The sequence below is a fragment of the Thalassospira australica genome (assembly GCF_000763295.1).
GTDB lineage: Bacteria > Pseudomonadota > Alphaproteobacteria > Rhodospirillales > Thalassospiraceae > Thalassospira > Thalassospira australica.
On sequence record NZ_JRJE01000006.1, the window covers coordinates 57,672 to 115,342 of the forward strand.

52 protein-coding genes (2 of these 52 cut by a window edge) are annotated in these 57,671 nt (G+C 54.4%); 18 read left to right on the forward strand and 34 right to left on the reverse strand.

Annotation, left to right across the window (positions count from 1 at the left end; genetic code table 11):
- Positions 1–103: the end of an rRNA large subunit pseudouridine synthase E gene (locus JF44_RS20130; protein WP_238318381.1), read on the forward strand. The gene continues 773 nt to the left of window position 1, outside the view; only the last 103 of its 876 coding nucleotides appear in the window; its start codon lies off the left edge, out of view; it ends in the stop codon at positions 101–103.
- 6 nt (positions 104–109) lie between these two features.
- Positions 110–997, forward strand: a complete 888-nt coding sequence (locus JF44_RS0105685; protein ID WP_033068004.1) for a 23S rRNA (adenine(2030)-N(6))-methyltransferase RlmJ — start codon at positions 110–112, stop codon at positions 995–997.
- A gap of 57 nt (positions 998–1,054) precedes the next feature.
- Here JF44_RS0105685 and JF44_RS0105690 read toward each other — a convergent pair whose 3' ends face one another.
- Both JF44_RS0105690 and JF44_RS0105695 read right to left on the reverse strand, forming a co-directional pair.
- Positions 1,055–1,759 (reverse strand): ChrR family anti-sigma-E factor, encoded by a 705-nt coding sequence (locus tag JF44_RS0105690; RefSeq protein ID WP_033068005.1) that lies wholly within the window; start codon positions 1,757–1,759, stop codon positions 1,055–1,057.
- Positions 1,756–2,346 (reverse strand): sigma-70 family RNA polymerase sigma factor, encoded by a 591-nt coding sequence (locus tag JF44_RS0105695; protein ID WP_033068006.1) that lies wholly within the window; start codon positions 2,344–2,346, stop codon positions 1,756–1,758. The genes JF44_RS0105690 and JF44_RS0105695 overlap by 4 nt, the downstream gene beginning before the upstream one ends.
- A 213-nt stretch (positions 2,347–2,559) precedes the next feature.
- Between JF44_RS0105695 and JF44_RS0105700 the strand changes: the two genes are divergently transcribed.
- Genes JF44_RS0105700 through JF44_RS0105720 form a run of 5 tightly spaced genes read left to right on the forward strand, consistent with a single transcriptional unit; the run spans position 2,560 to position 7,910 of the window.
- Positions 2,560–3,903, forward strand: coding sequence for an NAD(P)/FAD-dependent oxidoreductase (locus JF44_RS0105700; RefSeq protein WP_033068007.1), 1,344 nt, complete (start codon positions 2,560–2,562; stop codon positions 3,901–3,903).
- Complete coding sequence (locus JF44_RS0105705) at positions 3,900–4,733, forward strand: DUF1365 domain-containing protein (RefSeq protein WP_033068008.1); 834 nt, start codon at positions 3,900–3,902, stop codon at positions 4,731–4,733. The genes JF44_RS0105700 and JF44_RS0105705 overlap by 4 nt, the downstream gene beginning before the upstream one ends.
- A gap of 5 nt (positions 4,734–4,738) precedes the next feature.
- A complete protein-coding gene (locus JF44_RS0105710; RefSeq protein ID WP_033068009.1) occupies positions 4,739–6,016 on the forward strand; it encodes an SAM-dependent methyltransferase in 1,278 nt (425 codons plus the stop codon).
- Entirely contained in the window at positions 6,003–7,337 is a 1,335-nt protein-coding gene (locus JF44_RS0105715) for an MFS transporter (RefSeq protein ID WP_033068010.1), read from the forward strand. Before JF44_RS0105710 ends, JF44_RS0105715 begins: the two co-directional genes overlap by 14 nt.
- Positions 7,338–7,367: 30 nt before the next feature.
- Complete coding sequence (locus JF44_RS0105720; protein ID WP_081944345.1) at positions 7,368–7,910, forward strand: DUF3833 domain-containing protein; 543 nt, start codon at positions 7,368–7,370, stop codon at positions 7,908–7,910.
- A gap of 13 nt (positions 7,911–7,923) precedes the next feature.
- On the opposite strand, the gene JF44_RS0105725 is transcribed toward JF44_RS0105720, so the two are convergent.
- From JF44_RS0105725 to JF44_RS0105735, 3 genes are read right to left on the reverse strand one after another with little or no spacing between them, the layout of a single operon-like run.
- Positions 7,924–8,373, reverse strand: a complete 450-nt coding sequence (locus JF44_RS0105725) for a nuclear transport factor 2 family protein (protein ID WP_033068012.1) — start codon at positions 8,371–8,373, stop codon at positions 7,924–7,926.
- The gene (locus tag JF44_RS0105730) at positions 8,370–9,137 is read right to left on the reverse strand and encodes an SDR family NAD(P)-dependent oxidoreductase (protein ID WP_033068013.1); all 768 of its coding nucleotides are present in this window, start codon (positions 9,135–9,137) and stop codon (positions 8,370–8,372) included. Before JF44_RS0105730 ends, JF44_RS0105725 begins: the two co-directional genes overlap by 4 nt.
- Positions 9,134–9,937, reverse strand: a complete 804-nt coding sequence (locus tag JF44_RS0105735) for a DUF6134 family protein (protein WP_238318382.1) — start codon at positions 9,935–9,937, stop codon at positions 9,134–9,136. Before JF44_RS0105735 ends, JF44_RS0105730 begins: the two co-directional genes overlap by 4 nt.
- Positions 9,938–10,070: 133 nt before the next feature.
- Between JF44_RS0105735 and JF44_RS0105740 the strand changes: the two genes are divergently transcribed.
- On the forward strand, positions 10,071–10,874 hold the full coding sequence (locus tag JF44_RS0105740; protein WP_081944346.1) for an RluA family pseudouridine synthase: 804 nt from the start codon (positions 10,071–10,073) through the stop codon (positions 10,872–10,874).
- Here JF44_RS0105740 and JF44_RS0105745 read toward each other — a convergent pair.
- The 10 genes from JF44_RS0105745 to JF44_RS0105790 form a co-directional block, all read right to left on the reverse strand.
- Complete coding sequence (locus tag JF44_RS0105745) at positions 10,821–11,747, reverse strand: AEC family transporter (protein ID WP_033068014.1); 927 nt, start codon at positions 11,745–11,747, stop codon at positions 10,821–10,823. The genes JF44_RS0105740 and JF44_RS0105745 overlap by 54 nt on opposite strands.
- A 60-nt stretch (positions 11,748–11,807) precedes the next feature.
- Positions 11,808–12,254, reverse strand: coding sequence for a methylglyoxal synthase (locus JF44_RS0105750; RefSeq protein ID WP_033068015.1), 447 nt, complete (start codon positions 12,252–12,254; stop codon positions 11,808–11,810).
- A gap of 266 nt (positions 12,255–12,520) precedes the next feature.
- On the reverse strand, positions 12,521–13,927 hold the full coding sequence (lpdA, locus tag JF44_RS0105755) for a dihydrolipoyl dehydrogenase (protein WP_033068016.1): 1,407 nt from the start codon (positions 13,925–13,927) through the stop codon (positions 12,521–12,523).
- A gap of 24 nt (positions 13,928–13,951) precedes the next feature.
- Positions 13,952–15,226: a 2-oxoglutarate dehydrogenase complex dihydrolipoyllysine-residue succinyltransferase gene (gene odhB / locus JF44_RS0105760; protein WP_033068017.1), complete on the reverse strand. Its 1,275-nt coding sequence runs from the start codon at positions 15,224–15,226 to the stop codon at positions 13,952–13,954.
- A 106-nt stretch (positions 15,227–15,332) separates the two neighbouring features.
- Entirely contained in the window at positions 15,333–18,242 is a 2,910-nt protein-coding gene (locus JF44_RS0105765; RefSeq protein WP_033068018.1) for a 2-oxoglutarate dehydrogenase E1 component, read from the reverse strand.
- Between the two features lie 70 nt (positions 18,243–18,312).
- A complete protein-coding gene (gene sucD / locus JF44_RS0105770; RefSeq protein WP_033068019.1) occupies positions 18,313–19,188 on the reverse strand; it encodes a succinate--CoA ligase subunit alpha in 876 nt (291 codons plus the stop codon).
- A 2-nt stretch (positions 19,189–19,190) separates the two neighbouring features.
- Positions 19,191–20,420, reverse strand: coding sequence for an ADP-forming succinate--CoA ligase subunit beta (sucC, locus tag JF44_RS0105775; RefSeq protein ID WP_272945636.1), 1,230 nt, complete (start codon positions 20,418–20,420; stop codon positions 19,191–19,193).
- A 142-nt stretch (positions 20,421–20,562) separates the two neighbouring features.
- Positions 20,563–21,513 (reverse strand): malate dehydrogenase, encoded by a 951-nt coding sequence (gene mdh, locus JF44_RS0105780; protein ID WP_033068021.1) that lies wholly within the window; start codon positions 21,511–21,513, stop codon positions 20,563–20,565.
- Between the two features lie 598 nt (positions 21,514–22,111).
- Positions 22,112–23,239, reverse strand: coding sequence for a cell division protein ZapE (zapE, locus tag JF44_RS0105785; protein ID WP_033068022.1), 1,128 nt, complete (start codon positions 23,237–23,239; stop codon positions 22,112–22,114).
- Between the two features lie 143 nt (positions 23,240–23,382).
- Positions 23,383–24,372 carry a CorA family divalent cation transporter gene (locus JF44_RS0105790; RefSeq protein ID WP_033068023.1) on the reverse strand — a complete coding sequence of 330 codons (990 nt, stop codon included), beginning with the start codon at positions 24,370–24,372 and terminating at the stop codon, positions 23,383–23,385.
- Positions 24,373–24,567: 195 nt separating this feature from the next.
- Here JF44_RS0105790 and JF44_RS0105795 point away from each other — a divergent pair, with 195 nt between their 5' ends.
- Complete coding sequence (locus JF44_RS0105795) at positions 24,568–27,198, forward strand: DUF3772 domain-containing protein (protein ID WP_033068024.1); 2,631 nt, start codon at positions 24,568–24,570, stop codon at positions 27,196–27,198.
- A gap of 60 nt (positions 27,199–27,258) precedes the next feature.
- Here JF44_RS0105795 and JF44_RS0105800 read toward each other — a convergent pair whose 3' ends face one another.
- The 4 genes from JF44_RS0105800 to nadA all read right to left on the reverse strand — a co-directional run bounded on the left by JF44_RS0105800 (position 27,259) and on the right by nadA (position 30,595).
- Positions 27,259–28,095, reverse strand: coding sequence for an isocitrate lyase/PEP mutase family protein (locus JF44_RS0105800; protein WP_033068025.1), 837 nt, complete (start codon positions 28,093–28,095; stop codon positions 27,259–27,261).
- A gap of 129 nt (positions 28,096–28,224) precedes the next feature.
- Complete coding sequence (locus JF44_RS0105805) at positions 28,225–28,650, reverse strand: NUDIX hydrolase (protein WP_052065483.1); 426 nt, start codon at positions 28,648–28,650, stop codon at positions 28,225–28,227.
- Between the two features lie 6 nt (positions 28,651–28,656).
- Complete coding sequence (gene nadC, locus JF44_RS0105810) at positions 28,657–29,496, reverse strand: carboxylating nicotinate-nucleotide diphosphorylase (protein WP_033068026.1); 840 nt, start codon at positions 29,494–29,496, stop codon at positions 28,657–28,659.
- Positions 29,497–29,572: 76 nt separating this feature from the next.
- Positions 29,573–30,595, reverse strand: coding sequence for a quinolinate synthase NadA (nadA, locus tag JF44_RS0105815; protein WP_033068027.1), 1,023 nt, complete (start codon positions 30,593–30,595; stop codon positions 29,573–29,575).
- 519 nt (positions 30,596–31,114) lie between these two features.
- Between nadA and JF44_RS0105820 the strand changes: the two genes are divergently transcribed.
- Complete coding sequence (locus JF44_RS0105820) at positions 31,115–31,441, forward strand: hypothetical protein (RefSeq protein WP_033068028.1); 327 nt, start codon at positions 31,115–31,117, stop codon at positions 31,439–31,441.
- 503 nt (positions 31,442–31,944) lie between these two features.
- Positions 31,945–32,169 (forward strand): hypothetical protein, encoded by a 225-nt coding sequence (locus JF44_RS0105825; RefSeq protein WP_033068179.1) that lies wholly within the window; start codon positions 31,945–31,947, stop codon positions 32,167–32,169.
- A gap of 31 nt (positions 32,170–32,200) precedes the next feature.
- Here the strand turns inward: JF44_RS0105825 and JF44_RS0105830 are convergent, their stop codons facing one another.
- The 7 genes from JF44_RS0105830 to fsa all read right to left on the reverse strand — a co-directional run bounded on the left by JF44_RS0105830 (position 32,201) and on the right by fsa (position 37,741).
- Positions 32,201–33,589 (reverse strand): glutamine synthetase family protein, encoded by a 1,389-nt coding sequence (locus tag JF44_RS0105830; RefSeq protein ID WP_033068029.1) that lies wholly within the window; start codon positions 33,587–33,589, stop codon positions 32,201–32,203.
- Between the two features lie 69 nt (positions 33,590–33,658).
- Positions 33,659–34,150 (reverse strand): class I SAM-dependent methyltransferase, encoded by a 492-nt coding sequence (locus tag JF44_RS0105835; protein ID WP_033068030.1) that lies wholly within the window; start codon positions 34,148–34,150, stop codon positions 33,659–33,661.
- 93 nt (positions 34,151–34,243) lie between these two features.
- Entirely contained in the window at positions 34,244–34,849 is a 606-nt protein-coding gene (locus JF44_RS0105840) for a glutathione S-transferase family protein (RefSeq protein ID WP_033068031.1), read from the reverse strand.
- A gap of 83 nt (positions 34,850–34,932) precedes the next feature.
- Entirely contained in the window at positions 34,933–35,262 is a 330-nt protein-coding gene (locus JF44_RS0105845) for a YrhK family protein (RefSeq protein ID WP_033068032.1), read from the reverse strand.
- 75 nt (positions 35,263–35,337) lie between these two features.
- Positions 35,338–36,288 (reverse strand): tyrosine recombinase XerC, encoded by a 951-nt coding sequence (locus tag JF44_RS0105850; protein WP_052065485.1) that lies wholly within the window; start codon positions 36,286–36,288, stop codon positions 35,338–35,340.
- Complete coding sequence (locus JF44_RS0105855) at positions 36,267–36,956, reverse strand: DUF484 family protein (protein ID WP_033068033.1); 690 nt, start codon at positions 36,954–36,956, stop codon at positions 36,267–36,269. Before JF44_RS0105855 ends, JF44_RS0105850 begins: the two co-directional genes overlap by 22 nt.
- 128 nt (positions 36,957–37,084) lie before the next feature.
- Entirely contained in the window at positions 37,085–37,741 is a 657-nt protein-coding gene (gene fsa / locus JF44_RS0105860) for a fructose-6-phosphate aldolase (protein ID WP_033068034.1), read from the reverse strand.
- A gap of 171 nt (positions 37,742–37,912) precedes the next feature.
- On the opposite strand from fsa, the gene JF44_RS0105865 reads away from it, so the two are divergent.
- Positions 37,913–40,150, forward strand: coding sequence for a primosomal protein N' (locus JF44_RS0105865; RefSeq protein WP_033068035.1), 2,238 nt, complete (start codon positions 37,913–37,915; stop codon positions 40,148–40,150).
- Positions 40,151–40,185: 35 nt separating this feature from the next.
- On the opposite strand, the gene JF44_RS0105870 is transcribed toward JF44_RS0105865, so the two are convergent.
- The gene (locus JF44_RS0105870) at positions 40,186–41,013 is read right to left on the reverse strand and encodes a substrate-binding periplasmic protein (RefSeq protein ID WP_238318383.1); all 828 of its coding nucleotides are present in this window, start codon (positions 41,011–41,013) and stop codon (positions 40,186–40,188) included.
- Positions 41,014–41,530: 517 nt separating this feature from the next.
- Between JF44_RS0105870 and JF44_RS0105880 the strand changes: the two genes are divergently transcribed.
- From JF44_RS0105880 to atpC, 5 genes are read left to right on the forward strand one after another with little or no spacing between them, the layout of a single operon-like run.
- On the forward strand, positions 41,531–42,088 hold the full coding sequence (locus JF44_RS0105880) for a F0F1 ATP synthase subunit delta (protein WP_033068037.1): 558 nt from the start codon (positions 41,531–41,533) through the stop codon (positions 42,086–42,088).
- Complete coding sequence (atpA, locus tag JF44_RS0105885; protein ID WP_033068038.1) at positions 42,088–43,620, forward strand: F0F1 ATP synthase subunit alpha; 1,533 nt, start codon at positions 42,088–42,090, stop codon at positions 43,618–43,620. Before JF44_RS0105880 ends, atpA begins: the two co-directional genes overlap by 1 nt.
- Before the next feature lie 30 nt (positions 43,621–43,650).
- Positions 43,651–44,544 (forward strand): F0F1 ATP synthase subunit gamma, encoded by an 894-nt coding sequence (locus JF44_RS0105890; RefSeq protein ID WP_033068039.1) that lies wholly within the window; start codon positions 43,651–43,653, stop codon positions 44,542–44,544.
- Between the two features lie 52 nt (positions 44,545–44,596).
- A complete protein-coding gene (gene atpD / locus JF44_RS0105895; protein WP_033068040.1) occupies positions 44,597–46,015 on the forward strand; it encodes a F0F1 ATP synthase subunit beta in 1,419 nt (472 codons plus the stop codon).
- A gap of 41 nt (positions 46,016–46,056) precedes the next feature.
- A complete protein-coding gene (gene atpC / locus JF44_RS0105900) occupies positions 46,057–46,461 on the forward strand; it encodes an ATP synthase F1 subunit epsilon (RefSeq protein WP_033068041.1) in 405 nt (134 codons plus the stop codon).
- A 110-nt stretch (positions 46,462–46,571) separates the two neighbouring features.
- Here the strand turns inward: atpC and JF44_RS0105905 are convergent, their stop codons facing one another.
- From JF44_RS0105905 to JF44_RS0105920, 4 genes are all read right to left on the reverse strand, one after another.
- Positions 46,572–49,172 carry an ABC transporter permease gene (locus JF44_RS0105905; protein WP_156111609.1) on the reverse strand — a complete coding sequence of 867 codons (2,601 nt, stop codon included), beginning with the start codon at positions 49,170–49,172 and terminating at the stop codon, positions 46,572–46,574.
- Between the two features lie 21 nt (positions 49,173–49,193).
- Positions 49,194–49,640 carry a response regulator gene (locus tag JF44_RS0105910; protein ID WP_033068043.1) on the reverse strand — a complete coding sequence of 149 codons (447 nt, stop codon included), beginning with the start codon at positions 49,638–49,640 and terminating at the stop codon, positions 49,194–49,196.
- A gap of 314 nt (positions 49,641–49,954) precedes the next feature.
- Positions 49,955–51,250, reverse strand: coding sequence for a c-type cytochrome biogenesis protein CcmI (gene ccmI, locus JF44_RS0105915; RefSeq protein ID WP_033068044.1), 1,296 nt, complete (start codon positions 51,248–51,250; stop codon positions 49,955–49,957).
- A 21-nt stretch (positions 51,251–51,271) separates the two neighbouring features.
- Complete coding sequence (locus JF44_RS0105920) at positions 51,272–53,254, reverse strand: heme lyase CcmF/NrfE family subunit (protein WP_033068045.1); 1,983 nt, start codon at positions 53,252–53,254, stop codon at positions 51,272–51,274.
- 223 nt (positions 53,255–53,477) lie between these two features.
- On the opposite strand from JF44_RS0105920, the gene JF44_RS0105925 reads away from it, so the two are divergent.
- Complete coding sequence (locus JF44_RS0105925; RefSeq protein WP_052065487.1) at positions 53,478–54,497, forward strand: cation diffusion facilitator family transporter; 1,020 nt, start codon at positions 53,478–53,480, stop codon at positions 54,495–54,497.
- 93 nt (positions 54,498–54,590) lie between these two features.
- On the opposite strand, the gene JF44_RS0105930 is transcribed toward JF44_RS0105925, so the two are convergent.
- The 3 genes from JF44_RS0105930 to JF44_RS0105940 form a co-directional block, all read right to left on the reverse strand.
- Positions 54,591–55,346 carry a PhoH family protein gene (locus JF44_RS0105930; protein WP_033068046.1) on the reverse strand — a complete coding sequence of 252 codons (756 nt, stop codon included), beginning with the start codon at positions 55,344–55,346 and terminating at the stop codon, positions 54,591–54,593.
- Positions 55,347–55,685: 339 nt separating this feature from the next.
- A complete protein-coding gene (gene arsJ, locus JF44_RS0105935; RefSeq protein ID WP_033068047.1) occupies positions 55,686–56,912 on the reverse strand; it encodes an organoarsenical effux MFS transporter ArsJ in 1,227 nt (408 codons plus the stop codon).
- Positions 56,913–56,927: 15 nt separating this feature from the next.
- Positions 56,928–57,671, reverse strand: the 3' portion of a protein-coding gene (locus JF44_RS0105940) for an ArsJ-associated glyceraldehyde-3-phosphate dehydrogenase (protein WP_033068048.1). The gene runs 273 nt beyond the window's last position; 744 of the gene's 1,017 nt are visible here — the last part of the coding sequence; the start codon falls outside the window, past its right edge; the stop codon is at positions 56,928–56,930.

Here is a 57,671-nt window from a genome sequence, read left to right on the forward strand (position 1 = left end):
ACAAAAGAATGCTCAGGGCCGCAACAAACCGCAAGGCGCTGGACGTGGTAAACCGGCAATGGCAAAAGGCGGTCGTACGCGATCGCGCCCCAACAAAGGATAAACCCGGATGCTGAGTTACTTGCACGGCTTTCACGCCGGGAATTTTGCTGATCTGCACAAACACGCGGCGCTTTGGCTGATCCTGGCGCACCTGCGCAAAAAGAAAAAACCGTTCTGTGTGATTGATACCCATGCCGGGTCCGGGTGGTATGACCTTGGCAGTGAACAAGCGGCCAAAACCGGCGAGTGGAAAGATGGCTATGGTCTGGCGAAGGCCGCATTGGGCGCGCCCGACATGCTGCAACAGTATCTTGACCATGTGGCGGCGTTTGATCCGGTCGCGCACGGTTGGGATTATGGTGTGCGCGAAATGGATGAATATACCGGTCCGTTTTATCCCGGGTCCCCGTTTATCGTGCGCGAAATGTTGCGTGAAGACGATGAACTGGTCCTGATGGAGCTTCACCCGCGCGAATATGAAAACCTGCGTCACAGGGTGAAACGTGACCCGCGTACCCATTTGCACAAACGCGATGGCTACGAAGGATTGGTTGGTATGATGCCGCCCGCCATTCGGCGTGGACTTGTTCTGATGGATCCAAGCTACGACGTAAAGCAGGACTATCAAAAAGCTGCCAACGCGGTGCGTCAGGCGTGGGATAAATGGCCAACTGGCACTTTCATGCTCTGGTATCCGCTCCTTGAAGATGGCTTTGATGCGGAGTTGCGCAGCAGCTTTGCCGCAATCAAGTCAACCGGCGGGGTCATGTGTGCGGAGCTTGCTGCCGATCAGGGGGGCGCAAAGGGCCGGATGCGTGGCACCGGATTGCTTGTGATCAACCCGCCCTGGCAGTTTGACCAACAGCTTGATGAAATCGGGACCTGGTTGGCGAATACCTGCAAATTGCCTGGCCCGGCAAAACACAGCATCCATTGGCTGGTTGCAGCCGCATAAGAAAAGCCCCGACGGCAACCTGCCATCGGGGCTTAATACGTTGGGACGCATCAGAAACTAGATACCAAAGAACGGCTGCAGCAGTTTTGGTAGCAGGCGATTGAATTTCATCGGTGCATCGGTTGCGATCAGGCAGATGCATTCCTCTGCCGTGTCGGCAATTGGTTGATGATCGACATCATCATCAAGGTCCGCGACATCCCCGGCACGGAACCGACCGATTTCGTCGATATAGGATCCCTTGATCAGCAGGGTCATTTCATGACCATGATGCCCATGATCGGGGATAGACACACCCGGTGCGATCTTCATCAGGCGCACCGTGCCTTTGCTTTCGATCGATTTCAGCTGGAAATGTTTCACACCCGGTGACAGCGATTTCCACGGAATATCTTCAAGTGACGTCACATCATCAGGCAGCAATTCGGCAAGCGGCCTTGGCAGCGCAGACATTGCACTACCGGTAATGCTTTCGCCGACCGCAACACGCCGAAGAGATGGCATTTTCTGTGTGGCGATGTTTTCATTCGCCGTTTCACGTTCAAGCATTGCCATGACATGATCAAGGGAATGATCGGCCATCGCCATGCTGCTGGTACTTTCAAGCGCAGCACCGCCCATGGTTTCAAAGCCAGTGACTTTATCACGGCAGTGGGGGCACACAGTCATGTGCGTTGCCACCAAAAGCTCCATCGCCTGGCTTAGCGATCCACTGGCATAATCGATCAACGTCTGATCAGTTGGATGATGTTTGATGTTCATGCGACACCTTCCAGTCCACCGCGCAACTTGCCCAGCGCAAGCCGCAGACGGGATTTTACCGTCCCCAGCGGGATATCAAGACGCTCTGCGATTTCACTGTGTGAGCAATCTTCAAAAAACGACAATTCTACGACCACCTTCTGATCGGCTGGCAATTCCTGCATCGCGGCTTTGACAAGGACGGCTTCCTGATCGCGGTTGACGACTTCGTCTGCCAGCGGATCTCCGTCAATAATCAAAGTCGGGTCGGAATCATCAACCTCGATATGTTTACGTTGCCGGAACCGGTCAATTCGCAGGTTCCTGGCGATTGTGAAAATCCACGTGCTGGCTGCTGCCTTAGAAGGGTCAAACAGGTGCGCTTTACGCCAAACCTGCATCATTGCTTCCTGTGCCAGTTCCTCGGCGGTTTCTGAATTGCCGCCAAACCGGAACATGTACGCCTTCACCCGCGGTGCAAAATGCGCAAACAATTGCGCAAAAGCTTCCCGATTGCGCGACGTGGCAATGGAAACAATCCAGTCGGCACATTTTTTCGCTTCGACCGGATCTGCTGGCCCGGTGCGTCGTGTTGTGGTGCCGCTCATTCTGGTTTCAGGTCCCCTCTGGGGCCGCGCCAAGATCGTGTTCATCATACAAATCTTACGGCGGCTGCATTCATTTGGATCAGATAAAAATGTACGTTCTGCGCCAGATACTTACAATCAGGGGCGGCAAATAAATCCTTGTGATCCGTACAATCTTGCGATCCGTACTAATATGTAGATTGAAAACTTTAACTACAAGCGGGGCGGACCGATATGAACTCAGTCACTTCGGGTAAACTCAACATCGCTGTCGTCGGCTCCGGTATTTCGGGTCTGTCAGCCGCCTGGCTGCTTAGCCAACCCCACAATGTGACCTTGTATGAAAAGGATGATCGGCCCGGCGGTCATTCCAATACGGTTGATGCCGGGCAAACCCCGGTTGATACCGGTTTCATCGTTTACAATACCCGCTGTTACCCGAATTTATGTGCGTTGTTTGATCATTTGAACGTGGAAACAACGCCGACTGATATGTCCTTTGCGGCCTCGATGGATGAAGGTGGTTTGGAATATGGTGGTAGCGATCTGGCATCGCTTTTTGCCCAGAAACGCAATATCGTTCGTCCGCGTTTTTTGAAAATGGTCCGCGATATTTTGCGCTTCTATCGCGAAGCCCCGGCAGCACTTGAGGACGGTACTGCCCAACACATCAGTCTTGGTGACTATCTGCGCGACAAACGTTATTCCCAATCCTTTATCAATGATCATTTGCTGCCGATGGGGGCAGCAATCTGGTCAACGCCTGTTGATACCATGTTGGCTTACCCCTTGGCCGCATTTGTGCGGTTCTGTCAGAACCACGGCCTGTTGCAGATCAAGGACCGGCCGCAATGGCGCACGGTTGTCGGTGGGTCGCGCGAGTATGTTAAACGCATGACTGCGGGAATCTCGGGCGGCGTTGTGCTTGACCGTGCGATTGCCAAAGTCGGAAAAACCACATCGGGGCGTGCCTATGTCGAAGACCGATATGGCAAGCGCGAGGAATATGACCATGTAGTTCTGGCCTGCCATGGGGATCAGGCACTTGCCCTGCAGGAAAACCCGATGCCCAAGGTCACAGAATTGCTTTCGGCATTTAAGTACGAGCGCAACCTTGCCATCTTGCACAATGACGCCAGCCTGATGCCGAAAAACCAAAAGGTATGGTCAAGCTGGAACTATCTGGCCGAGGAACACGACGGCGAGAAGAAGGTCTGTGTCACCTATTGGATGAACCGCCTACAGCACCTTGACGACAATCAGCCCTTGTTTGTCACGCTGAACCCGCCACGCCATCCTGCAGATGGTAGTGTGATCCGATCCTTTTTGTATGACCATCCGTTGTTTGATGGCGGTGCAATGGCCGCGCAAAAGGACCTTTGGTCTATTCAGGGTGTTGATAATATTTGGTATTGCGGCAGTTACTTTGGGTATGGCTTCCATGAGGATGGCATTCAATCGGGCCTTGCCGTGGCCGAGGCAATTGGTGGTGTGCGGCGTCCTTGGAATGTCGAAAATGAAAGCGGCCGTATCCATCTTGGCGATACGGCAGCTTTGCAATCCAGTGAGGCCGCATGAGAAACACACATTCGGCCAAACGCACTTCTGCGCTTTACGAAGGGGTGGTAACCCATCACCGACTGCGCCCAAAACAGCACAAGCTGCGTTACCGTGTGTTTTCCTTCCTGCTTGATCTTGATGAAATCGATGATCTTGCCGCGAAATTCAGGCTGTTTAGCCGCAATCGCTTTAACCTGTTTTCCTTCCACGACCGTGATCATGCCGATGGTCAAACGGGTGATCTGCGCACCCGGCTTGAAGGTATTCTGGCCGAACATGACCTGCGTGATTGTGCGCACAAAATTCGATTGCTGTGCTATCCGCGCTTGCTTGGTTTCGTGTTTAATCCGCTTTCGGTTTACTTCTGCCACCGGGCGGATGGCTCGGTCGGGGCGGTGCTATATGAAGTCTCCAACACCTTTGGTGATCGTCATAGTTATCTGATCCCGGTCGGTGAGGACGGGCTTGATCACAAGAACGTTCTGCGCCAATCCTGTGCCAAGGGGCTTTATGTTTCACCCTTTATCGACATGGTAGCGGATTATCATTTCCGTATTCGCATTCCGGGCGAAAATGTTGCCGTCACCATTCGGGAAACCGATGCCAATGGGGTTTTCCTGAATGCGGCCTTTGTCGGTGATCGAACCGAACTTTCCGACCGTAAACTATTAGGAGCGTTCATTCGTTACCCGCTGATGACCTTGAAGGTTGTCGCTGGAATCCACTGGGAAGCGCTTCATCTTTGGCGCAAGGGAATGACGTTCCACAAACGCCCGGCACCGCCCCAAAATGCGGTCACCTATGTGCTGGAAACAGGGACTGCAGCGGCCCAAGCAGGAAAGAGATAAGAAAAATGTCAAACCGCAATCGTGATGCTTCCGGATTTGCAGTTCCTCTGCGCGACCGTCTGTTGCCGATGCTTGGCAGCATGACCGGCAGTAGAAGTCTTTTGAAAGCCATGCTCAAACGGGTTCTGGCGCATTTGCATTACGGGCGTTTGACGATTGTGTTGCCTGACAATGATACTTTCCATTTTACCGGCGAACGCGAAACCGATCTGCGCGCGGCCATTCACATCCATGACTGGCAGGCGATCCGCAAACTTGCGACCGGTGGTGATGTCGCCTTTGCCGAGGCTTATATCGATGGCAGCTGGAGCAGCCCGGATCTGACGCATTTGATGCAGTTTGCGATGCTCAATGAAACGATCGTGCGCGCGCGCCTTGCTGGCGGCTTTCTTGCCCGCACAGTTGCGCGGATTGGCCATTTGCGCAACAGCAACTCGCTTGAAGGGTCAAAGCGCAATATCTCCTATCATTATGACCTCGGGAATGAATTTTACCGGTCCTGGCTTGATCCCAGCATGACCTACTCGTCGGGTTATTATGTTGACGCCGATATGTCGCTCGAAGCAGCTCAAACCGCGAAATACGAACGCATATGTCAATTGGCCGACCTAAAGCCGGGTGAAGATATCCTTGAAGTCGGATGTGGATGGGGCGGCTTTGCCGAACTTGCCGCAGGCAAATATCGTGGCAATGTTACCGGACTTACATTGTCAAGAGAACAGCATGCCTTTGCACGTCAACGCCTGTTGATGCAGGGCTTGAATGATCGCACTGATATCGTGTTGCGCGACTACCGGCACGAAGAAGGCCGCTATGACAAGATCGTTTCAATCGAAATGTTCGAAGCCGTCGGTGAAGAACATTGGCCAACCTATTTTGAAATGATCCGCAAGCGCCTGAAGCCGGGTGGCAAAGCTGTGCTGCAAATCATCACCATTGACGATGATCGGTTTGAAACCTATCGCAAGGGTGCGGATTTCATTCAGCGCTATATCTTCCCGGGCGGGATGTTGCCATCGCCAACCGCCCTCTCGGCGGCAGTTGCAAAAGCCGGACTTTCCCTCAAAGAGTCTGAGTTCTTTGGCAAATCCTATGCCCGGACTTTGGCCGAGTGGCAACGTCGCTTCCAGCATGGCTGGGACGGGGTCGCCAAGCAGGGGTTTGATCTGCGGTTCAAACGCATGTGGGAATATTATCTGGCTTATTGCGAAACCGGGTTTGACCGGGGATCGATCGATGTCGGTCTGTTCGTGATCGAACATCCGCAAAATGCGACCATCTGAGTCCGCACCCCAAACGTCCATTTTCTATGCGCTTCCGGCGATGGCTGCTGCCGTGCCGACGATCCCGGCCTATGTTTTGTTGCCAAGTTATTATGGTGATGATCTTGGGCTTGGCCTGACGGTTACAGGTGCGGTCTTGTTATTGGTGCGTATGATCGACATGCTGACCGACCCTATCGTCGGTTGGCTGTCAGACCGTTCCGGTATGCGCAAAATCTGGGTGGGATTTGGTGCGGTTATTGCCGGGTTTGGGCTTTGGCACTTGTTTACCCCGCCGCCCCAGCCAGATGCGATTTACCTGCTTGTGTGGGCCAGCGTGTTGTTTTTGGGTTGGACCCTGTTTCAGGTTCCCTATCTGGCATGGGGGGCTGATCTTTCCGGTGATTACAGGAAGCGCACATCACTGACCGCCATGCGCGAAGCAGCAGGCTTGATCGGGATTGTTCTTGCAGGTGCAGTTCCGGTTTTGATCAATGCGGCTGACCGGGCAGAAGAAATCAGAACACTTGCCACCGTGACGCTGACTTTGGGTGCCGTTTTTGTTGCCCTTTTGCTGTGGCAGGTGCCCGACCCGGTTGCGCAGCAAAAACGCATCAAGACAGCGCCAATGGGTAATTTGACTGTCACCATTCGCCTTGGTTTTCGTAGTTTGCGTGACAATCGATTGTTCATGCGTTTGTTGGGCGCATGGATGATCAACGGGCTGGCAGCAGGATTGCCGGCCGTCTGTTTCCCATTGTTTGTGCGTTATTACCTCAAGCTGGATCAGGACAGCGAAAATATCCTGATCCTTTTGTATTTCGCCGCAGCAATTATTGCCATTCCGCTGTGGGTGATCATGGCAGGGCGCATTGGCAAACATCGGGCCTGGTGTGCGGCCATGATAATGGCGATTGTCGCCTTTGGTTTTGTGCCGGTCCTTGGTGCCGGGGATATGGCCGGATTTGCCGTTATTTGTCTTGTGACCGGTGCCGCATTGGGAGCCGACCTTGCATTGCCACCGGCCATTCAGGCCGATGTTGATGATTGGGATCGCTACCGTTTTGGTGCGCGGCGCACCGCGCTTTTATTTGCCCTTTGGAACATGACCAACAAGCTTGCCATGGCGCTGGCAGCCGGGATTGCCTTGCCAATTCTTGGCGCCTTTGGCCTGACCGACGCGGGGGTTGAAAAAACCGGTGCCTTGGTGGTGCTGGTTTTGATCTATGCCGTTATCCCCGTCGTACTAAAAGCAGGAGCAATCGGGATGATGTGGCGCTTTCCACTAGACAGTACCCATCAGGTTGCCATTCGTCGGCGCCTTTCACGCCGCACCGTTTGATCTTGGGGACTTCGGGACAGGAGAAAATCGATGCTGCGTAAGACAATGGTGCTGTGTCTATTGGTGCTTTTAACCGGATGTGGGTCGATGAAACCGCAGGATTTTGCGCAAAAGCAACCCCGCTTCGATGTGTTTGATTACTTCGAAGGTAACAGCCGGGCCTGGGGAATTTTCGAAGATCGGTTTGGTACACTGCGACGCCAGTTCACGGTTGATATAACCGGGACCGTGTCAGACGGTGTGCTGACGTTGGAAGAAGACTTCATCTACGATGACGGTGAAACCGATCGCCGGGTTTGGACCATCACGCGGATAAGCGATCACATCTACGAAGGCCGTGCCGATGACATCATTGGTACAGCTGAAGGCATTCAATACGGCAATGCGCTGAACTGGTCATATGACATGGATCTTAAGGTCGGAGATGGCGCATGGCGTGTCGGTTTTGATGACTGGATGTTCCTGCAGCCTGACGGGGTTCTGGTCAATCGGGCGCGGGTTAAGAAATGGGGCTTTGAGATTGGCGAAGTCACACTGTTCTTCACCAGGGCTAGAAGTCATGCCAATGACTGAAATGGCATGACTTCTAGCCCTGGGACCCAACACGTCGCGCAAGCCGCTGAATGATCCAGCGCAGCACGGGGATTTTGGCATAAAACTTTTGCCCGGAATCCCAATGATCAGTATGTGACCTCAGCAAAGTGCCATCGTCATTAAAGGTAACTTCCGACATGCCGGTAAAGTCCCACTGGCCAATCACCGGAACCTTGGCGCTAAAATGCCAACGCAAAAATCCCATATCCCCATCAACTGCCCGATGTGTGACGACGAAACTCGGGTTTTCCGCATCGGTAAAGGCTTTTGCCAGATAGGAGCTGACCTGTTTGGGGCCCTTTACGGTGGTAAAGGGGTCGCAAAACACAAAATCATCTGTCACAAGATCAGCAAGCTGGTCGACTGTTTCTGGCGACAGGCTTTCATAATACGCAGCATAGACGCCCAGTAGGTGGCGTTGTCTGTCGATGACTTCGTTCATGCTCGGACCAGTTTACGCATCAGTTTAAAGAAAAGCGGATATGGCAAAATACGCGTCAGCTTCAATTGCCGCACGAAAGGTGGTGGGAAGGCAATTTCAAAATCGTTGTTGCCACAAAGTCCACGATACAGGTAGTCAGCAGCCTGTTCCGGCGTCAGCAAATAGGGCATCGCAAAATCGTTCTTATCGGTCAAACGGGTTTTAACGAATCCCGGATTAATCACGCGCAGTAAAACGCCGCTGCCGGTCAGTTCGGTATGAAGCGATTCACACAAATTGATCAGTGCCGCCTTGGTTGGGCCATAGGCGGATGCATTGGGCAAACCGCGATAGCCTGCGACGGATGCAACAACGGCAATCTCGCCCGATCTTTCAGCTCGCATCTTTGATAACAATGGCTCCAGACAGTTCACGATCCCCATATAATTGGTATCCACGTGACTGCGGATGGTTTCGGCGGAAAATGCAGTTAGTTTCATCGGCGAATACATTCCGGCGGCCAAAACCACCAGGTCAGGCAGGCCAAATTGGCTTTCGACCGTACTGAATGCGGACTTAACGGAATTTGGATCGGTAACATCGACGGCAATCGGCGTCATATTGGGGTTTTGGGCCGAAATATCGCGAAGTTTATCGGCATTTCGCGCCGAAATGATGATTTTTTGATCCGGAGACGTCGGGGTGTCATGGAATTTTTGCGCAAGGGCTGCACCGATTCCCGAAGATGCTCCGACGATCCAGATGGTCTGGAATTTCTTTTTCATTCTGGGTCCTTGTGTGCGGTATCTGTCGCACAATTCATGCAGCGATATGTGATGGTTGATCCGTCCCGTGCCTTGAATTGAAGGCCAACCCACCGGCCATCGGAATCATACCATGCATTGGTTTCAAGCTCGCCGTCATAGGTGAACTGGGTTGCGCGCAGCGTTCCGGTTGAGGTGCGCAGCATTTCACTGTCCGATGCGGTAATGCTGACCATATTTGGTTTGCCGGTGATGGTGTTTAAAACCGCACGGCTGCCCAAAACGCCACAATGCCAGTGATCGGTCGGGAAAATACCAGGCGGCAGGGTCTGATCGCCATCCGGGCCACTGACAATAAGCTGTCCCTGATCGCGTTTGGCGCTGACCTTCGTTTCGTCGCCATCATCATCGACCACAACCGACATCGCGGCGAGCTGATTGCCCTGCCACAGGCTTTCGGAGCGATAGTAAAAGCTGTACGCGTTAAAACCCAGAAAACTGATGTTGATATTGCTTTGGGCAATAACCTGAAGCCCGTCACGCCCGCGATTGAACTGCACAATGTGACTGCCCACCGGTGCATCATTGCGCCGGATCTGAAAACGAAGCTCATTACCGTACCGTTTGACCGGATCAAACCCGGCACAGGCATCAGGTGCCTCGAACGCATTTGTCAGTTTGGTCTGATCCACAAGGGCGTTTTGCACAGCCATGCCTGTCGTCTGCGGTATGGCAGCCGCAGCCGACGACAGGGCAATGACGCCGGCAAATGCCAAAGTTCCAAGCAGGTATCGGATCGGGAATACCAATTGCGTTTTCATGATCGTCACCGCATGCGTGATTAAACAAGTTGAACAAGTGATTGTTCTTTCTTGTTACGTATGGCGGGCAATAGCAGATCAAACGTCATCATCATTGCCGGGCAGGGCGCGATGGGGTAAAGCAGGGGCAGATATGAAAGGCCACGCCATGCTTCACCCGATTGCCGAAGACCTCATTGCGCATGTATTGCACCGCGACTCAAACGTCATCGTGCTCAACAAGCCACCGGGACTGGCTTCACATGGCGGGCCGAAAACCTATTTCCATGTCGATGCTTATCTGCCGGATTTGAAATTCGGCATTCAGCCGGAACCAACCCTAGCCCATCGTCTGGATCGGGATACGGCAGGCTGTCTGTTGCTGTGTCGTCATCCGAAATCATCAAAAAAGATCACCCGTCTGTTTACCGAAAAGAAGATCGGCAAGACCTATTGGGCGGTGGTGCGCGGGGCGATGGCCGATGACCATGGCTTCATCGATGCGCCGATTGGCAAGATCAATGATGAAAGCGGCTGGACCATGCTGGTCCATGAAGACGGTCAGCCATCCAAAACCGAATACAAGGTCCTGGGGCGTGGCAAAGACGCCGATGACAAAGATATCTCATGGCTTGAACTGATCCCCCATACCGGGCGCACGCATCAGCTACGTGTGCATCTTGATCATGTCGGACATCCGGTGGTGGGTGACCCGTTCTATGGCCGGGGCGATGAACCGCCGATCTTTGGTGCGCCGCCGACCTTGATGCTGCTGTCACGCCAAATCATCATTCCCTTCCATGCCGACCGTGATCCGGTCATTGTCGATGCACCGCCGCCAGAACTGATGCGTCCGGGCCTGTCGGCTTGTGGCTATAACGGCGATTATGCCGCCCATGCGACGTCAATTGATGCTCAGTACACCGGCGATGACAGCGATACTGAAGGCCGACAGTAACGTTTCCAGCGTGATGATGGATGCCATTGCCTCGGGGTCGCCATTTAACTGGCGCGCAAGAATATAGGCATTCCCCGCGCACGGCATTCCGGCGTACAGAACTCCCATTGCCAATGTCATGCCCTCTACCCCTGCCAGATGCAGGCAGATGCCCGTAATCACCGGCAGGATGGCAAGCTTGATGGTGGTTGAAAGCGCGATACCGCCCAGTGCCTGTTTGTCGATGACAAATTTCAAACCCGCCCCTACGGACAAAAGGCTCAGTGGCAAGGCTGCTGTCTTGAAAAGGGCAACCGTATTTTCAATTGGCAGCGGAACATGAATGTTGCTCACATTCAGGATCGCACCGGCCCCGGCCGCCAGAATGATCGGGTTTTTGATCAGGCCTGCGACGATGCGCCTGAAGTTGCTTTTCCCGCCGCTAAACGCGCTTAAGACCACAACACCCAGCATATTGGTGACAATCACCATCACCGCGATAAACACGATGGCCAACGCCAAACCCTTGCTGCCATAAAAAGCATCGGCAACCGCAAGCAGAACATAACTGTTATAGCGAACCGCGCCTTGAAAGATGGATGTAAAAAGCGGTGTGTTACGCGTGATCACCCTGCGCAGCAGCAGCAAGACACCCGACAGCCCCAAGGTCGCAGCCAAGGTTACACTGACCGCGGTTCCGGCGTTGCCACTTGAAAAATCGGCACGATAAATCTCGACGATCAGAAGCGATGGCAACAACAGATAATAGGTCAGCCGGTCAATCCCGGCCCAGATGTCCGCGCTTGTGATCAGAAAACGTTTCAATGCTGCGCCAACCAAGATGGCAGCAAAAATCGGAAAGATCGCAGCGATCAGTTCATAGGTAAGTTGCATGGCGGGTGGGGCGCTCCGACGGGGGCAGCTGGTATGGTGGGGCGTTCAGATAACAGGCGCTTATACCGTGCGGTTGCTGTAATCGGCAAAGACCTGTTCGGGGGAATGATCGCGGTATTGTTCGCAGATTTCCTCGAACTTTGGATTGCTGATCAGAAGGTCTGCGGTGCTTTGATTGCAGGCAATCGGCACTTCATAAAGGTTGGCAAGCCGGATCAGGGCGCGCACATCGACATCGTGGGGGTGCGGGGTCATCGGATCGGTGAAAAAGAACATGGCTTGCAGTTCACGATGGGCAATCATCGATCCAAGCTGCTGATCGCCGCCAAATGGCCCGCTTTTAAGCGGATGAATATCAAACTCGGGAAAACGTTCCTGCAACACCCTTCCGGTGGTGCCGGTGGCAAAGATGCGCATCTTGGCAAAAGCACCCGTGTGCTTGGCCAACCAGTCAGCCATTTCGCGTTTGCGACGGTCATGGGCGACAACACCAACTGAAAGCACCATTTTTTCAATCTCCGGACCAGTAAAGAGGATTGGTCATACTAATCCCGAATGCGACCATCCGTCACGCCCCAAAAGTCAGACAAATATGGAAAACAAAGATAGCTGAATGGCTTAGGGCGTATTTGGTTTAGGTTGAAGCCTTTTGTCTGAATCATTCTTTTACCCTGCTAAACGGCAAACGCTCTGGGCAGGGGTAAGGGGCGCACAAACCAAAACGGCCGTCCCAATGGGACGGCCGTTTGTCGTTCAGACAGATGCCTGATGCATTACATGTGGATTGCGCGTTTGTCTGCGTCCAGTGCGGCTTCCTTGACGGATTCGCCAAGGGCCGGGTGGGCGTGGCAGGTGCGCGCGATGTCTTCGGCAGAAGCGCCGTATTCCATCGCCAGAACCACTTCGGCAATCAGATCGCCTGCAGCCGGGCCGACAATATGCGCGCCGACGACACGGTGCGTTTTCTTGTCTTCAATGATTTTAACAAAGCCCTCGGTGCTTTCCATTGCCTTGGCACGGCCATTGGCAGTGAAGGGGAATTTGCCGACTTTGTAGTCTGCGCCTTCTTCCTTAAGCTGTTCTTCGGTTTTGCCAACCGATGCAACTTCCGGCCAGGTGTAAACAACACCCGGGACCTTGCCGTAATCGACATGGCCTTCTTCGCCTGCGATCATTTCTGCCAGGGCAACCCCGTCTTCCTCGGCCTTGTGGGCCAGCATCGGACCGGCAATCGCATCACCAATCGCAAAGATGCCGCCAACATTGGTCTGGAAGTATTCGTCGGTTTTGACACGACCACGGTCGTCAAGCTCAACGCCGACACCATCCAGGCCAAGGCCATCGATGTACGGACGACGGCCGATGGCCACCAGAACCACGTCAGCCTTGAGTTCCTCTGCATCGCCGCCTTTGGACGGCTCAACAGTCAGGGTCACGCCAGACTTGGTGGTTTTGGCCCCGGTAACCTTGTGACCGAGTTTGAATTCAAGGCCCTGCTTGGTAAAGATGCGCTGGGTCTGTTTGACCAGATCGCCATCCATGCCCGGCAGAATGCGGTCAAGGAATTCAACAACGGTGACTTCGGCACCAAGACGACGCCAGACGGAACCAAGTTCCAGACCGATCACGCCCGCACCAATGACAACCATCTTCTTGGGCACTTTGGAAAGTTCCAATGCGCCGGTCGAGGAGACAATTTTTTTCTCGTCAATCTCGACACCTGGCAGCGGGGTGACTTCCGAACCCGTCGCAATGACGATGTTCTTGGCAGTCAGGGCTTCTTCGCCACCCTCAAGAAGGGCAACCTTGACTTCGGTCGGCGAGGTGATCTCGCCAGCACCTTTGACATAGGTAATCTTGTTCTTCTTGAACAGGAATTCGATCCCTTTGACATTGCTGTCAACGACCTTGTCCTTACGGGCCATCATCTTTTCGATGTTGACCTTCGGCTTGGAGACTTCGATGCCGTGGGTATCGAAATGCTCGGTTGCTTCTTCGAACAGGTGGGATGAATGCAGCAGGGCCTTGGACGGGATGCAACCTACATTAAGGCAGGTACCGCCAAGTGTGCCGCGTTTTTCAACGCAGGCAACCTTAAGACCAAGCTGTGCGGCGCGGATGGCGCAAACATAACCGCCAGGACCGCCACCGATCACGACAACGTCGTAGTTCTCACTCATGAGTTCTGTGATCCTTTTGTCTGATCAGATGTCGAGCAGAATGCGTTCCGGGTTCTCGATGCATTCCTTGACGCGTACCAGGAAGGAAACGGCTTCGCGGCCGTCAATGATACGGTGGTCATAGGACAATGCCAGATACATCATTGGACGAATTTCGACTTTGCCGTCGATTGCGACCGGGCGCATCTGGGTTTTATGCATACCAAGAATACCGGACTGCGGTGCATTCAGGATCGGCGATGACAGAAGCGATCCAAAGACACCACCGTTCGAGATGGTGAAGGAACCGCCGGTCATTTCATCCATGCCGAGTTTACCGTCACGTGCACGCTTGCCGAAATCAACAATGGTGCTTTCCAGTTCGGAGAAGGTTTTTTCTTCTGCCGAACGGATAACCGGAACAACCAGACCCTGCGGCGTGCCGACAGCAACGCCGATATCGCAGTAGTTCTTATAGATGAAGCTGGTGCCGTCGATCTCGGCATTCACCGCCGGCCATTCTTTGAGTGCCGTGGTGCAGGCTTTGATGAAGAAGGACATGAAGCCAAGCTTCACACCGTGTTTCTTCTCGAAACCTTCTTTGTATTTGTTACGGCAAGCCAGAAGGTTGGTCATGTCCACTTCGTTATAAGTGGTCAGCATGGCCGCAGTGTTCTGGGCTTCTTTCAGGCGGCGCGCGATGGTTTGGCGCAGCTTGGACATTTTGACACGCTCTTCGCCGTCACGCAGTTCGCGTTCGGGTTTCGGTGCCGCCGGTGCGCTTGGTGCCGGGGCAGCAACGCGCGAAGCAGATCCGCCACCTTCGAGGAAGTTCAGAACGTCGCCTTTGGTCAGGCGGCCGTCTTTGCCCGTTGCCGGGATTTTTGACGGATCAAGGTTCTTGTCCTCGACCAGTTTGCGAACGGCCGGTGCCAGCGGGTGGTCGGAGTTTGACGTAGTTGCTGCTGCCGGTGCGGCTGCAGGGGCTGCTTTCGGCTCTTCTTTTTTGGCCGGAGCTTCTTCTTTTTTCTCGGCCGGGGCTTCTTCCTTGGCCGGTTCATCAGAAGCAGCAGCGCCTTCAGCACCTTCGTCGATCTGTGCGATCAGCGCGCCAACTTCAACTTCGTCGCCTTCTGCAACAACCAGTTCGGCAATCGCGCCAGCAACAGGTGCGTTGACTTCAACGGTAACCTTGTCGGTTTCAAGTTCGACAATCGGTTCATCGGCTGCAACAGCTTCACCAACTTTTTTGTACCATTTTGCCACGGTGGCTTCAGATACAGATTCGCCCAACGCGGGAACTTTAACTTCAGTCGCCATTTTTTCCTCGACCGTTTTTAATCAGGCAGTGTGGGTCTGCCAGGATACGAATGAATTCTTAATGAACGTATCGGACGGGCGATTTCTCGCCCGTCCGGTAAGGTTACTAGACGCTTAGTGCCTTATCGACCAGTTCGGCCTGCTCACGCAGGTGGGCCTTCAGAAGACCCGTTGCCGGCGACGCAGATGCTGCGCGACCAACGTAAACAGGACGTGCCGTCTTGTGCTTGATGCTTGCCAGGGTGGCTTCGATCCGGCGGTCAACAAAGTACCAGGAACCCATGTTTTCGGATTCTTCCTGACACCAGACCACATCAGCATTCGGGTATTTGGCCAATTCCGTAGCAAGTTCCTTTTCCGGCCACGGATAAAGCTGTTCGACACGGACAAGCGCAACATCTTCGATGCCACGGTTTTCACGTTCGGCAAGCAGATCGTAATAGACCTTGCCCGACGACAGAACGACGCGTTTGACCTTCTTGTCGTCAACCAGCTTGCCGGTTTCACTGATCACAGTCTGGAACTTCGTGCCCGGACCGAATTCGGACAGGGACGATACAGCCTGCTTGTGACGCAGAAGCGATTTCGGCGTCATCAGGATCAGCGGTTTACGGAAGGAGCGACGGATCTGACGGCGCAGGATGTGGTAATAGTTTGCCGGTGTCGTACAGTTCGCCACCTGCATGTTGTTTTCACCACAAAGCTGCAGGTAACGTTCCAGACGTGCCGAACTATGTTCCGGACCCTGGCCTTCGTAACCGTGCGGCAGAAGCATCACCAGACCCGACATACGCAGCCACTTGGCTTCGCCCGAGCTGATGAACTGGTCAATGATGACCTGTGCACCGTTGGCAAAATCACCGAACTGGGCTTCCCAGAGAACCAGCGAATGCGGTTCTGCAAGGGTGATGCCATATTCAAAGCCAAGAACACCTGCTTCGGACAGAGGCGAGTTGAGTACTTCAAGCTCGGCCTGGCCGGTACGGATGTTGTTAAGCGGGGTGTATTTTGCCTCGTTGGTCTGATCGATCAGTTTGGCATGACGCTGCGAGAAGGTGCCACGCTGGCAATCCTGACCCGACAGACGCACTGGCGTGCCTTCGCACATCAGGGTGCCGAATGCCAGGGCTTCGCCCGTTGCCCAATCAATGCCCTCGCCGGTTTCAAACATCTTGGCTTTGCCCTTCAACTGACGAAGGATCTTGCGGTTGATGTCATAATCACTTGGCGGGGTCGAAAGCGCCCGGCCAACTTCCTGCAACAGGTCGTTGTCAACACCGGTCTCACCGATCCAGTCCGCATCGTCGCTGTGCGAGGATGCAAGACCCGACCATTTGCCTTCAAGCCAGTCAGCCTTGTTCGGACGGTAGTTTTCTGACGCCTTGAATTCTTCATCAAGATAATCCTGGAACGACTTGTCCAGTTCCTTGATGCGTTCTTCGGTCAGAAGACCTTCCTTGATCAGCTTCTGTGCATAGATGTCTTTGGTGGTCGGGTGTTTGCCGATCACGTCATACATCTTGGGCTGGGTGAATGCCGGTTCGTCGCTTTCGTTATGGCCAAAGCGGCGATAGCAGAACATGTCGATGACAACGTCCTGTTTGAATTCCTGACGGAATTCGGTCGCGATGCGGGCCGCATGGACCACAGCTTCGGGGTCGTCACCATTGACGTGCAGGATCGGTGCCTGAACGACTTTGGCAATGTCCGAGCAATAGGGCGACGAACGGGAATCGGTTGGTTTGGTCGTGAAACCGATCTGGTTGTTGACCACAAAGTGGATCGTACCACCGGTACGATAGCCTTTGAGGTGAGACAGATCGAAGGTTTCCGCCACAAGACCCTGACCGGCAAAGGCCGCATCACCATGCAGAAGGATACCCATAACCTGCTCGCGTGCGGTGTCTTTGCGCTGGGCTTGCTTGGCGCGGACCTTGCCAAGGACAACAGTGTTCACCGCTTCAAGGTGCGACGGGTTTGCCGTCAGCGAAAGGTGAACGACATTGCCGTCAAACTCGCGGTCGGCAGATGTACCAAGGTGATATTTAACATCACCCGAGCCCATCACGTCGTCCGGCTTGGACGGGTTGCCCATGAATTCCGAGAAAATCGCACGGAACGGCTTGCTCATGACGTTGGCAAGAACGTTCAGACGACCACGGTGCGGCATGCCGAATACAACCTCGCGGATGCCAAGCTGGCTGCCGCGTTTAAGGATCTGTTCCATTGCCGGGATCAGGGCTTCGCCACCGTCAACGCCGAAACGCTTGGTGCCAACATATTTGGTGTGCAGATAGTTTTCAAAGCCTTCGGCTTCGACCAGGCGCTCAAGGATGGCTTCCTTGCCGCGTGCAGTGAACTGCGTCTGGTTGCCGATGCTTTCGATCCGCTGCTGAATCCAGGACTTCTGTTCAGGTTCCTGGATGTGCATGAATTCGATACCGATCGACCCGCAATAGGTTCTGCGTGCCAGCGAAACGATCTGGCGGATGGTCGCGGTTTCAAGACCCAGAACATGGGCGATGAAAATCGGACGGTCCAGATCGGCTTCGGTAAAGCCATAGGTCTTGGGATCAAGTTCCGGATGCGGTTCACGCGGGGTCAGACCCAGCGGATCCAGATGCGCTTCGAGATGGCCACGGACCCGGTAGGACCGGATCAGCATCAGGGCGCGAATGGAATCATTGGCCGCAGCACGAATGGCATCAGAATTAACCGGGCCAGCCGAGGGTGCTGCATGAGGTGCCGGTGCGTAGCCCGCCTGGGCTGGACGTTCGGCATGCCCCTGTGAGACGTCGTATCCCTCCATACCGCCGACAACCTTGGTTTCCCGTGGCTGCCAGCTGGGTCCACGCATTTCTGCGAGAAGATCGGAGGCGTCGTCCTGCAACCCGTCAAAAAACTCAGCCCAGCTCTGGTCAACCGCAGACGGGCTTTCCAGATACCGGGCGTAAAGTTCAGCGATGTAGGTTGCGTTCGACTCGTTTAGAATCGTGTCGAGATCTTGAGGTTTCATTTGTGGTCTTGGAAGGCATGGTCCCCAAGAAGGACCACGCCCCCCCTTGCCTTTCCTCTGACTACCTGGATTAGCCCTTCAAAGCCTTCAGCATGGTCGAGCCGAGGCTTGCCGGGGAATCGGCAACAAGAACGCCAGCGCTGCGCATTGCGTCCATTTTCGCATCCGCAGTGCCTTTGCCGCCGGAGATGATCGCACCGGCATGGCCCATGCGTTTACCCGGAGGTGCGGTTACACCGGCGATGAAGCCAGCGACCGGTTTCTTGACCGAGGAAGCCTGCAGGAATTCACATGCTTCTTCTTCAGCCGAACCACCGATTTCACCGATCATGATGATGCCTTCGGTTTCCGGATCCTTCAGGAACAGGTCGAGGCAGTCGATGAAGTTGGTGCCGTTGACCGGGTCACCACCAATACCGATACAGGTCGACTGACCCAGCCCTGCGGCCGTGGTCTGTGCAACTGCTTCGTAGGTGAGCGTACCGGAGCGCGAAACGATACCGATTTTACCGCGGCGGTGAATGTGACCCGGCATGATGCCGATTTTGCATTCATCCGGGGTGATAACACCCGGGCAGTTCGGACCGATCAGGCGGGTCGAAGAACCTTCGAGCGCGCGCTTCACACGGACCATGTCAGCAACCGGAATGCCTTCGGTGATGCAAACAGCCAGTTCGACTTTGGCGTCGATGGCTTCAAGGATTGCATCTGCTGCGAAGGGCGGCGGAACATAAATGACCGAGGCATTGGCCCCGGTTACGTGAACCGCTTCGTCAACCGTGTTGAAAACCGGGAGGTCAAGGTGCTTGGTGCCGCCTTTACCCGGGGTTACACCGCCAACCATTTTGGTGCCGTATGCCAGTGCCTGTTCGCTGTGGAAAGTACCCTGCGAACCAGTGAAACCCTGGCAGATAACTTTGGTGTTTTTATCGACGAGAACAGCCATAGTTACGCGGCCTCCTTCACAGCTTTGACCACCTTCTCGGCGGCATCGGCAAGGTTGTCAGCCGAAACAATCGGCAGACCCGATTCTTCGAGGATCTTCTTGCCAAGTTCGACATTGGTACCTTCAAGGCGAACGACCAGCGGGACGTTCAGGCTGACTTCGCGGGCTGCTGCCACAACGCCGTCTGCAATCACGTCACAACGCATGATACCGCCAAAGATGTTGACCAGGATGCCTTCGACATTCGGATCAGACAGGATCAGCTTGAAGGCCGTGGTCACGCGTTCTTTGGTTGCGCCGCCACCAACGTCAAGGAAGTTTGCCGGTTCGCCACCATAGAGCTTGATGATGTCCATGGTCGCCATGGCAAGGCCTGCGCCGTTGACCATGCAGCCGATGGTGCCATCAAGCTTGATGTAGTTGAGGCTGTGTTTTGCAGCTTCAAGTTCAGCCGGATTTTCTTCGTCTTCGTCGCGCAGCTCTTCGATGTCCGCATGGCGGAACAGCGCGTTGTCGTCGAAGTTCATTTTGCAATCAAGGGCGATGATGTCGCCGTCGCCGGTCACGACCAGCGGGTTGATTTCAACCATTGCTGCATCGGTATCAAGGAAGCACTGGTACATCGCGGTCATGAATTTGACTGCTTTGGAAACCTGCTTGCCTTCGAGACCAAGTGCGAATGCCAGTTTACGGCCATGGAAGCCCGAGAAGCCCGCTGCCGGATCGATGTCGATGGTGACGATCTTTTCCGGGGTTGCTTCTGCAACTTCTTCAATATCCATACCGCCTTCGGTCGACGCCATGAAGATCACGCGTGAAGTCGCGCGGTCGACGAGAACCGAAAGATACAGTTCGCGTGCGATGTCGCAGCCTTCTTCGATGTAAACGCGTTTGACTTCTTTGCCATCCGGGCCGGTCTGGTGGGTAACCAGGGTAGAGCCGAGCATCTGCTGCGCGTTTTCGCCAACTTCTTCCGGGCTCTTGACGACGCGAACGCCGCCTTTGTCACCAGCTTTGGCTTCTTTGAAGGTGCCCTTGCCGCGGCCACCAGCATGGATCTGGGATTTTACCACGTAAACCGGACCAGCCTGGGACTGGGCAGCTTCGATGGCTTCCTGAGCGGTATATGCAACCTTGCCGTTCGGCACGGTCACACCGTATTTGCGAAGAATTTCTTTCGCCTGGTACTCATGAATATTCATGTTCGGTCGCTTTCTTGCCTTCCGTACGATTTCCTGTGGGTCAGAAATCTGGATTTCAATGTCCCTTAACGAGCGGGAGGGACTTTGTTTAAGAGGCCCGCGATCATTGACGTTCGAATAACCTCAATGATTGAAAAACGGGCCGGTCAATGACCAGCCCGTTTCGCGTTCTTTAGAGCATGCCCTTTGCAGCTTCAACAAGGCCGCGAACTGCGTTCACGGAATTATCGAAGTTTGCCTTTTCGGACTCATCGAGATTGATCTCGACGATGCGTTCTACACCGCCAGCGCCCAGAACAACCGGGACACCAACATAAAGTCCGTCAACGCCGTATTCGCCGCTCAGGTGAGCTGCAACCGGCATGACGCGCTTTTGGTCTTTAAGATAGCTTTCTGCCATCGCGATTGCCGAAGCAGCCGGGGCATAGAAAGCAGAACCGTTTTTCAGCAGGCCGACGATCTCTGCGCCACCGTCACGGGTGCGCTGAACGATCTGGTCGATTTTTTCCTGCGTGGTCCAACCCATTTTGATCAGGTCCGGAACCGGGATACCTGCAACGGTCGAATAACGGATCGACGGCACCATGGTGTCGCCGTGGCCGCCCAGAACAAAGGCGGTAACGTCTTTGACCGAAACGTTGAATTCTTCTGCGAGGAAGTAACGGAAACGCGCAGAGTCCAGAACGCCTGCCATGCCGACAACTTTCTTCGGATCGAAGCCGGTTGCCTGCTGCATTACCCAAACCATCGCATCAAGCGGGTTGGTAATGACGATGACGAACGCGTCAGGTGCGTGTTCCTTGATGCCCTGACCAACCTGGGTCATGACTTTGGTGTTAATACCAATCAGATCATCGCGGCTCATGCCCGGTTTGCGAGCTACACCTGCGGTGACGATGACGACGTCAGCGCCTGCGATGTCTTTATAGTCACTGGTACCCTTGAGGTCGGCATCAAACATGTCGACGGGGGAGGATTCAGCAATGTCAAGCGACTTGCCCTGTGGCATGCCATCAACGATGTCGAAAAGGACGACGTCGCCAAGCTCTTTCAGTCCGACGAGGTGAGCAAGCGTGCCACCAATGTTGCCGGCGCCGACGAGCGCGATCTTGTTGCGGGCCATTCCGTTACCTTCTTCCCTATTGCGCTTCCTGGGGGTCGAAACTCAACTTGGGAGCGCGATTGAAAATTTAAACCTGCGAACGCGAAATAATCGTTCGTAAACATCGAGTGTCGTAAACTGAATCGGCACGAATGACAAGGGGAAACCCCACTGTTTTTACGAGGAAAACCGCCGGTTCGCGGTTTGTTGCAACTATGGTCTAAACGCTCAAAAACCATTCATGTTGCAATTGCGAAGGCAGGCAAATGTGCAGCAAAACCAAAGCTGGTTTACGATTGCGGCCTGCTTAAAGGAAAGGCAGTCTGCGCGTTTGCTGCGAATTCGGGCGCAGCACCGTGATTGCGGGATGATAGCATTGCATCAAACTGCCATCAGCCATGCGGTCTGTACGTACTCGAAAAAACGCTAATTAACACGATTTTTGCGTGAAGATGCGTTTGTGACATGGCTCACGCAACAAATACCCGGCAGCGCACGCCCATATGGCGAATTGTTGCAGTTGTTCTAAACTCTGATGGGCGGAGTCGTTTTTGAAGCGCACCAGATCACAGAAATCAGGGTTTCCTTCCCTGATTTCCAGAACCAATCGGACCATTGATCAGGTCAGGTGGGCCATGTCGAGGTATTCCTGACTGCACATTTCCGTCATGCGCGATACCGTGCGCTGAAATTCGAAGGCGTAATCCCCGTCGGTGTAAATTTCGGCGGGATCGCATTCGATGGCACAGATCAGTTTGGTTTTATGTTCGTACATCGCATCGACAAGGGTGCCGAACCGTTTGGCCCAGTCGCGCCGTGAGTCCGGCAGTTTGGGGATAAAGTCGATGACGATGGTATGGAAGTGGGTCGCAAGTGCTATGTAATCCCCCGGACCAAGCGGGCGGGTGCAGAGTTCTTCAAAGCTGAACTTTGCGACACCGGCACCTGCTGCCGAAATGGCGATTTCACGCCCCTTGATTGTCAGACTGTCGGGAGAGACGCGCGCGCCTTCGGTCAGGGTGGCAAACATTTCATCGATGCGCGGTTGGGCCTTGGTCTGGGTAACCGGATAGAAAAACACGTCCGCTGCGGTCAGATTACGCATCCTGTAATCGGTTGGGCTAGCCAGTTCGAGTACATCAAGCTTCTGCTTGATCATATCAATAAAGGGCAGGAAGTTCTGGCGCTGCAGGCCGTCCTTGTAAAGATCATCGGGTACGCGATTGGAGGTGGTGACAATCACAACCCCATGATCAAAAAGCTGTTCGAAAAGGCGGCCCAAAATCATCGCATCGGTGATGTCGGTGACCTGCATTTCATCAAAACACAAAAGCCATGCGTCTTCTGCCAGATCCTTGGCAATTGGCGGAATTGGGTCGGCATCGTCTTTTTTCTTGGTCTGACGATAGCGATGCATGCGTTCATGGACATCCTGCATGAAGTCATGAAAATGAACACGGCGCTTTTTTTCAATGCTGATGGTTTCATAGAACAAATCCATCAACATGGATTTGCCACGTCCGACATCGCCATAAATATAAAGTCCCGACGGCGGGGTGGGTTCTTCGCGGCGGCGCGTCAGGCCAAACCGTTCGCGCCATCCCCCCGTGCCTGTGGCAGGCTCGTAATGATCAAGTGCATGTTTCAGGCTTTGGAGTTTTTCCGCGCACAGTTCCTGCATCGGATCGTGAGACAGCTCGCCAGAGGTGATTTTCGCGCGATAACGTGAAAGGGGCCCGTCGGTCATCAACAGATCTCGATTGCAGTGAAAGAAAATGTCTCAACGGGGTTTGTCATAGCGCCAAGAAGCATTGCAACGCAACAATGCGCTGTGCATCGCAGCCGCGTAAATGATGCAAACCCGGCCGGTCATCGAAGTCCTGACCTTTATCAGATCAGGCGCATTTTCTTGAATAGCCAGACTTCAAATGCGGTGATCGCCGCCAAGATGACGGCAACCCCGATAAAGCCAAATGGGCTGTCTGCTGCCGGAATGCCGCCAACATTGATGCCCAGAAGACCAGTGACAAAACTGATCGGCAGGAACAACCCGGCAATCACGGTCAGCCAATACATGGTGCGGTTCATCTGCTCGCTTTCTATCGCCATCAGGTTCTCGTTGACGATCTGAATACGTTCACGCAGCGAGTCAAATTCTTCGACCAGGCGGATGGTTTTGTCGGTCAACGCCCGTGCCCGGCGTTTAAAACGTTTGTCCGACCATGCGGGTTTTTGTTCAAGGTAGTTCGCAAGCGCATCGCGTTGCGGGGACATATGACGGCGCAGGCGCGACAACTGATTGCGGATATCGGACCCCTGTTTGCGCAAAAGCCGTGTTTTGCCCTCTGCCACGGTTTCCTGATCGTCTTCGATGGTTTCGACGTTTTCTTCAATCCCGCGCACGACATGTTCAACCCGAAAAGCCAGACGTTCGGCCACAGTCAATACAAAGTCGTCTATGCTGTTGGGGGCCTTGTTTTCGGCGATGGCGTTTCGGATATCGTCAAATGCCTTAAGTGGCTGGTTGCGCAGTGTGATGACCATATTTGCCGTCACCCAGAACCGCACTGAAATCATGTCTGCGGGATCATTTTCCGCATTCAGGTTCACCCCGCGCAGGTTCAAGGAATATCCAGGATCGTAAAAGAAAACCGCCGGCCGTGTTCCGCGTGTCGACAGGCTATCGGAAATGGTCGGATCAACACCCGCGATATTGATCAGCCAGTCGCGAATACCATCCCCCATCCAGTCCAGATGCACCCAAAGATAATTGCCTTCGCCAATCGGGGGCAAGCCTGCCTGCAGGGTTTCCCAGTCAACGATCTGTGCCGTGCCATCCGGGGTAATTTCAAATGCATTGATCAGTGCGGTGTTGCTCATCGGGGGCTCCTTGATCGACCATGTTTACGAACTTCGCAAACGCGGCCATCAAAACAAGGGAACGAAACGCATGGTGATTCGTTACAGTCTTCGGTGTAGGGTCGCTAAAGAGCGCAATCATAAGCGCCAACCTGTTTACAAAACGCGAAAAGCACTCAAGAAACGTTTGTCGGACAATAATATGGATCATCAGGCATGACATCAGTTCGTCAGGTAATCGCAGGTCTTGCAATCTGTCTGTTTGCAATGACAGCGTCTTTGGCAGTGTCTGCACAAGAGGGTGAAAACCGTCCGGATGCAGTTCAGAAAATTGAACTGGAAAATGCGCAAAGCCGGGTTGCCGAATGGGAATCCGAACTTGATGACCTTGAAGATGTAATTGCCAGCGAAGATGTCACCAACAGCCGTGTCGCCGATAGCCGCGACCAGATTGAAAGCATCCAGCTTGCCATCAATGCCCTGAGAAGTCGCGCAGATGAACGCCTGCAGCGCTTTGAAGCGGCCCTTGGCAAGCTTGGAAAGCCACCAGAAGAAGGCAAAAAAGAGGTCCCGGCTGTGGCACGCGAACGTGAACGCATTGATCAGGACATCGCGCGCGTCGGTGGTCTGGTCAAGCAGCTTGAACTGGTGAATTTCAGGGCCAGTGAATTATCCGATCAACTGGCAGGCCTTGCGCGCGAACGTTTCACCCGTCGTGTTCTTGGCCGGGCCGAGGTGCCACTTGATCCCGCCATCTGGGGGCAGGCCTGGGGCGAAATCGTACAGCTCCCCAGCATGGTGCAGGCGCGCTATGCCAATATAGAACTGTCAGACGATGTCGCGGACGAACTTCTGGACATAGCACCCGGTCTGGTTCTGTTGACCTTTATCGTTATTGCCGCCCTGATCGGGGGTGAAGTCGTTGTTCTGCGCTACGTTCCCGCACGCTGGAATAATGCACCAGAAGAAGACCGTGTGTCCTTGGTGTCGGGGACACGGTTCCTGTTTACCGCGATGGTGCCCGGCATTGCGCTTCTGATTGCCTATGGGATACTTGATTCGCGCGATACCCTGTTAACGGGGGCGATGGGCAACTTTATCCATCAGTGTTTTGCAGCAGCCCTGTTTTTGTTGTTTGTCGGCGCTGCCGTGCGCAGTGTTCATTCCCCGTTTGCGCCGACCTTGCGCCGATCCGGCACCACGATGCAAGGGGCAAGGGTTGTCGGGGGCTGCTCGTTGGCGATTGCCTTGATTTTTGCGTTCGACATGGTGTTGTTGCAAGGTGCGACCACCTTGGGCACGTCGCTTGATATCGCACTGGTTCAAAGCATTACGAACGTTCTGGTTATTTCGGTCTTGCTGTTTGTTTTATCCCTTGGGGTGTTCTGGCAGCATGATGCGCAAGACCGTCACGCGTTCTGGTCAAAGATCGAACGCCGCAGCCGCCGCGGGTTCAAGGCCGTTGCCATTCTGATGCCGGTTCTGATGGCGCTGGGCTATGTTGCGCTGGCCCGGTTTATCCTTGAAAACCTGATGATGGCGCTGGCGTTTCTAAGCTGCTATTGGCTGCTGCGCGCTTATTGCCGTGCATTGATGCACACCTATCTTGTGCGACCGGAAAGCAGCGAAGACAGCACGGTCAGCGATGCGGTGCATGGCACACTTTATTTCTGGTTACGGGTACTGATCGATGTGGTGATGTTTTCCATCGCCGTGCCGGTCGCGGTGATGATCTTTACCGACATTGCCTGGGTCGATCTTATTCTTGCGGTTCAGCAGGCCTTCATTGGCATTCAGGTTGGCGGCATTCATTTTTCATTGCGCACGATCCTGATCGCGGCACTGATGTTTGTCATCGTGCTGGCGGTCATGCGGTTCTTCCAGCGAATGCTCAGCACGCGGGTTCTGCCCAACACCAAACTTGATCAGGGTTTGCAGCATTCTGTTTCGGCGATATTTGGCTATGCCGGGATTTGCCTTGCGATCCTGTTGGCGGTGTCTGCCGCCGGGCTTGATTTGTCGAACCTTGCGATCATTGCCGGTGCCATTTCGGTTGGTATCGGTTTTGGCATGCAAAGCATTGTGAACAACTTTGTCTCGGGCCTGATCCTTCTGGTCGAACGTCCCATCAAGGTCGGCGACTGGATTGTGGTTGGTGCCGATCAGGGCTTTGTCAAAGACATCCGTGTGCGTGCCACCGAGATCGAGACATTTGATCGATCTTCTATCGTTATTCCGAACTCCGAGCTGATTTCAAACCGGGTTCTAAACTGGACGCTCAAGGAGCGCTCCGGCCGTGGCATCATCAAGATCGGTGTGTCTTATGGTGCAGATATCGACAAGGTGCGCGATATCCTGTTTGAAATGGCGGACAAACGCCGCGAGATTTTGAGCTATCCGGCCCCGCAGGTCGTGTTTATGGACTTCGGCGCCAGTTCACTTGATTTCGAACTGCGTTATTTCCTGCGCGATATCGGCGATGTGGTTGTGGTCGGAAGCTCGATCCGGTTTGAACTTGTGCAGCGCTTCCGCGAGGAAGGCATCGAAATTCCCTTCCCGCAGCGTGACCTTAACCTGCGAGATGTCGACAAGCTTACCGATGCGATCCGTGATGCGGGCAAAGGCGCACCGCCCCGGCCCGCACCTGTACCCGTGCCGGATATCTCGCCTGAGCCGGCGGGCAAGGACAGTCAGACCGATGACAGTTCTGATATGGGGGCGGATCAAAAGGCAGCCCCGCCATCTGCGGCAAAAGACATCTCGCGCGATCGCGATGCGTCGAGCCGGGAAATCCCGGATGCGGGCGGTGAAGGTCCTGATGATCCGGGCGGGGACGCGCCGCGCTAAGGATTATCCTGCTTGCGAAAAGGCCTTTTGCCGTCCCGTTTTTGTCATGCGATGCAGGCGTTATTTGATTTTGGAGTCATGGCCTTCAGTGAAAAATGCTTCAAGTTCGGCAAACCCCATGGCCTGTTCTGCAAACCCGAATGAGCCCTGTGAGACCATTTCGCGAGAAGCTTTGACAAAAGCGCCATAGGCAAGCCGGGCAAGGGCAGAACCAACACTGATCCGTTTGGCACCTGCATTTGCCAATTCAGCCAGGCTGAATGTATTTCCGGGCATGCCCATGACGACATTTACCGGTTTGTGAAGCGCACCGCAAACGGTCCGGATTGTATCAAGATCATACAAACCTGGCGCATAGAGAACATCAGCACCTGCTGCTTCAAATGCCTGAAGGCGTTTGATTGTGTCGTTAAGGTCAGGTTTGCCCCACAGGAAATTTTCGCATCGGGCCGTCAGAACAAAATCATGCCGCAAGGCAGATTTGGCTTCTACCGCAGCCTGAATGCGTTCAACGGCATGAGAAAAATCATAAATCGGATTGTCTGTGTCCCCAGTATGATCTTCGAGAGAACAACCGGCAAGGCCGATTGATGCGGCGACTGAAATGGTTTCCGCCGAACTTTCCGGACTATCGCCCATTCCTTTTTCGAGGTCGGCCGTGACTGGAAGCGGCGTAGCAGAGACCAATGCCTGACAATGCTTGAAAGTATTGTCAGGCGATGTTTTTCCCTCTGCAACCCCCAAAGAAAATGCCATGCCTGCGCTTGTCGTCGCCAACGCCCGGAAACCGAGTGCAACAAGAATTCGGGCAGTTCCGATATCCCATGGATTGGGAATTATGAATGCACCGGGTTCCTCGTGAAGAGCGCGAAATGCAGCCCCTTTGTCCTGCGGCATGTTCTTAATCCCTGTGCGGTTAAGCGGACCAAGATTTTGTCACGAACAAAGGAACATAACAAGAACAATTGTTGCGAAATGGTGCAGGCGACGATTTGCCGATTCAGACGTATCTCGTTGGTTGGATGATCAAATATCAAACAGGGCTGCGGTGATCTTTTGCCCCATCGGGGCTATCAGGTGCCGTTCGCGCGGCGAAAGCCAGCGAAGTTCGGCAATCTCGCCTGCAGGGGCGAGGGTTCCGGTATAATAACCGGTAAAGCAGGTCATGCGGACAACCGCGCCGTCGGGCTGGTTGTGCCCCTGTCCGGCAAAGGTGCCGAGTTTGCGCAATGTGCCGGGCACAAGGTCAACGCCGAGCTCTTCACTGATTTCACGCTTGATGGCTTCGCGGGCGGTTTCGCCGGGATCAATCTTGCCACCGGGCAGATAAAACCGGTCGCGACCATGGCTGCGTACCGACAGGATCATCTCGCCGTCACGCAAAATCCAGTTGGCGGTCTCAATCACCTTGATAAGGGCTGTGTCTGTGGTGCTGTGACTGGTTTCAGGCATGCGGCCTCACAGGATGGCGACATCAAGTCCGATATCAACCGCCGGAGCCGATTGGGTGATGCGCCCGACGGATACGTAATCTACCCCCGTTGCCGCAATGGCCCCGATGGTGTCAAGGTTAACACCACCCGATGCCTCGGTCTTGCAGCGCCCCGCCACAATGGCAACGGCTTTGCGCAACATATCCGGGCCCATATTATCAAGCAGAATGATATCTGCCCCTGCTGCTGCGGCTTCTTCCACCTGATCAAGGGTATCACATTCGACCTCGATTTTGGGCAAATTGGCAGCACGGGCAGCTTCGACACATTTGCTGATCGATCCGACAACGCCGATATGGTTGTCCTTGATCATCACCCCGTCATAAAGCCCCATGCGATGGTTCTGTGCGCCGCCCATGCGGGTGGCGTATTTTTCAAGCTTGCGCCATCCCGGAAGGGTCTTGCGCGTATCCAAAAGCTTGGCCGGTGTATCCCCCATCGCCGCAACATAGGTGCGCGTGGTGGTGGCAATACCCGAAAGATGCTGCAGGGTATTCAGGGCCGTGCGTTCGGCTGTCAGAATGCCGCGCGCGTTGCCTTCGACCACGGCGAGAATGTCTTTGGCAGAAATGGCATCGCCATCTTCGCAGCGTTTTTCGATCCTGGCGTCCGGGACCAATTTGCGAAAACAATCAAGCGCGATATCAAGCCCGGCCACGACAATGTCTTCGCGGGTTTCAAGGGCAACGCGAAGCCGTGCATCTGCAGGAACGACATTGTCCGATGTGATGTCACCAGGGCCGATATCCTCGGCAAAGGAACGGTCGATGAAATCTGTGATTTCAGCTTGGGTCAGGACGGTCATGGGGACAGAGCACTTTGAATTCGGGAAAGATGGAAAACAGCCCCGCAAAACTTGCGGGGCTGTGGGATGGTTGGGCTTAGGCCGCGTCGTCTTTTTTGACCGGAATGTTTTTTGACATTTCCAACATGCGTTCAAGCGGCTTGACCGCTGCGACACGCAGGTCTTCGGGCATGACGATCTGTGGGCCGTTATTGACCAGACACAGATACAGCTTCTCAAGCGTGTTGAGTTCCATGAACGGGCAGTTGTTGCATGCACATGACCCGTCGGCACCCGGCACCGGAATGAATTCCTTGTGCGGGGCGGCCTTTTCCATCTGGTGAATGATGTGGGGCTCGGTCGCGATCAGATATTTCTGATCCGGGCCGTTGATCACATATTCCAAAATGGCGCGGGTTGAACCGATGTGATCGGCATGTTTCAAAATGCCATCATGGCATTCTGGGTGGGCGGCAATCATGGCATCAGGATTTTGCGTTTTAAGCCGGATCAGCTCACGTTCGGAGAACTGCTCATGCACGATGCACGACCCGTTCCAAAGCGTCATGTCACGACCGGTTTTCTTGGCAAGGTATGATCCAAGATGGCGGTCAGGTGCCCACAGGATCGGCTTGTCGAGCGGGATCTGGTCAATGACCTCGGCCGCATTGGACGAAGTCACGATAATATCGGATGCGGCCTTTACCTCGGCCGAGCAGTTGATATAGGTGATCGACACGTGATCAGGATGCTGTTCACGGAACTTGCGGAACGGTTCTGGCTGACAAGAATCCTCGAGCGAGCAACCCGCCTTGGAATCCGGCAACAGAACGGTTTTGTTCGGGCTGAGGATCTTGGCGACCTCGGCCATAAAGCGCACACCGCAAAATACGATGACGTCCGCATCGGTGGCAGCCGCCTTGCGCGACAGATCAAGACTATCGCCGACAAAGTCGGCAAGGTCCTGAATTTCCCCATCCTGATAGTAATGGGCCAGAATGATCGCGTTCTTTTCCTTTTTCAGGCGCTGAATCTCAGCTTCCAGATCAAGGGTCGGATCAATCTGCATTTCCGACATTGCGTTGGCGGATGCCTCGGCAATGGTGATCATTTCATTCATGGCGTCTTCTCATCTCGCCTGTTTGCATGTCGGAGATAATGTGCGGGGCCCGACATCGCAAGTTAATGACAGTTTGAGAACTTCAATATCGCCATTGGGCAGGGATGGCAAGGAAATGGGGCAGGGGATTTTGATTGCACATCGGCAGATGTCCAGCGCGATGCTAGATTGCAGATGTTTTAGACGCTTACGCTTGGCCCATAATACGCCGCTTGATAAGTGGTGGGCAGCCCCGCAATTGATGGCAGGGATAGTGCGATATGAGAAATAAAATATCTTTGCTGTCAAAAACCTCAATATAAATCTATGATAGAGGCTGCATCTTCTTTCAGTAAAATTGATGAGTGCCCCAAACATTTGTTTGGGTGTCTATTTTTGCGCTTAAATCGTGCGACTCCCTTTGGGGGTGGTTTGATTTAATTCGCGCGTTTGCGCGTGGTAAAAATAGGCCGTTATTTTTGCTGAATGAAGAAAAATCGACTTTTCTGATTGCCGCGTATTTGCGCGATAGGAGCTATTTTGACAAACCGCACCACATCAAAAATTCTGAGTTTTGCCCGCCCGTTTAGCTTGCGTGGCTTTGCAGAAGTTCTGCCTGCCGGTGCCTATAAGGTCATCACCGAAGAAATGCAGGACGATAAGGTCACCTATCCGACCTGGCAGTGGGTTTCGACCCAGATGCATCTGCATACCAATGCAGACCGTGCACATGATGCCCGCATGGTAAATGTTGATCCCCGCGATCTTGAAGTTGCCCATCTGCGCGATCAAAAAATGATCGACGCCCGCCCGAAAGTGGCGTTTTCCGTCCATAAATCAAACAGCCGGTCCAAACGCGCTTTGTAATTATAGCGCATACTGTGAAGGGGGCTCCGGCCAGCTTGCTCAAACGGGTTGGACTGGCCGGAAAATACCCCGACCTGATATTTTCCCAGAATGAAAACCCGTCATAGTTCCATTCTGCTGGCTTGTCGGACTTGGCCCTAAACGGTTATTCCCAGCCCCAAAGATACTGGCCAGCAGGCGGTCACCTGCTGTTAAATGTTGAGGGTTGCCGAATGGGAAGCTTGCCTGTGCCCATCCACTGATAGGGCTATTAAAATTACATCTGTCCCCTTTTTCCGTGCATCAGAAGCACATCTGATTGATAAATCTCAGTGAAGTTACCTGCCAGCACTTCTATGTTTGGGCCGGATTCCGTAACGGATCGGACATAAATTTCGCTTCCGCACACACGTTTTCGCTGTTTTTAGCCTGCTGTTACATACCTGCCTTGTAGAATGCGAAGTATGTGTGACCCTCGGATGAGGCCATAAAGCCCATAACTGATGCACATGAGAGTCTTGAATATGGATTGGGTCCCGATCACTTTTGGTACGTTTAAAGTTGTCGTACTGCTGACCGCGATGTTCTTCGCCATCAAGTGGCATTACGATCAAGGTCAAAAGTACGGCAGACAAGCGGTACTGCGTGCCAGCGCCAAGATCACCGGCGTCTTCGTGCTCGCACTCTTGGTCGTGGGGGGCATCACTCTGGCACTTAGTAACTTCCTTGGTTTGGACCTAAGTTACTAATCGCTGTAGCACCGCCCCCACAGATAGGGGATCAGACGGAAAACCCGTAATATTCCCACTCGGCGGCTGAAACCTTTTGTGCCATCTGTTCGTATTCGGCCTGTTTGATTTTGGTGAAGGCCGTGTGGAAGCGTGCGCCCAGCGTGCGTTTGTTGAACTCGGACGCGCCGAAATGATCAATCGCGTCCAGCCAATGACGCGGCAGGTCATTGGGTGCCTTTGCCGCGCCGATTTCGTCTTCGCAGGGTTTACCCGGATCAATTTTGCCTTCAATCCCGTCAAGGGCAGCCCCGAGGGTGACGGCGGCGACCAGATACGGGTTGGCATCAACACCGGCAATGCGGTGTTCGAAATGCCGCGTCTTGCCCGGTGTGCCGGGTACGCGGAGCGCCACAGTGCGGTTTTCAACACCCCAGTCATCCGAAGCCGGTGAATACATCGCCGATGCAAAGCGACGCCATGAATTCATGAACGGCGCAAGCAAGAGCATGGTTTCGCCAATGGTGCCGCGAATGCCGCCAATTGCATGCAGCATGAGCGGGCTTAACGATCCGTCTGCCTGATCGGCAAACAGGTTATTGCCATCCTTGCCCGCAAGTGACAGGTGCAAATGCATGCCCGATCCGGCTTCATTGCCAAATGGCTTGGGCATAAACACCGCTTCCTTGCCAAATCGGCGTGCGACCGTGCGGATCAGGCGCTTGGCGATAATCACGTCATCAGCAGCGCGCATCAGGTCGCGATAGCGGATCGTCATTTCATACTGGCCCGGCCCATATTCCGAAATCAGGGTTTCCAGCGTCAGGTCAAGATGCTTGGCCCCTTCGTACACCGCATCAAACAGCGGTGACATTTCATCAATTTCATCGACCGACATGGTGTTGCGAAGGGGGCTGCGCCGTTTGGTCATGGTATAGGATGCCGGGCGATAAAGCCCGGAGGCATCTGGCTTTTGATCGACCAGGTAAAATTCAAGTTCAAAGGCCCCCATCGGGTGGTAGCCAAGCGCGTTTGCCCGTTTAACCTGCGCGCCAAACACATTGCGCGGATCAACGTCATGGGGCCTTGCATCTTCTTCATACATTGAAATCAAAAGCTGCCCGCGCCCGGTGTGGGGCAGATAACCCAATGTGCCGGGCACTGGCCAACAGCGGCAATCACCGCCCCCGCCGGTTTGAACCAATCCGCAATCATCAACGTCTTCGCCGCTGACATCCTGCCCGAAGATTGAACTTGGCAGGCCGCGCCCGGATTTATAGATACCTTCAAGTTCGTGACGGCGGATCATCTTGCCCCGACCGATACCGTGAAAATCGGTCAGGATGATGTCGATGGCCTCGACGTCGCGATATTTGGCAAGAAAGTCCTGTGCTTCGGACAGTTGACTTCCACTTGGCGAAGGGGCGTTTGCGGTGGCCACGGCACGATTTCCTAAGATGCTGACGGGGGCAATGCAGGTGCAGAACCAATTTCAAAACCGGGCGGGATATTATCCCTGATAACGGCGGAAGAAATAGCGATCTTTGGGAACGCCTTCTGGCAGCGGTTCGGTGATTGTACCCGGCACATCGATTTTCTGATCTGATGCGACAATGGCACCAACCATCAACGCTGGCGGCAGAGTGGAGCCGATGAAGGATGCGATCTTGGCATTCAGCGCCTCATCCCCGGTGCCAACATCGGAATGCACAAGGGCGACCTTGCCTTTGAAACGTTCAACGGCCATTGGCAGGGTTTCGAAAATATCGCCCAAAAACAGGTGATCATCATCGGGGATGCATTTCGGGTGGGCTGCGATCTGGCGATCAAATACAAAGATTTCCCGATCTGGCATGATTTCGCGCAGGTGATCGAACGTGCGCCCGTTGCCAAGCCCGACTTCAAGCACGATCCCGTCGTGATCCTTGATCATTTCTGCGGCTGCGTTCAGGCAGTCGCGTTGGGCTTGTAGGCGGCGGATAACGCTGTTCAGACGAGACATTTCGGTTGAAGCTCCGGGTATGAAATTCGGACAAATATATGATGTAACCAGTTCCCCCTGCACATCACATTGTGCGCAGGGGGACTTAAGGTATCAGCCTTCAAATTTTGTGGCGTCAAAGGCCGGAACCCGTGCGCGGAACGCATCAAGCCAACTTACCAGCGTGGGATATGTTGCGCGCCAGGTGCCCTCAAATCGCAGATCAAGATACCCAAGTGCACAAGCAATCGCGACATGACCAATGGTAAGGTCCTCTTCAAGCGACGGGGCATTTTCCTTGAGCTGGTCAAGCGACCGTTTGACCTTGTCTGCCTGATAGTTCTGCCAATCGGCATGCTGTTTTTCTTCCGGGCGCATACGTTTTTCGTAAACCTGCAGGATTGATGCATCGACAATACCATCGCCAAGCGCCTGAAGGGTGAGGGCCTCCCAGCGGGCATCGCTTGCCGTCGGATGAAGCGATACGCCATCGACCTGCGCATCAAGATATTCACAGATCACACGGCTGTCGAAAATCTTGCGGTCATCCTCAAGGATCAGGATCGGGATTTTACCAAGCGGGTTCTGTTCGCGCAGCGTATCAGCAGGATTGTTGGTGTCGGCAAGCTCAACGGTCAATTGGTCGTAAATGCCCAGCATTTTGGCGACAATTTTGACTTTCCGGCCAAACGGGGACGGTGCACTGGTTCGCAGAATCATGATTTTCCTCCGGGCTAATCAATTGTTTGTGCGCAGTGTAAGGGCGAACAGTGACTGCTAGGAACCGAAATTTTGCGAAAAGATCATGGCGCACTGGTGGTGCTGGGCATGACGTTGGTTTTGGTCGGGGTGTTTTCCTGTGTTTTGTATGACTCTTGGTCGTCTTCGCCCAACCCGGCCAGATGCAGCTCACGGGCAAGGCGCACAGCAGGCCTGGCAGCAAAGAACACCGACCCAATGATAAACAACCACGTTCCGGCAGTTATGGTGGCGTCATCCAGAAACAAGATGCTGCCGACAATGAACAGTATGGCGGCCAAAAGATCGATCACCGAATAGGCAATTTCATAGGCGCTATAAACCTTGCGATGGCGCGGACTGGCGTCAAAGCGGCGGGAACGAAATAGTTTCATTGTCTGATCTCTTTTCGTGGAGCTGTATCTATGCGTGCAACGCACCGGAACACGAAACGTTTCCTTTGGGGCGTCTTAGCGCCGCGCGCGCGGATGGGTGCCGTTATAGACCGCCATCAATTGTTCGGTATCGACCGCCGTGTAACGCTGGGTCGTGGAAAGGGATGCGTGGCCCAGTAAATCCTGAATGGTGCGCAAATCACCCCCGCCGGCCAGAAGGTGGGTGGCAAAGGAATGGCGAAGCGCATGGGGGGTGGCCGTATCGGGCAGGTTTAAAAGTTCGCGCACCTTGCGCATTTCGCGTTGGGCGACCTGTGCCACCAGCCGTTTACCGCGTGCGCCAAGAAACAGGGGTTCATCCCCACTTGGCGCATAGGGGCAGGCGGCAATGTAGTCTTCGATTGCGTCGCGCACGATGGGCAAAACCGGGACAAGACGCTGTTTGTTGCCTTTACCGGTGATCACCATCGAGTCCCCGGTCGGGCGTTGATTGGCATTGAGATCAAGTGCTTCGGATATGCGCAGCCCACAGCCATACAGCAGCGTAAAAAGCGCCAGGTTACGTTTTCCCAGCCACGGTTCATCCTGCCAGGCGTCGGCATTATCAAGCACCGCCATCGCATCGTCGGGGGCCAGTGGTTTGGGTGTTGATTGCGGCAGGCGGGGATTTCGGATCGATTGGACCGCAGCATTTTGCCCGCGTCCTGACCGTTCGAGAAAACGATAGAAATTGCGTAAGGAAGACAAAGCACGGGCTGTGGATGTTTTGGCCATGCCATCCATGCTGCGGCGTGCCAGCCAGCTTCGAAAATCACGCGGGTTTAAGCGCAGCAAATCCTTAAGCGTGGGGCTATCGCCAAGGTGGTCTTTGACGAACCCCAAAAACGCATAAAGATCGGCCAGATAGTTTTCCGTCGTATGAGTGGAGGCGCGACGTTCATCGGCAAGCCAGCCGCGCCAGTCGGCAATGGCGTCGCGCACATCCTGTGGCAGGGTAATGGCGGTCAGACCGTTTGGGTCAGCCATCGACGCACACCAAATTCAATGACAGAGGCCAGGAACATGATCAGGTCATTGGCCTGTGCCGGGCTGAAATAGTCCGGCTCCTTGACGCCAAAGGCAACAATGCCGACCGGATCCCCGTAAAACGGAGCCAGTCGTACAATCGCAGCAGATCGGATATCAGCAGCCTTCGGGCCAAAAATGGCCTCATCACCGGCCTCATCAGGCAGCAGCCAGACGTCCTGTTCTTCGCCAAGAACCTGATCCACAGCACCGACAACAAGGCGGCGCACGCGACCATCGCAACTTGGCACCGGGGCTTCTTCGCATTCCTCAAAACACAGCGCGATGGCGTCAAGATCAAGGAGTTCGGGGACAAGGTCCTGAAGGGCCTCGACAAAGGTTTCAAACCCGCGCGCATTCAGAATCGCCAGAACCGCACGGTGAATCCGGCTTTGGGTTTCCAGGTTGGATTTGGAAATATTGATCAGCTCGCTGGTCGCCCCGCGCAGCTTTTCGCGTTCATCGCGCAGGCGCGCAACGACATATTGCTGCATATCAGCAACGCCATTGCCCATCTCCCGGACCGGTAAATCAAGACTTTCGAGCAAGTCAGGGCGCGTTGTGAAGAATTCTGGATGTTTCGCAAGGTAGTCCGCGACATCGTCGGCGCGCAAATCTGTCTTTTCCATCGGTTCCGGCTTGAAAAGTGAGAAACAAAAAACCCGGCTGCCACAATGCGGGCTGCCGGGTTAAATGCTTGTTAAAAACCGCACGCGATGCGGGTTTTAATCAAACCGTGCCGTTTTCTGATCGAAAATCAGAGGATCGACTGGCCAGTTTTTTCCCAATCAGCCATGAAGGCTTCAAGGCCTTTGTCGGTCAGCGGGTGTTTGGTCAGCTGACCGAGAACCTGCGGCGGAATGGTGACAACGTCAGCACCGAGACGGGCCGAGTCGACAACATGCTGCGGGCCACGTGCCGATGCTACCAGAACTTCGGTGTTCCAGTTCGGGTAGTTGCCATAAACATCCACGATGTCGGCAATCAGCTGCATGCCATCAGACGAAATGTCATCCAGACGGCCAACAAACGGCGAAACATAGGTTGCACCGGCTTTGGCAGCCAAGATCGCCTGACCAACCGAGAAGCAAAGCGTCACGTTGGTCTGAATGCCTTCGTCGGTGAAGGTGCGGCAGGCTTTGAGGCCATCAGCAGTCAGCGGCAGCTTGACGACGACATTGTCGGCGATCTTTGCCAGCTTGCGGCCTTCGGCGACCATGGTGTCGTAATCGGTCGCAGCAACTTCTGCGCTGACCGGACCGTCGACAACGTCACAAATTTCCTTGATCAGTTCGAGAAACGGTCGGCCAGACTTTGCTACCAGCGAGGGGTTGGTGGTGACACCGTCTACGAGGCCGGACATGGCCAGTTCGCGGATTGCGTCGATGTCAGCGGTATCGATGAAAAACTTCATTGGAATTCCTGTTTAGGACCTGTTGTTCAATGATGCGGTTAGCTGCTAGGTTCTGGATCATCTGATGACGGAACCAGATCCTTGCTGTGGGACCGTTTGTTTCTGTGCCCAATATCTGGCGATCCTGAAACGGCACCGGTTGGATGGGCAACCTCACGGGGTTTATAATATATGAGTGCCGCAAAGGCCACCTCTGGAAATTTGTTTGCGAACGATCCGGCCTTTGAGGTAACCGCCCAGACCGTAAGCGTCCTGCCGCCGCTGCCATTGGCGGGGCCATACGACTATCTTGTTCCCGAAGGTTTATCGGTTCAACCTGGTGATTTTGTTGAAATCCCGTTGGGGCGTCAAACCCAGCGCGGGGTCGTTTGGGGTGATGCCAAGGGCGATGTTGATCCTGCCAAGCTGCGCGAAATTTATGGAGTCCTGCCAACCGCGCCGATGGCCGATGTAACCCGGAAATTCATTGATTGGGTTTCGGCCTATACCATGGCCCGCCAAGGGGCGGTTTTGCGCATGGCGATGAGCGTGCCAGATGCGCTTGATGCCCCCAAACCGATTTTTCGCTTTACCCTTAATCCCGAATTCGATGCAGATGGCGCGTCTTTGCGCATGACGCCGCCGCGCAAACGGGTTTTGGCATTCCTTGCCGATCACCCGCCGATGGAGCAGGGCGATATCCTGCGTGAAACCGGCGCGGGCGCCAGTGTGATCAAAGGGCTGGTCGAAGCAGGAGCCGTTCAGCGATTGATGGTGACACCCCCATCCCCGTTTGAGTTGCCTGACCTTGATATTCCACGACCGGATTTATCCGATGAACAGGTTGCCGCTGCTGATGCCTTGTGCGCGCAACAGGAAAAAGGCGGGTTTTCCTGTACGCTGCTGGATGGCGTTACCGGATCGGGCAAGACCGAGGTGTATTTTGAACCAGTGCGAGCAGCCCTTGCCCAAGGCAAGCAGGTCGTTGTTTTGCTGCCGGAGATTGCGCTTTCGGCACAATGGTTGCAGCGCTTTCGCGACAGGTTTGGCGTCACGCCAGCACTTTGGCATTCCGAAGTCGGGCAGGCCAGGCGACGTGATACGTGGCGGGCGGTTGCCGATGGTTCGGCCAGACTGGTGGTTGGTGCGCGTTCGGCCTTGTTCCTGCCCTATCATGATCTGGCCCTGATCGTGGTGGATGAGGAACATGAACATGCCTTCAAACAGGAAGACGGGGTGATGTATCATGCGCGTGATATGGCGGTGACGCGCGCGCATCTGGGCAATATCCCGGTGGTGCTGGCGTCCGCCACCCCGTCGCTTGAAACGCTGGCCAATGTCGAAGCCGGACGCTATCAGCGGGTTGCGCTTGGCAGTCGCCATGGTGCGGCCGTGCTGCCAAGTGTTGAAATCATCGACATCCGCAAAGACAAGCCCGAACGCAATCGCTGGATCACACCGACGCTTAAAAAGCGTCTGTTGGAAACCTTCGCCAGCGGCGAACAGGCGATGTTGTTTTTAAACCGGCGTGGTTATGCGCCGTTGACTCTGTGTCGTGCCTGCGGGCATCGTTTCCAGTGCCCCAATTGCACGGCCTGGCTGGTGGAGCACCGCGCCTGGGGCAAATTGCAATGCCATCATTGCGGTTATCAGGCAAAGGCGCCTGATGCCTGCCCATCTTGCGGGGCAGAGGGCAAACTGGCCCCCTGTGGCCCAGGGGTGGAACGCCTTTATGAAGAGGCCGTCGAAACGTTTCCTGACATTCGGGTCGAGGTTGCGACGTCAGATAACATCATGGGACCCAAGGCCGCGGCAGAATTGATCAAGCGGGTGCATAATCATGAAGTTGATCTGCTGATCGGGACGCAAATCCTTGCCAAGGGTTATCACTTTCCGATGCTGACCCTGGTTGGTGTGGTGGATGCCGATCTGGGATTGGCCGGGGGTGACTTGCGCGCAGCCGAACGCAGTTATCAGCTTTTAACCCAGGTGGCCGGGCGGGCCGGGCGTGGGGATCGACCGGGCACGGTTCTGTTGCAGACGGCTGACCCCGCCAACCGGGTGATCAAGGCAATTGCCGCAGGTGACCGGGATGCCTTTAACGAGGTCGAGCTGTCTCAGCGCATGACCCATGGCATGCCCCCGCATGGGCGACTGGCGGCTCTTATTATAAGTGGTAAAAAAGAAAAAGAAGTCGACGAAGCTGCATGGCGGATCGGACGCGCCGCACCGCGCGGGGATGGGTTGATGGTTCTGGGACCTGCCCCGGCGCCGTTGTCGCTGTTGCGCGGGCGCTATCGTCGCCGATTTATGATCCGTGCGGACAAGGGGATTAAAATGCAGGCCCTGATCCATGATTGGCTGTCAAAGGTCAAAACACCGGGCAGTGTGCGCGTGCAGGTCGATATTGATCCCTATAGCTTTATGTAGTGACATCCATTTTCCATCGCCCGTCTAGTGCCTGCTTACTGGAAGTTTTGTGATTGCCACCAGTCCAATCCGTCTGGACCAAGGTAGTTCTCTAAAATACTGAGCAGTTGCCCATCGTCGCGCATGTCTCGAATGATCCGGTCATAGTCACGCAGGAATTGCTGCTTGCCCGGATAGTCCGAGGCTTTTGCGAACACATTATAATATGGCGCACGTTTCAAGGGCGGATGCAAAAAGACGATATCTTTACGATACCCGTTTTGAATGCTGTCAAACACTGTACTCAGATAATTGACCGGTACTGCATCAAAGCGCTTTTGCAGCAACATCGGAATCAGAAGGTCGCTGCGCGCAACGGTTTGTATATCCAGTCCGGAATTCCAGAAGGTGCTGGTATAGGAATAATCGGCAGCAGCCCCGATCTGCACCCGCGACAAGTCGGAAAAATCATTGAACCGGATACGGGTTTTATCTTCGGCGCGCACGGCAAATCGCCAATCAAGCAAAAGATGCGCTTCATTGGGGTAATGTAAATAAGTGCTGCGTTCCTGACTCATTGACAGGGTCAGGATGATATCCGAACTGCCGTTTTGTGCGTTGTGGAGTAACCGGCTGCCGGAATCGACAAAACGAAACATATAATCGGTGATGTTCATGCGGCTGAGAACTTCGGTCATGATGTCGATATCAATGCCGCGGGCCTCTTCGTGACCCGCCCACTTCAGAGGTGTTTCCTCCAGCCCTTCGATGATCAGGGTGCGCGCATGTGCGTGGATATCACCTGCAGATAGCAGCAGGGCTACCGTGATCATGGTGATCAGGAACAGACCCGGTCGTCTTTTATGCCCTTGAGTGTGTCGCACATTATATCCCGGTTTGGTTGCATTACTGTGATCAAACAATACGCTACCTTACTGCAATTACCGAGAAAATTTGCATTTTGGCACTGTCGAACGGTGTCCCGATACAGAGACGCAAAAAGGGGGCAGGGCTCTGATCAAGGCTGTATCAGGTGTGAACTTGGTTACAGTCGCCGGTAAAATCGGCGGTATTTTCGGAAGTGTAAATGCAATGCCTGCGCATTTGATGGGGATTCGTTGTGAAATTTTGGCTGACAGCGAACGTCTTTTTGTCTGCCTCATGGAAAAGCGTCTTATAAAATAGTTGTAAGCCTGCCTTAAAAGTGGGCGATTTAGGGGTGTTTTTGCCTATCTTTGCCAAAGAATGGAAAAGAGCGCTCAAATGCGGTTGCGCGGGGGTTGCCCCCTCAAAGGACATGTGCTACCAAACGCTCGCTTCCCGGAAGGAAACCCTTTCGGGGGATCATTTTTTTATACGTATCCGAGTCGTTCTCATAACCAGAATTGAGGGCTTTCACCGGTGTCCCAAAATACTGCCGCGACCGGGCTCCAAGGGCGCTATGCCACAGCACTATTCGACTTGGCCAAATCGGCCAAGCAGCTTGATGTTGTCAAAAGCGATCTTGAATTGCTCGACCAGGCCATCGCAAACAGCGATGACCTCCGGAATGTACTCCGCAGTCCCGTGATTTCCCGGGATGTGCAGGCCAAGGCGATGGCGGCTCTTCTGGATAAACTCGGCGTTTCCGAGTTGACCAAGAAGACCGTAGGGCTTCTGTCTCAGAAGCGTCGTCTGTTTGCCCTGCCGGCTGTTATCGATTCCTACCTTTCCATGCTCTCGGCTCACAATGGCGAAGTTACCGCTCAGGTGACCTCGGCTTCCGAGCTGAAAAAAGAGCAAATCGAAGCCGTTACCGGCGCTCTCAAAGAAGTTGTCGGCGCCACTGTCAAAGTGGACCTTAAAGTTGATCCGGCTGTTCTTGGCGGTCTTGTCGTCAAGGTCGGTTCCCGGGTTTTTGATGCCTCGCTTCGTACTAAACTGCAGAAGCTCGAGCTCGCTATGAAAGGGGTTGCGTGATGGAAATCCGCGCCGCGGAAATCTCCGCTATTCTCAAGGATCAGATTGCCAATTTTGGTGCTGAAGCCGAAGTTGCCGAAGTCGGTCAGGTTCTGTCCGTCGGTGATGGTATTGCCCGTGTTTACGGTCTGGACAATGTTCAGGCTGGTGAACTCGTTGACTTCCCGGGTGGTATTAAGGGCATGGCCCTTAACCTCGAAGAAGACAACGTTGGTGTCGTGATCTTCGGTTCTGACCGTTCGATCAAGGAAGGTGACCAGGTTAAACGTACTGGCGCCATCGTTGACGTTCCGGTTGGTAAGGAACTGCTGGGTCGCGTTGTTGACGGTCTGGGTAACCCGATCGACGGCAAAGGCGATCTGGGTGCAAAGGAACGTCGCCTTGCCGACGTCAAGGCACCGGGTATCATCCCGCGTAAATCGGTTCACGAGCCAGTGCAGACCGGTATCAAGTCGATTGACTCCCTGATCCCGATTGGCCGTGGCCAGCGTGAGCTGATCATTGGTGACCGTCAGACCGGTAAAACCGCCATCATCGTTGACACCATTCTGAACCAGAAGCCGGTGAACGATGCAGCCAAATCCGACAGCGACAAGATGTTCTCCATCTATGTTGCCGTTGGTCAGAAACGTTCGACCGTTGCACAGGTTGTTAAGGTCCTTGAAGAGCGCGGCGCGATGGAAAACACCATCATTGTTGCTGCGACCGCATCCGACCCGGCACCGATGCAGTTCATCGCACCGTTCGTTGCTTGCGCAATGGGCGAATACTTCCGCGATAACGGCATGCACGCAACGATCTTCTATGATGATCTGTCCAAGCAGGCTGTTGCATATCGCCAGATGTCGCTTCTGCTTCGCCGTCCGCCGGGACGTGAGGCATTCCCGGGTGACGTCTTCTATCTGCACTCCCGTCTGCTGGAACGTGCTGCGAAGATGAATGACGAAAACGGCGCTGGTTCGCTGACCGCACTTCCGGTCATTGAAACCCAGGGTAACGACGTTTCGGCGTTTATTCCGACCAACGTGATCTCGATCACCGACGGTCAGATCTTCCTTGAAACCGACCTGTTCTACAAAGGCGTACGCCCGGCTGTGAACGTTGGTCTGTCAGTTTCGCGTGTTGGTTCGTCCGCACAGATCAAAGCGATGAAGCAGGTTGCCGGCTCGATCAAGCTGGAACTCGCTCAGTATCGTGAGATGGAAGCATTCGCACAGTTCGCATCGGATCTTGATCCGGCGACCCAGAAGCTTCTGGCCCGTGGCGCACGTCTGACCGAGCTGCTCAAGCAGCCGCAGTACTCGCCGCTTAAGGTCGAAGAGCAGGTCGTTGTGATCTACGCTGGTGTTAAGGGCTATCTTGATAACGTTCCGGTGACCAAGGTCCGCGCATTCGAAGAACAGTACCTGTCCGAAATTCGTTCGGCTGGCGCTGATATCCTCGACGCGATCCGCACCGAGAAGGTTCTGTCTGATGACAGCGAAGCCAAGCTTAAAGCGTTCCTCGACAAGTTCGCGAAAACCTTCGCGTAAGACTGAAACTTAGGCGAAGGAGGAAACGCAATGGCTAGTTTGAAGGATCTGCGCTCGCGCATTGCCAGTGTCAAATCGACGAAGAAAATTACTTCGGCGATGAAGATGGTGGCAGCCTCCAAGCTCCGTCGTGCACAGGATGCAGCGGAAGCAGCCCGTCCCTATGCGGAACGCATGGGGACGATGCTGGGCCGTCTCGCAACTGCCGTCGGTAGCAATGAAGGCGCTCCGAAGCTTCTGGCCGGTACCGGTAAAGACGATGTGCATCTGCTCGTCGTCTTCACCGCAGACCGTGGCCTTTGCGGTGGTTTTAACGCATCGATCGTAAAAGCGGCCCGTCTCAAAACCAAAGCCTTGCTGGCTGAGGGCAAGACGGTCAAGCTGATCTGTGTTGGCCGCAAGGGCTCAGATGCGCTCAAGCGTGAATTTGGTGACAATATTGTCGCCCGGTATACCGGCATCGAAGGCAAGAAGGGGATCGATTTCTCTTCTGCGACCGACGTAGCCGACAAGGTTCTGGCGCTTTACGAAGAAGGCGAATTCGACGTCTGCACGATCTTCTACAACAAGTTCGTGTCCGCGATTTCGCAGGTGGCAACGGCTCAGCAACTTATCCCGTTCGCGGGTGAAGAAGTTGAAGAGCAGGAAGAAGCCGAAACCGGTTCTTCTGCGGTTTATGAATATGAACCGTCTGAAGAAGCCATCTTGGCTGATTTGCTGCCGCGTAACGTTGGCGTCCAGATTTTCGGTGCAATGCTTGAAAGCAGTGCATCTGAACACGGCGCGCGTATGTCCGCGATGGATAACGCAACCCGCAATGCCGGCGACATGATCGACCGACTGAGCATCCAGTACAACCGCTCACGTCAGGCTCAGATCACCAACGAACTGATTGAAATCATTTCCGGCGCCGAGGCTTTGTAAGCGGGTCGCAGGAAGTTAACGGATAGCTTTGTCCGAGCAGGAGACAATACCTATGGCGAACAAGAAGGCGGGGAAAATTTCCCAGGTAATGGGCGCCGTCGTCGACGTTAAATTCGACGGCGATCTGCCTCCCATTCTGAATGCGCTGCATGTTGACAACAACGGTCAGCGTCTGGTTCTTGAAGTTGCACAGCACCTTGGTGAAAATGCGGTCCGTACGATCGCAATGGACACCACAGAAGGTCTGAAGCGCGGTCAGGAAGTCACCGACACCGGTGATGCGATCTCGGTTCCGGTTGGTCCGGAAACCCTTGGTCGTATTCTGAACGTGATCGGCGAACCGGTTGACGAACGTGGTCCGGTGAAATCGGCCAAGACTTCGCCGATCCACCGTGAAGCACCGGCTTTCATCGACCAGTCGACCGATACCGAAATCCTGGTTACCGGCATTAAGGTTATTGACCTTATCGCGCCGTACACCAAGGGTGGTAAAATTGGTCTGTTCGGTGGTGCGGGCGTTGGTAAAACCGTCCTTATCATGGAGCTGATCAACAACGTGGCAAAAGGCCACGGTGGTTACTCGGTCTTCGCAGGAGTTGGTGAACGTACCCGTGAAGGTAACGACCTCTATCACGAGATGATGGAATCAGGCGTTATCAACCCGGAAGGCGAATCCAAAGCGGCACTGGTTTATGGCCAGATGAACGAACCCCCGGGAGCACGTGCACGTGTTGCTCTGACCGGTCTGACCCTTGCGGAATACTTCCGTGATGAAGAAGGCCAGGACGTTCTGTTCTTCGTCGATAACATCTTCCGCTTTACCCAGGCTGGTTCGGAAGTGTCGGCACTTCTCGGTCGTATCCCGTCAGCTGTGGGTTATCAGCCGACGCTGGCAACCGACATGGGTGCGCTGCAGGAACGTATTACCTCGACCAAAAAAGGTTCCATTACCTCGGTCCAGGCCATTTACGTCCCGGCCGATGACTTGACTGACCCGGCACCGGCAACCTCGTTTGCTCACCTTGATGCAACCACCACGCTGAACCGTCAGATTGCCGAGCTCGGCATCTATCCGGCAGTTGACCCGCTCGATTCCACCTCGCGTGCACTCGATCCGGGCGTGATTGGTCAGGAACACTACGAGACCGCGCGTGAAGTTCAGCGTGTTCTTCAGACCTACAAAGGTCTGCAGGACATCATCGCCATCCTCGGCATGGACGAGCTTTCGGAAGAAGACAAACTGGTCGTGGCACGTGCCCGTAAGATCCAGCGTTTCCTTTCGCAGCCGTTCCACGTTGCAGAGGTTTTCACCGGTACTCCGGGCGTGTTCGTTCAGCTCGAAGACACCATCAAGGCATTCAAGGCGATCTGTGCTGGTGAGTACGACCATATGCCCGAACAGGCATTCTACATGGTCGGCACCATCGAAGAAGCCATCGAAAAAGCCAAGAAGATGGCCGAAGCTGCCTAAGGCAGCTTTGGTCCCCCTCCGGCTAAGGAGCGAGGATTGTCATGACTGATACGACTGTACTGGAACTTGTTTCACCGTCTGCCCTGCTCAAATCTGAGCCGGTCGAGATGGTCGTTGTTCCGGGCACGGACGGGAATTTTGGTGTGCTGCCGAAGCATTCGCCGATGATCTCGACCATTCGTCCGGGTGTCATCGACATCTATGCAGGTGGTAAGGTTTCCGAACGTATCTTCGTTGCAGGTGGTGTCGCTGAGGTTAATCCCGAGCGTTGCACCATTCTTGCAGAAGAAGCGGTTCCGGTTGCCGATTTGAAAGCTGACGAAGCGCAGGCCCGTCTTGAAGCGGCGGAAGCCGCCCTCAAGGCTGCTGAAACTGCACACGATAAAGCCAATGCCGAGCGTTCGCTTGATATTGCCCGTGCACAGATTACAGCCCTGACCAACTAAACGTCGGTTTTGGAATTTTTTAAAAGAGGCCGCCCACGAGGGCGGCCTTTTTTGTGTGCGTATTTCGTCCCGGCATATGGGGCGCAGCTCTTTCCGGCGCGGAAGTTTCTTTAACTGCGCCACCCTGGCCGGGTCCGTAGCGCACGGGCCTGTAATGCCCATCCGCCACCAAAACCGACCACCAACATAATCACAATTGCAGATGCCAAAATGGGCCAGGCTACCTGTGCGATTTGTGCAGCGGTAATGGTTCCGATGGTTTGACCGGCGCCAATTGCGATCCCGGCCCCCATGATCAAGCCGATAAAGCCGCTTATCCCGATCATCATCCCTGTTTCCAGCGCCCCTGTGGTGGTGATTTGAACGGGTTGAATGCCCAATGTGCGCAGCATGGCAAGGGTGCTGCTCTGACTTTGCCGCAGGGCAATCAGGCCGCTTATGATCACCAGGCTGGCCCCGATTGTTGCCAGTACGGTCAAACCAACCAACCCGCTCAGAACTGCGTCAAACATCCCGTTCAATTTTCCCAGGACATCCGAAACGATAATTGCCGGAATGTCCGGGTATCCTTCGCGTAGCTGGTCAATGGCATTGTTGAGTGATGCTTCGTCACCCAAGCTGATCGCGCTGAGCACTCCATGATCAAAGCTTGGATCCATTGGGGACAGGACGAGCGGGAAATCAAGCCCAAGACGTGTCCAGTCGATAATGCGCAGATTGGCAACCTGCACGTCATAGGGGTGCCCGAAAATATTGAGGGTCAAACGATCTCCAACGGCTATGCCGATGGCCTTGGCGACCCCGGCATCAAGTGACGCCAAATGTGCATTTTGGCTGTTGGGCCCCCACCAATGACCGTCTGAAATGGTACTTTGTTCCATGTCTGCGGTTGGTGCCGCAGTCCATGAAATTCCCCGGTCCCCGCGCAAGAACCAGTGATATCGTCGTGGCACATCCGCGCGCGTCAATGGGGTGCCATTCAGATGGGTTACTCGCCCGTGGAGGAACGGCATTTGCGTAACTGCGCGAACATCTGCATTTTGTCGGGCGCGTTCCTCAAATGCCTTGGCCTCGTTTGGCGGAAGATCAAAGAAAATGATTTCAGGTGTTTGGGATGGCAGCACAGATTTCAGGTGATGACCTGCCAGGGTGCCAAACAGGATCACGGCAAACAGACAGGTCATGGCCAAACCAAACGATGCCGTGATGGTTACTGTTGGTGCCGCTGGACGCGCGATGTTGCGCAGTGCAAGCCGTAGTGTTGGCGATGAGATGGATCTAACTGCAAGTTTGCCGGCACAAAACCGGATGATCCGGCCCAGCAGCACAAACAGCAGCAGGCAAAAGACCAGTACGCCAAGCAGTGCCAATGAAAGCCAGCCCAGATCAATCAGGAGGGTGGCAATGCCATAAAGCACGATGGCGAGAACGACTTTGACCAAGTTCTGACCACGCCGTGAAGCCCAAAGCCTTGTTTTTGGGAATGTGTCATTGCCCTGTTGATGCGGCATTTGATGACGAAACAGGTGGCTCGGGGGCGTCAAACAGGCCGTACTGATCGGACCAATGGCAACCAGTGTGACGAACCCGTAAACAAAGCTGACGATCAAAGGTGCACTGGTGAAATCAGACCTTATGTCAAAGCCAAGCTGATCGCGAAGATAGGGGAAAACAAACTGCCCGGTGACGGTGGTCAAGAGTATCGCAACAAATACTGCGACACTGGTGATAAGGCCAATCTGCCAGATAAGGCTTGTGGCAATTTGGTGTGGGCGGGCACCAAGGCCCCGCATGATGGCAAAGCGCCTACGCCGGGCAGATAAATCAGCAATCAGCGCATTGTGGATTGCCGACATGGCAATGGCAAAGATTGCCAGTCCGATCAGACTGACGAAGGCAGATGCAAAATCGCCAATCCGCTCCATACCCGGAACGCCGTCTGCGGCATTCACGATCCGCCAACCACTGTCAGGAAATTTGTCTTCAATATTGGCGATGATCTGTTCGTGCGATCTATCTTTGCCTGCCGGCACTTTCAGGCGGGCATACCAATAGACTTGCTTGCCCGGTGCTAAAAGGGGGTTCTCGCGATAGCCATCAAGTCCAACGATGACCCGCGGCCCCAGCGAGAACAATCTGAACTTGCGTTCTGGTTCTGTGGTAATGACAGCACGGATTTGATGGGGACGGCCGCCAAGCAATATCAGATCACCAATCGCGAATTTGCCATGTTCAAGCAGTTCGGGGCCAACCACTGCACCGGGCAGGTCATTTTCGGGCATCAGCGCATCTTCAAGCGTGATGTCTGGTGTCAGTGATATTTCCCCATACAGCGGATATGTCTGATCAATTGCTTTTAGCTCGGACAAAACAGGGGGGGTGTCGCGTGCAGAGCCGACCATAACCCGTTGTTCGAGAGTTAGGCTTACGGTTCCCTGTGTTTTAAGGAAGGCGATTTCGGCCGATGTCGGTGCGCGATGAAAAAGGCGTAATGAAATATCCCCGCCAATGGTTTGTTGTGCCGATTGGCGCATGCCATCGCGCACCGATTGCGTCAGGCTGACCGTGAGCAGCAAAATCGTTGCTGCAAACACAAGTGTGGCAAACAGCGCGCTCATACCAACGCCGGGCCTGCGCAGTTCACGCAATGCGATCGTCAGACTGGCGGGGAATATGGAATATCTGGCAAGCAGTGATGTCGGGCGGGACACGGCAGTCTCGCTGGAAGGGGGTTATGGCGTCGGGGTCAACGCCAGCCCCAGCCAGAAAGCTTCGATCATTTTCATCAGTTCGATGAATTCTGTCACATCCACCGGTTTGCGCAAATAACAGTTTGCCCCGGCGGCATAACACAGATCAACATCATGTTCGGCACCCGATGTGGTCAGGACGATCACAGGGATGGATGCACAACTGGGATCATTGCGGATGTCGCGCAGCATTTCGCGGCCATCTTTACGGGGCATGTTAAGATCAAGAAGAATCAGGCGCGGGCGTGGTGAATTGCGATATGGCCCGTCTTGTTGCAAGAACTGCAGGGCAGTGATCGCGTCTTTGACGTGATGGAGTTCGACCGGTCGCTTGAATTCCCGTAATGCTTCACGCACAAGTCTTGCGTCACCTGGGTTGTCTTCAATCAACAAAAGGTTGTTGGTTGCGCCACTCGTTTGATCCGGCATTGTAATCCGCTACCCTTACGGATGGCTTCCGTCTAACCCAAGCCATACCCGAATTTTTATTCTAAAATCGTGTTAATCCACTGACTACAAAGAGAAATATGGTCCCACCCCCAACAATTTCTCTTTGTGAAATGACATATAAAATATGTCTTAAGTATCCTTAAGTCTTAATTTCATACCTCAGCAAGAAAATCAATTCAACAAGACATCAGTACAGTTGTAGATACTATCTGTCTGTATGGTATGTGGTGGCTCTAAAGTTGGAGAAAAAGGGGGAAAGGCGAGGAAAGTTTTGCAGGCCGTTTGCGTCAGTATTAATCCAGCGCAATGCCAATTTCAGAAGCCAAGGATGCGAATCGCGCAACAAGGTCGGGTTGCTCGGCAAATACTTTTTTTGCTGTTTGATATGCCAAGCGTGCGTCTTCTTCCTGCCCCAAAACCATATAGGCCTGCATCAAACGTGCCCATCCATCCGGGTTGTCTGGGGCGGCTTCCAGGCGTTCGGCCAAACCGTTGACCATCGACATGACCATTTCCTGACGCTGTTCGGGCGTCATTTCCTGGGCCGCGGCGATATCTTCCTGGCTTGGGCCACGTGTTGTCACGCTTTCATCAATATCAAGACGGCCCTCGATATCAATCCCTTGGGCAAGGGCGGCTTCACTGATGCGCGAAACCACCATAGGCAGCCAACCCGCATCGCCCGGTGCACTGTTGGCCAGCGCGATCCAGCGGTCAATGGCGGCGGCAACATTGCCATCCTGCGCCTCACCCAGTCCAAGGTAGTATTGGATGCGCGGGTCCGTGCTTTCGGTTTTTTCTGCTTCTCGCAAAACCCCGCGGGAGATGGCGTTGATTTGCCCATTGTTGGCACGCACAAGACTTTCGGCATACATGGCAAGGTAATCGCCATCGCGTCCGGACCGCTTAACCGCCTCAAGAAACGCCGTCTGGGCTTCTTGTGGGCGTCCCAACGTCATCAAGCTGGCGCCAAGCAGTTCCCACGCCCTGAGGTCATCAGGGTCCTCCAGAAGCTTTTGCGACAGGTCACTTACTGCGCGCTCCATGATCGCCTGACGATCCTGATTGGCCGTTTGGGCTTGCCGCATCGCATTGATTTCATCTGTGCGGCTGGCGATCGGACGATCGGGCAGGGTCGGATTGCCAAGATCAAGATACAACCCAATCCCGCCTGCAATTAACACCCCCGTAATGGCGGCAGCGATCGCCCGAACAGGTTTGGTGGTGGAGGATTGCCCAGCTGCGTCATTGTTTTGTTGCTGTTTGACCCGCTGATCAGCTGCAAGAATACGTCGCTGTACTTCGATCCGGGCAGCGGTTGCTTGTTCGGCGTTCAGAACCCCGCGTTCGATATCACGGTCAATTTCGGAAAGCTGGTCACGATATACCGCAAGATCGCGTGATATTTCGCTCTCTTCGCTGCCGCTGTTGTCCGAGATGTCGGTGGATATGTCCGTATCCGGTTTTGCTGCATCCCCGGTGTCGGCATGCTGATCGGTTCGCGTAAGGCGCGGGGGGCGCATGATCGGCCACAGAATGAACCCGACCAAAAGCAGGGTCATCGCGCCAAGAACAATCCAGATGGTCATACTCGTATCCTGTCCTTGGGCTTATTCTGCGGGAACCGCTTTGGTTGCGGCTTTGTGGGAACGGGTTGGCGCACCGATGCGATAACGCCGGTCAGAAAGTGACATCAACCCGCCAAACACCATGACAAGGCCACCAAACCACATCCAGGGGATCATTGGTTTGACGTAAAATCGTGTGATCCACTTGCCGCCTTCATCCTGATCACCGATCACGGCATAGATATCACCGGTGAAGCTTGATTGAATGCCGGCCTCGGTCGTGGGCATGCCTTCAACCGTGTAAACGCGTTTTTCCGGTGTCAGGACGACGGTACGTTCGCCCGGCGTGGTGATGGTGACTTCGGCCTCGCGGGCGACAAAGTTCGGCCCCTGATATTCCCGAATGTCAGACAGGGTAAAGGTGTGACCGGCGATTTTTGCACTTTCGCCGACGCCCAGTGATTGCACGGCTTCTTCCGTCCAGGCCTGCGATCCCGTAATCCCGGCAACCACAATTGCCACACCCGCATGGGCCAACATTGTTCCGTGGGCCGAGCGCGGCAAATTGCGCATTCGGCGCAGGCTGGTCGCGATTGGGGCGCGGAACAATTGAACCCGGCCCGCCCATTCAAGGATTGATCCGACAAACAGCCAGGTTGCCAGTCCCAAACCAAACAGGGCAAAGGCCGGCCCGCCAGAAAGCCAAAGGGTTACAAGCACAACCACAACCGTCACGGCCAGCGCGATCTTGAGCTTGTTAAATACACCAATCAAATCCGCACGCTTCCACGGCATCAAGGGACCAAATGCCATGGCAATGATCACAGGGGTCATGATCGGCACGAAGGTGGCATTAAAGAACGGCGCACCGACCGAAATCTTTTCGCCCGTCAGGGTTTCGAGCAAAAGCGGATACAACGTACCCAGCAAAACCATGGCAGCCGCAATCGAAAGCAGCACATTGTTAAAGACCAATGCCCCCTCGCGTGAAATCGGCTGAAACAGCCCGCCGCCCTTAAGGCTGGGCGCACGCCACGCATAAAGCGACAGGGACCCGCCGACCGTAATGCAAAGCAGCAGCAGGATGAACACACCGCGTGTCGGATCGGTGGCAAAGGCATGAACCGATGTCAGTGCGCCCGATCGCACCAGAAAAGTGCCAAGCAACGAGAATGAAAATGCCAGAATTGCCAGAAAAATCGTCCAGCTTTTCAGCGCATCGCGCTTTTCCACCACAATGGCGGAATGCAGCAAGGCAGTTCCGGCAAGCCAGGGCATGAAGGAAGCATTTTCGACCGGGTCCCAGAACCACCAGCCGCCCCAGCCAAGCTCGTAATAGGCCCACCAGGAGCCCAGCCCGATGCCAGCGGTCAGAAACACCCAAGCCGCCAGCGTCCAAGGCCGGACCCAGCGCGCCCAAGCCGGATCAACCCGACCTTCGATCAGGGCGGCAACCGCAAAGGCAAAGGCAACCGAAAAACCGACATAGCCGAGATACAGGAACGGCGGATGAATGGCGATGCCCGGATCCTGAAGCAGCGGGTTCATGCCTTCCCCGTCAAGCGGCGGGGTCAAAACGCGCTCAAACGGGTTGGAGGTCAAAACGATGAACAGGATAAATCCAGCGCCGATCAATCCCATAACACCGAGCACGCGCGCAAGAAGGCTGGGTGGCAGGTTGCGACCAAAGGCGGCAACAGCGCCGCCAAACAGGGTCAGGATAAGGACCCAAAGCAGCATTGACCCTTCGTGATTGGCCCAGACCCCGGTGATCTTGTAGATCATCGGTTTGGATGTATGGCTGTTGGCCAGGACATTAAGTACGGAGAAATCAGACGTCACATAGGCATAAGTCAGTGCGATAAAACTTGTCGCCACAAGCGCAAAGCACGCAATTGCCAGTCTGGGCGCAACCCGCAACAGAACCGGATCGCGGCGCGATGCCGCCAGGAATGGGATCGTGGACTGAGCAACTGCCATCACAAGCGACAGTATCAGGGCGTAATGTCCGATTTCTACAATCATATTAATGCGTCTTGTCCCTAGCAGGCCTGCGGTATTTGTTATGTGCCCGGATGCGACATATAATCCCTTTAAAAAGGCTTGGAAACCTTGCGGAATATCAAATATGCGCTATTTGCTGCACTATTGGGGACAAAAATATGGCAATAGACGTTACATATTGTCCGCAAGCAGGCTATAAAACCGTGGTCAGGCAGCGGATTGGTAGGCCAGAGGTCAACAACGTATGAGTCAATGTCCCGTCATTGACATAGCACAGAAAGAAATGTGGGCGCGTCGTGCAACGACGGCCTCCATTTGCATTGCTGCACTCCTGATTGCGATCAAGGCAGTTGGCTGGTTCCTGACCGATTCTGTCAGTTTGCTGTCATCCATGGTCGATAGCATGCTTGATGTTGGCACTGCGGTTGTCAATTTCATGGCGGTGCGCTCCGCCTGGCGCCCTGCGGACCATGATCACCGCTTTGGTCATGGCAAGGCCGAACCGTTGGCTGGCCTGTTTCAATGCGCCTTTATGATCGGGGCTGCGGTGTTTGTTGTGGCCGAGGCCTCATCGCGTGTCTTTGAACCACAACCGCTTCGATACGCGACCGAGGGCATCTGGATGATGGCCGTTTCGATGGTCCTGACATTCGGTCTGGTGCTTTTGCAGCGCAAGGCTGCTCGTGTATCGGGGTCGGTCGCGGTAGAAGCCGATTCGCTTCAGTATACCAGTGATATCCTTGCCAATGCAGCTGTGATCCTTGCCCTTGTCTTGGGCATGGCGGGCTTTTTGTGGGCCGATCCGTTGATCGGGGTTCTGGTTGCGGTCTTCCTGGTGTTTTCCGCGATCAAGGTTGGCCGTCATTCAATCAAGGTTTTGATGGATGCCGAACTGCCCGAATCCGACAGTCAGCGGATCATTGAACTGACGATGAAGAATGCCTCGGTCATTGGCATTCACCGCCTGCGGACCCGCTCATCGGGGGTGCATCGCTTTGCCGAGATCGAATTGATCATGGATGGCGGTATGTTGATGCGTGAATCGCACACCATCTGTCATCAGGTGATGGACAGCATCCGGTCCGAATACCCCGATCTTGATATTACGATCCATCCGGAACCCCCCGAGGACATCCATCTCGATGAGTTCAGCGGCTATACCGAGGATCCGGAATTCTGGCACACCGGGCGCGCCAAACGCGCTGGTCAGCATGACATCCCGGTCAACAGTGGTGGCGAAGTTGCGCTAACCGCCGACGCCTGAAGGGGCGGAACACCTGGCACTTAGATATCTTGAAGTGAAAAATGGCGGACCCTTGCGGGCCCGCCTTTTCTTCTTGGTTTGCCGTGTCGAAACTTAAAGAACTGTAAGCATGCTAGCGACCAGTGGATGGCGGACAATGTCCTTGTCGCGCAGTTGAACGCAGGCAATGTCATCAACGTTTTGCAGGCGATCGGACATTTCCGACAGACCCGACATTTCTGGCAGAAGGTCGGTCTGGTCCGGGTCGCCGGTCAGGATCATCGTGGAATTCCAGCCAAGGCGTGTGACCAGCATCTTGAGCTGCCCGTATGTGCAGTTCTGGGCTTCATCAATCACGACAAAGGCGTTGTTCAGGGTACGTCCGCGCATGTAGCCGATTGGGGCGATTTCGATCGTGCCGTCCGAGATATAGGTCTTAAGGCGTTTGGCCCCCAGGCGATCATTGAGTGCATCATAAAGCGGGCGAAGATACGGTGCCATTTTGGCTTCGACGTCGCCGGGCAGGAAACCGATGTTTTCCCCGGCTTCAACCGCCGGACGGGCCAGAACGATACGGGCGATATCGCCTTTATCAAGTGCTTCGACTGCTTTGGAAACGGCGATATAGGTTTTACCCGTCCCCGCCGGGCCAAGGGCCATCACAAGGTTGAAGTTGTCAATGGCATCCATCAGGGCTGCCTGGTTTTCACTTTTCGGGCGGATGTGGCGTCGGAAGCTTTGATCGCGTTGCTCTTTGGGGGCAGGTCCGTCAAGCGGGTGCCAATCGGCATTCTTTTCATCAAACAGTTCGTGGACGTTGGTGTCAGACTGCTGCGGACGATTACGACGACGTGCTGCGCGCTTACCCATGATGATCACCTCAACAAAGTTGCCAAAAAAGCAAAACGCGCCGTTCCGTCATGGAAGGGCGCGCATTCAATTTTCATCTTGCGATGGAAGTGGCGGTAGGAGTTTCCGCCGGTCACAGCATGTTGCATGTGCGATCCGGGGGGCGAAAATTCTCGTTGTAAGACGCTTTTTCGCGACACTCGGGAACTCCTCCTGCGGTCCAGTTGTAGACCGTTAATTAGAATCGTACCCCTATATGCAGTGTCTTGTCACGGGTTTTTGCGTCATGAAATTTTGATGAAACAGGATTGCGAGTCTTTTCAAATGTTTATCCCGCATCTGCGAAAGAACTTTTTTTGATCACCCCTGTGTTGGCACCATTCGACGCGATGGCAGGGCAGCACTTATGATCCAGGCAAGCGTCAAAAAAGCAATCGACGTCACAAGACATCCGACCAGCCCCCCATACAAATAAGCAACACCCGACAGGACCGTGCCGGTCAGTCGTCCGATGGCATTTGACATGTAATAGAACCCGACATTCATCGCGACCTTGTCACCCTCGGCATAGGACAGGATCAAATAGGAATGCAGCGATGAGTTGATCGCAAAGACAACCCCGAATACCAGAAGCCCGCCCAGAACAGCAAATTCCGGTGCGATGTCTTGGGTGATGGCCCCGGCAATTGCCGCAGAAACGCCAATCAGAATGGTAATCCAGATTTGCGCGGTTTTGCCATCTGGTTCGCGGGTTTTGGCCCGTAGCATCTTTGGTGCGACGGCCTGAATGAAGCCGTACCCAATGACCCAGGCAGCCATATAGGTGCCGACCTCAATATGGCCCCAGCCAAGCTCTGCGGCAAGAAACACTGGCAGGCCGACCACAAACCAGATATCGCGCGATCCAAACAGGAAAAGACGTGCAGCCGACAGGACATTGATCTTGCGATCACGCGAAAAAACATCGCGAAACTTTGGTTTGATCGCACTCGCAGGGCCCGCCATCGCATTTCCAAGCGACAGGGCAACCGCGATCAGGGTCAGGGCAAGCCCGGCTGCCATCGCAAGCAACGCGCCGGAAAAGCCAAGCCAGGACAACAACGCCCCGCCCATGAAAAAGCCAATACCCTTAAGGGCGTTCTTCGATCCGGTCAGAAGCGCGACCCAGCGGAAAAGCGCGCCTTCGGCATTGGCGGGCACAAGGACCTTGATTGCCGATTTGCTCGACATCTTGGTCAGATCCTTGGCAACCCCCGATGCGGCCTGAAGCCCCATGACATAGGCAACCGACACCGCAGGCAACCAGTCCGGGTTGGTCAGGGACAATGCGGCCAGCGATGCGACCTGTAACGTCAGCCCGGCATACAGGGTAAAGCGCAATCCACGTGCCTGGGCCAACCATCCGCCCACCAGATTGGTCACAATTCCGGCAACTTCATACAGGATGAACAGCAGGGCGATTTCAAACGCCGAATACCCAAGCGCATGAAAGTGCAACAGCACCAGCATGCGTAAGGCCCCATCGGTCAGTGTAAAGCCCCAATAGGCGCCTGTGACCAACATGTAATTGCGGATTGCGGGTGACATGGTGTGGCCTCCGACCTACAGGCTTTGCGCGACTTTGGCGGCCAGGTCCGCCATTCGGCAGACATACCCCCATTCATTATCGTACCAGGCCAGCAGTTTTACCTGCCGTTTGTCGATCACCATGGTGGATCCGGCATCAATGATCGAAGAGCGACTGTCATTGAGATAATCCACACTGACCAGCGGGCGTTCCTCGTATCCGAGAATCCCGGAAAGGTAGCTTTCCGATGCTTCGCGCATCAGGCGATTGACCGTTTCAACGTCGGTATCTTCTGCGACTTCAAACACACAATCGGTTAGCGAAGCATTCAGCAACGGAACACGCACAGCAATGCCGTTCAGTTTACCCTTGAGTTCCGGATAAATCATCGTGATGGCCGTTGCCGACCCGGTACTGGTCGGGATCAGTGACTGCAGGCAGGACCGCGCACGGCGCAAATCCTTGTGCGGCAGGTCAACAATCGTCTGGGTGTTGGTCACATCGTGGATGGTGGTAATCGATCCATGCACAATGCCGAGTTTTTCATGCATGACCTTGACCACCGGTGCCAGACAGTTGGTCGTGCAGCTTGCCGCCGTCAAAAGGTCATGTTGGGTCGGGTCATAAAGATCGTCATTCACCCCATAGACAATGTTAAGCGCACCTTCCTTGACGGGTGCAGCAACAATGACTTTTTTAACCCCCTGGTCAAAATAGGGCTGAATGGTCTCGGGTGTTTTGAACTTTCCGCTGCATTCCAGAACAATGTCACAGCCCAT

What these genes read in the sequence shown, in the direction of transcription:
- JF44_RS0105890 (WP_033068039.1), top strand. Translation starts at nt 43,651, where the DNA reads ATGGCTAGTTTGAAGGATCTGCGCTCGCGCATTGCCAGTGTCAAATCG.
- atpD (WP_033068040.1), top strand. Translation starts at nt 44,597, where the DNA reads ATGGCGAACAAGAAGGCGGGGAAAATTTCCCAGGTAATGGGCGCCGTC.
- fsa (WP_033068034.1), bottom strand. Translation starts at nt 37,741, where the DNA reads ATGAAGTTTTTCATCGATACCGCTGACATCGACGCAATCCGCGAACTG.
- JF44_RS0105690 (WP_033068005.1), bottom strand. Translation starts at nt 1,759, where the DNA reads ATGAACATCAAACATCATCCAACTGATCAGACGTTGATCGATTATGCC.
- JF44_RS0105695 (WP_033068006.1), bottom strand. Translation starts at nt 2,346, where the DNA reads ATGAGCGGCACCACAACACGACGCACCGGGCCAGCAGATCCGGTCGAA.
- lpdA (WP_033068016.1), bottom strand. Translation starts at nt 13,927, where the DNA reads ATGAGTGAGAACTACGACGTTGTCGTGATCGGTGGCGGTCCTGGCGGT.
- ccmI (WP_033068044.1), bottom strand. Translation starts at nt 51,250, where the DNA reads ATGACCATCTGGATTGTTCTTGGCGCGATGACCCTGCTTTTGGTCGGG.
- JF44_RS0105835 (WP_033068030.1), bottom strand. Translation starts at nt 34,150, where the DNA reads ATGTCTCGTCTGAACAGCGTTATCCGCCGCCTACAAGCCCAACGCGAC.
- JF44_RS0105720 (WP_081944345.1), top strand. Translation starts at nt 7,368, where the DNA reads ATGCTGCGTAAGACAATGGTGCTGTGTCTATTGGTGCTTTTAACCGGA.
- JF44_RS0105850 (WP_052065485.1), bottom strand. Translation starts at nt 36,288, where the DNA reads ATGGCTGACCCAAACGGTCTGACCGCCATTACCCTGCCACAGGATGTG.
- JF44_RS0105730 (WP_033068013.1), bottom strand. Translation starts at nt 9,137, where the DNA reads ATGAAAAAGAAATTCCAGACCATCTGGATCGTCGGAGCATCTTCGGGA.
- odhB (WP_033068017.1), bottom strand. Translation starts at nt 15,226, where the DNA reads ATGGCGACTGAAGTTAAAGTTCCCGCGTTGGGCGAATCTGTATCTGAA.
- JF44_RS0105765 (WP_033068018.1), bottom strand. Translation starts at nt 18,242, where the DNA reads ATGAAACCTCAAGATCTCGACACGATTCTAAACGAGTCGAACGCAACC.
- JF44_RS0105710 (WP_033068009.1), top strand. Translation starts at nt 4,739, where the DNA reads ATGTCAAACCGCAATCGTGATGCTTCCGGATTTGCAGTTCCTCTGCGC.
- sucD (WP_033068019.1), bottom strand. Translation starts at nt 19,188, where the DNA reads ATGGCTGTTCTCGTCGATAAAAACACCAAAGTTATCTGCCAGGGTTTC.
- JF44_RS0105910 (WP_033068043.1), bottom strand. Translation starts at nt 49,640, where the DNA reads ATGCCGGATCAAACGAGTGGCGCAACCAACAACCTTTTGTTGATTGAA.
- JF44_RS0105800 (WP_033068025.1), bottom strand. Translation starts at nt 28,095, where the DNA reads ATGCCGCAGGACAAAGGGGCTGCATTTCGCGCTCTTCACGAGGAACCC.
- JF44_RS0105735 (WP_238318382.1), bottom strand. Translation starts at nt 9,937, where the DNA reads ATGAAAACGCAATTGGTATTCCCGATCCGATACCTGCTTGGAACTTTG.
- zapE (WP_033068022.1), bottom strand. Translation starts at nt 23,239, where the DNA reads ATGACCGACGGGCCCCTTTCACGTTATCGCGCGAAAATCACCTCTGGC.
- atpC (WP_033068041.1), top strand. Translation starts at nt 46,057, where the DNA reads ATGACTGATACGACTGTACTGGAACTTGTTTCACCGTCTGCCCTGCTC.
- JF44_RS0105825 (WP_033068179.1), top strand. Translation starts at nt 31,945, where the DNA reads ATGGATTGGGTCCCGATCACTTTTGGTACGTTTAAAGTTGTCGTACTG.
- atpA (WP_033068038.1), top strand. Translation starts at nt 42,088, where the DNA reads ATGGAAATCCGCGCCGCGGAAATCTCCGCTATTCTCAAGGATCAGATT.
- JF44_RS0105855 (WP_033068033.1), bottom strand. Translation starts at nt 36,956, where the DNA reads ATGGAAAAGACAGATTTGCGCGCCGACGATGTCGCGGACTACCTTGCG.
- arsJ (WP_033068047.1), bottom strand. Translation starts at nt 56,912, where the DNA reads ATGTCACCCGCAATCCGCAATTACATGTTGGTCACAGGCGCCTATTGG.
- JF44_RS0105930 (WP_033068046.1), bottom strand. Translation starts at nt 55,346, where the DNA reads ATGGGTAAGCGCGCAGCACGTCGTCGTAATCGTCCGCAGCAGTCTGAC.
- JF44_RS0105865 (WP_033068035.1), top strand. Translation starts at nt 37,913, where the DNA reads ATGAGTGCCGCAAAGGCCACCTCTGGAAATTTGTTTGCGAACGATCCG.
- JF44_RS0105700 (WP_033068007.1), top strand. Translation starts at nt 2,560, where the DNA reads ATGAACTCAGTCACTTCGGGTAAACTCAACATCGCTGTCGTCGGCTCC.
- JF44_RS0105920 (WP_033068045.1), bottom strand. Translation starts at nt 53,254, where the DNA reads ATGATTGTAGAAATCGGACATTACGCCCTGATACTGTCGCTTGTGATG.
- JF44_RS0105705 (WP_033068008.1), top strand. Translation starts at nt 3,900, where the DNA reads ATGAGAAACACACATTCGGCCAAACGCACTTCTGCGCTTTACGAAGGG.
- JF44_RS0105715 (WP_033068010.1), top strand. Translation starts at nt 6,003, where the DNA reads ATGCGACCATCTGAGTCCGCACCCCAAACGTCCATTTTCTATGCGCTT.
- nadC (WP_033068026.1), bottom strand. Translation starts at nt 29,496, where the DNA reads ATGACCGTCCTGACCCAAGCTGAAATCACAGATTTCATCGACCGTTCC.
- JF44_RS0105685 (WP_033068004.1), top strand. Translation starts at nt 110, where the DNA reads ATGCTGAGTTACTTGCACGGCTTTCACGCCGGGAATTTTGCTGATCTG.
- JF44_RS0105840 (WP_033068031.1), bottom strand. Translation starts at nt 34,849, where the DNA reads ATGATTCTGCGAACCAGTGCACCGTCCCCGTTTGGCCGGAAAGTCAAA.
- JF44_RS0105750 (WP_033068015.1), bottom strand. Translation starts at nt 12,254, where the DNA reads ATGGTGCTTTCAGTTGGTGTTGTCGCCCATGACCGTCGCAAACGCGAA.
- mdh (WP_033068021.1), bottom strand. Translation starts at nt 21,513, where the DNA reads ATGGCCCGCAACAAGATCGCGCTCGTCGGCGCCGGCAACATTGGTGGC.
- JF44_RS0105795 (WP_033068024.1), top strand. Translation starts at nt 24,568, where the DNA reads ATGACATCAGTTCGTCAGGTAATCGCAGGTCTTGCAATCTGTCTGTTT.
- JF44_RS0105790 (WP_033068023.1), bottom strand. Translation starts at nt 24,372, where the DNA reads ATGAGCAACACCGCACTGATCAATGCATTTGAAATTACCCCGGATGGC.
- JF44_RS0105845 (WP_033068032.1), bottom strand. Translation starts at nt 35,262, where the DNA reads ATGAAACTATTTCGTTCCCGCCGCTTTGACGCCAGTCCGCGCCATCGC.
- nadA (WP_033068027.1), bottom strand. Translation starts at nt 30,595, where the DNA reads ATGAATGAAATGATCACCATTGCCGAGGCATCCGCCAACGCAATGTCG.
- JF44_RS0105725 (WP_033068012.1), bottom strand. Translation starts at nt 8,373, where the DNA reads ATGAACGAAGTCATCGACAGACAACGCCACCTACTGGGCGTCTATGCT.
- JF44_RS0105745 (WP_033068014.1), bottom strand. Translation starts at nt 11,747, where the DNA reads ATGCAACTTACCTATGAACTGATCGCTGCGATCTTTCCGATTTTTGCT.
- JF44_RS0105740 (WP_081944346.1), top strand. Translation starts at nt 10,071, where the DNA reads ATGAAAGGCCACGCCATGCTTCACCCGATTGCCGAAGACCTCATTGCG.
- JF44_RS0105805 (WP_052065483.1), bottom strand. Translation starts at nt 28,650, where the DNA reads ATGCCTGAAACCAGTCACAGCACCACAGACACAGCCCTTATCAAGGTG.
- JF44_RS0105925 (WP_052065487.1), top strand. Translation starts at nt 53,478, where the DNA reads ATGAGTCAATGTCCCGTCATTGACATAGCACAGAAAGAAATGTGGGCG.